The sequence below is a fragment of the Nonomuraea sp. NPDC049421 genome, from assembly GCF_040677005.1.
Lineage (GTDB): Bacteria > Actinomycetota > Actinomycetes > Streptosporangiales > Streptosporangiaceae > Nonomuraea > Nonomuraea salmonea.
Genome location: NZ_JBFAQA010000004.1, coordinates 276,133 through 329,298 on the forward strand (window position 1 = coordinate 276,133; position 53,166 = coordinate 329,298).

Genomic DNA, 53,166 nt, shown 5'->3' on the forward strand with positions numbered 1-53,166 from the left:
GGCCTGGCACGTGGTCACCGACGTCAGGCTGGCCGGCGCCGGCAGAACCGAGAAATTCGGCGTCAATTCGCAGTTGTGCCTGACGACGGCCAGCGGAAACGTCGCTTCACTCCGCGTGGACAAAGTGCACGACTCAACGGACGCGGACGACTGGTGGGTCGAACTCGACGTCATCGTGTGGCAGCTGAAATAGCCTTCCACCGGGGCCGTTATAAGACCTCGCGCAGTTCACGGGCCAAGTCATGCGCCATGCCCTTTGGTATCAGAGAAATGTGATCGATCTGAATGGGATACAAGAGACATCGGCCAAGGTGGGCAGCTGCGCCCTGACACTCCGGGTCGAATACCGCGACCCGCTTCGCCGATGTCACCGCCTGGACATCGCGACCGACCCGGACCGCACGCCGTCCCCTGCGGCGACGACGTTGTCCGGTCAGTTGCATACCGAGTCGGTTGCGGTTTCGAGGGCCCGGCGGTGGAGGGCGTCCAGGTGTTCCCTTTTCGCGCCTGATGCGGTGGCCAGCGTCAGGTGGGTCGCGCAGGCCACCGGCTTCTTCCTGATGTGTTCCGTGGTCTTCAGACTGTCCAGGAGTTCCGTGGTGAGGCGGTCGAGGCGCTGGCGGATCTCCGCCAGGTCGGGGCGCGTTGTCGGGGCCTCTTCCGGGTGGGCGGTCCAGCGGGCGAAGAGGCCCTTCTGGACGACCTTGCTGGCGGTGATCTGGTCACGGAAGAACGCCACCGTGGCGTCCCCGTCCACCCCCAAGTCCGCGGCCTGCCGGCGGACCTGGTCAAGGACCTGCTGCTCGCGGACCGGGTCCTCGATGGGCGAGTCGGTGCCGAACTTGGAGGCGGCCACGTCGTCGCTCACCAGGAGCCGTTCGATGACGAGGTCCGTCAACGGGCCGAGCTGGCCCAGCGACGACGACGGTGGTGCCGCGACCACGCCGCCCACAGCGGCCGGGGTCGCCGATGCCATCGCCTCGGGGACGGACAGGGCCGTCGTGGCTCCGAACATTCCGGCGATCACCGCGAAGCGGGTCATCCTCGTACGCAGGTTCATACGTCTACCTTTATCTCGTTGGGAAAGAGGGAGGTCAGGACGGGTCCGGCAGCGGGATCGCGCGGAAGGTCCGGTCCGGGTCGTAGCGGTGTTTCAGCTCTAGCAGCCGTTCGGCGTTCGGGCCGTAGGCGTGGGCGATCTGGGCGGATTCGTCGTCCACGAGCAGGTTGGGGTAGCCGCCCGGCAGGGCGTCGGGCTCCAGGGCGCGGGCCACGTCGGCGGCCCAGGCGCGGTGGCCGGCCGCCCGCGCGTCGCCGGGCTCCCAGAGGGCGATGATCTCGATCATCAGGTGCGGGTCGCGGTTGCCGAACGCCGTCTCCGTGAGCGGTACGCGGGCCGCGGCCCCGTGCAGGTGGTGCACCGAGACCGCCGAGCAGGGCGAGGTCAGGGTGGAGCCGGCGACGCTCAGCACCTCGCGTACGCCCGGCGAAAGGGACGGCACGGAACGCGGGCGGATCTCGACGTGCCGGCCGAAGGGGAACTGCGCGTCGATGCCCGCCAGCATCTCGGGCATGGTGGCAGGGCCGATCTGGGAGAGGAGGGGCGTGCCGAGGCCGCCGAGCCGGGCCAGCGCCCGCTCCCCCACCGCAGCGTCGTCGCCGCTCCAGGTCGGCGAGAGGAACACCACCGGCTTGCCGTCCGGGCCCGCCAGGACGCCGGACTGCACGGTCAGCTCGTCCGGGCTCTCGGTCAGGACGTCCTGCAGCCCGGCCAGTACGGCCCCGGCCTGCTCCCACGCGAACAGCACCATGCCGGACAACAAGGTCGGCACAGCGTGCAGCCGTACGCGCATCGAGGTGACGACGCCGAAGTTGCCCCCGCCGCCGCGCAGTGCCCAGAACAGGTCGGGTTCACGTTCGGCGTCGGCGGTGACGAGGGAGCCGTCGGCGAGCACGACGTCCGCGGCGAGCAGGTTGTCCAGGGCGAGCCCGAAGCGGCCGCTCAGCGGCCCGTACCCGCCCCCGAGCGTCAGGCCCGCCATGCCCACGGACCCGGCGGAGCCGGTCGCGGCGGTCAGGCCGAAGGGCTGCGCGGCGCGTACGACGTCGGCGGCCGTCGCCCCACCCGCGACCTCGGCGACCTTCGCCTCAGGGTCCACGGTCACCTGCCGCATACCGGACAGATCAATGGTGAGGCCGCCGTCGCTGAGCGATCGGCCCGCCCAGTCGTGGCCGCCGCCGCGCACCGACAGCGGCACCCCGGCCTCCCGCGCGGCCCGTACGGCGGCCTGGACCTCGGTGTGTTCGCCGCACCGGACGATGACGCCGGGCCGGGCGAGCACGGCGCCGTTCCAGATGGCGCGGCCGGCGTCGTAGTCCGGCCCTGTGGTGAGGACGCGGTCGGCGTGGATGGTCCGCCGCAGGGTGTCGGCCAGGCGGCCGATCTGGTGCTGAGTCATGGGTTGAGACCTCGATCGGGAGGAGCGTGCGGATCGGATGGTTCCCCGCCGGCCGGAGGGTCCGTACCGGCCGGCGGGGAGCATGAGGGCCGTGCTCAGCGGGCGCTGCGGGCGGCCTTCTCGATGAGGTTCGTGACCGCGTCGGGACGGCTGACCATCACGGCGTGGGAGGCGTTGACCTCCTCGGCGCGCGCACCGGCCCGCTTCGACATGAAGCGCTGCAGGTCGGGCGCGATCGCCTTGTCCTGCCGGGTGATGAGGCTCCAGGACGGGATGGTCCGGTACGCCTCCTTCTCGCCGGCGTCCGTCACCGCCTTGGTGTTGGCGGGACGCTGCACGGTCGCGAGGGTGGCGGCCGTGGTCTTGTCGACGTCGCCGGCGAACGACTCACGGAAGTGGGCCGGGTCGATGGACACCTCGGCGCCGTCCGGGACGGTGGTCGTGACCAGCGGGATGGCCGGCGAGGACTTGGCGGCCAGGTCGCCGACCGTCTCGCCCTTGGCGGGGATGAAACCGGCGATGTACACCAGGGCCTTGACGTCGGGGTCGGAGACGGCGGAGTTGGTGATCACGGCGCCGCCGTACGAGTGGCCGACCAGCACCAAAGGGCCGTCGATCGAGGCCAGGTAGCTGGAGACGTAGGCGCTGTCACTGGTCAGGCCCTGCAGCGGGTTGGCGAGGGCGCGCACCGGATAACCGTCCTTGCGCAGCCGCTCCGCCACCGACGACCAGCTCGACGACTCGGCCCACGCTCCATGCACCAGGACGATGGTCGGCTTCGCGCCGGTGGACTTCGCACTGTCCGCCATCGCCACGCCGGGCGCGGTGGCGGAGATCAAGGCGAGGGCGCCGACGGCGAGGGCGGCACGGCGGAGCATACGGGTTCCCATGATGTGGCCTTTCAGGTCAGAAGACTTACGACGCCCTCCCCATGCAAGGGAGAACGTTCGGTCTCATCATGGCATATCCGGCACACCAGTCAAGACCGAACGTTCTACCTCACGCTTGCATCAGCCGGCGGATGGCGGGGTGTCGGTCCAGCCGGAGTCCAGCACCACGGTGACGCGGTCGTCCTTCTTCGGCCCGCCGCCGGTGACCGCGTAGGTCAGCACCTTGGAGGTGCCGGGGTCGATGATCAGCCTGCCCTGAGCGGGTCCACCTCCCTGGAGCGGGAAGGTCACGGAGACGCCCGCCCGCCCCCGCACGTCGGTGGTCCGGCCTTCGACCCGCACCGCGGGCAGTGTCGCCAGCGCCTGGTACGCGGCGCCGCGCACCTGCGGGGAGGCGGGCAGCGCGTACAGGAGTGAGGCCAAGGTGGGCGGCAGGCCGTCCGCCACGGAACCGGCGAAGTCCCGGTCGCGGCGGATCGCCTCAGCGGCCCGCTTCTTCAGCGCTTCCGGGTCGGCGGGCAGCGCCTCGATCTCCTTGATGGTCATGGGCATGGCGCTCCAGTAGAGCCTGCGCTCCCCCTTGAGCCGGGTGAGCGTGCCCGCGCCGGGCGAGGTGGAGTAGAGACCGCCGTCCCTCCCGATCGTCCACTCGGTCGGTGAACCGTCGCGACGCCATGCCTCCACGTCGAGGGGGCGTGCGGCGAGCCGCCTGCCGCCGATCCACGCCCGGCCGTCCTTGGCGAACCACGTCTCCGAGAGGTACGAGGTCTCCAGACGGTAGGAGTCGCCGTCGCGGCCGTACGGTCCCGCCGAGCCCACGTACAGCTCCTTGAGATGCCAGTACGCCCCCTCTGGGGCGGCTTGGGCCTTGGCGGCGGCGGCCAGCAGGAGCGATTTGCCCGGCAGGGCAGGTGCGACCGTGGGGGTGGCCTGGACGAGGAAGACCGCCGCCGCAGCCGCGGCCCCGGCGAGCCCGATGGCGCCGGCCCGCCACGACGGACGCCGGGCGGTTCTGCGCGTGGGCGCCGGGGTCGCCATGATCGCTTCACGCAGTTCGCGCGCGGCGGGCCCCTGTTCCGGCGCGTGCGGTGCCGGGTCGATGGCCTTCATCAGGGTGTCGATGTCGCTCATGCTTCCCCCATCGCGACCGTCATGGACGTCTGCCGCTCCAGCGCCGCCGCCATCCGTTTGCGCGCCCGGTGCAGCCGGGTCCGGGCGACGATCGGCGTACATTTCAGGACTTTGGCGATCTGCTGGCCGGTCAGGCCCTCCCAGCAGGCCAGCGCCAGAACCTCGCGGTCACGTTCGGACAAGGCGTCGAAGGCCGCGCGTACATGGTCCAGATCCACCGATCCGGTCGGCTGGTCGGCGGTCAGTTCCGCGCGCAGCCGTTCGGTGAGCGCGGCTCTGCGTGATGCGCCGCGCCGCTGGTTGGCCAGCACGCGGCGGGCCACCCCGTACAGCCATAACAGCGCCTCCTCGCCCTCGGGAACGTCGCCGATGCGCCGCCAGGCGGTGAGGAACGTCTCCGAGATGACGTCGGCCGCGTCGTCGGGCGAGCCGGTACGGCGGGCGGCGTACTGATGTATCGCCGGGTAATACGCGTCGTAGACCGCTTCGAAGCGATCTCGGTAGGTCACGAAGTCTCCTTGCCGCAAGGTGCCGAACATCTGGTAAATGTCCGGCACCTTGCGGAATGTGGCGGCTCGTTAGGAGGAGCTTGAGCCGGCCAGTTTGGCGACCATGCGGACCAGGGCGTCGCGGGCGGCGCCGATGTCGTCGCCCATGATCATCTGAGCGAGCGGCGGGGTGGCGTACCACCAGCCGGCCAGGGCGATCACCGCGTACAGCAGCTCGCCCGGCGTGAACTCCGACGGCAGCGTGCCGTCTTCTTGCGCGGCGGCCAGGGCTGAGAGCTTGGCGGCGTAGTGGGCGGCGCGTTCCTCCCTGGCGGCGATGGGGTCGCCGCCGCGGTGCAGGCCCTCCCAGTAGAGCAGCCTGATGAACTGCGGGTGCTCGCGGTGGTAGTCGTAGACGCGGCCGGCGTACGCGGGCAGGTCGGCGGCGAGTGGCCCGTCCAGCGGCACGGCCTCGGCCAGGCGCTCCAGGCTCCAGCTCAGCACGGCGGCGAACAGCTGCTCCTTGTTGCCGAAGTACTGGTAGATGCGCTCCTTGTTGACGCCGGCCGTGGCGGCGACGCGGTCGAGCCTGGCCGCCTCGGGGCCGTGCTCCGCGAACTCCTCGACCGCCGCGTCCAGCAGGAGTTGCCGTGTGCGGGCCGTGTTCCATGCCATGGTCCCAGCATAGCCGCAATATCCAACTCGACAGTTGGAGATTCGTGTGCAAAACTCCAACTGATGAGTTGGATTTGTTGAGGGGGACCCGTCATGCCTGCCACACCGTCCGTGCACCGCCGCGCCCTGATCACCTGGGCGGCCGTCTACGCGACGCTCATGCTGGTGCAACTGCTGCTGGAGCCGGTCATCAGCCCGCTGCCGCAGGCGCTGCGCACGCTGGTGGTGACCGCGATCGTGGTGCCCGTGGTGGTCTACCTGCTGGTCCCGGCCCTCCTGCGCGTCAACGCCCGCCTTCATCGGCGGGACCGGTGAAATCAGGTGACCGGACGGTCGTCAAGTCCCGTATGCTCGGCCCATGAAGAGGGTGACCTCGTGGCCGTAGGGGAACGCGACGGCGTCCGCACCCGGGCGCGCATCCTGGAGGCCGCGCAGGAGCTCTTCGTGGAGCGCGGCTACGCCGGCACCTCCATCGCCGACATCGCGGGGAAGCTGGGCACCAGCAAGGCCACGCTCTACTACCACTTCAACTCCAAGGAGCTGATCCTTGGAGCGCTCATCACCGAGCCGCTGTCGCTGTTCGCGAAGCTGGCCGAGCGCTGCGCGAAAGAGCGGCTGAGCCCTCAGGAGCTGCTGCGCGCTTTGATCGATCTGACGGTGGAGACGCACGCGGTCAACGCGCTGCTGAGCAGCGACCCGTCCATCTCCCCCGTCCTGCGGAGCATGTACGACGTCGAGGGCAGCACCCGTACGTTCATCCACGCCCTGGCCGGCCCGGACCCGAGCGACGAGGCCCTGGCCCGCGCCTGGGCCGCGTTCGCGGTGGCCAAGCAGGGCGCGTTCTGGGCGGTCGAGGCCGGAAACGGCACGCTCTCGCCGGCGCAGAAGCAGGAGTTCCTGGCCGCCGCGCTGCGCTGCCTGGATCAGTGACCGCCCCCGGGGAACGGCGAGTGGCCACCGGCTCGGCTTCCTCATCTCCGCCGCGCTGCTCCTGCTGTCCGTCTTCACCGCGCTGATGCTGCCGCGCAAACCCATGTGATCAGGACTTCTCGTCGCTGGTCAGTGCGGTCGTCAGCTGGTGCCAGGCGGCGCGTTCGGACGGGCTCAGGTGCCGGTCCGGTACGTCCTGCTCCGGGCGGCCGTCCCAGAGCAGGGGCAGGGAGGGCGCGTGGACGCCGGCGCCGAGCATGACCAGACCGGTGTAAAGGTGCTTCCCGGCCTTGCGCGCCCACAGCTGGGCTGAGAGAAGGAACGACATGAGGCTCTCCAGCGCGAGGGGACCGTCACGTTATCGAGCCGCGCTCGAGGGACGCTGGTGCCGCCGCCGGAGGCTCAGCGAATCTCGATGAGGATCTCCATGACGGACAGGGCGGGGTCGAAGCCGGGGGTGAGGCGGTTCTTCGTCAGGGCGAAGGCGACGCCGCGGGCGGGGTCGGCGTAGGCGTAGCTGCCGCCTCACTCCCGGCCGGCCGAAGGAGCTCTCGTCGGTGGGTGCTCCCATCCTGCCGAGGGGGAAACCCAGCGCCATCCGTGAAGGAGTGCCGAAGACCTGGTCGGTGCCCCGCTCGGCCGGCTCTCCCATGGCCCAGGATCGACTGAGCGGCGGGGCCGCTCCTGCTGTCCCAGGCGGGCGAGCGGCTCCGCCGGAGTGGCGAAGGCGAGCCGTCCTTCGATGCCGAGCGGCACGGTGATCCACTCACGCAGCAGTTCGGACATGGAGGAGCGCCATCTGCTTCCGCCTGGACGTCAAGCCGGTTCCCGACCCGGCGGGCGACCGGGTCGTGATCACGATGGACGGCAAATACCTGCCCTATCAGTGGTGACCGGAGTCCCCGTGGTAGATCGCGAGCACGTCATCAACGTCACAGGGGCAGCGTAACGCCTGGCCTCGTGGATGCGAGGGCGAGGAAGGGTAACGTGTCGCTGATGCCGCTGTTGATGGGTGTTGGTGCTCGCAAGTGCGGGGGTAGGGTGGGGGCTTGTGACGACGTTTCGGATCAGTGAGGCCGCGGCGCTGCTCGGGGTCAGCTCCGACACCGTCCGCCGGTGGGTGGACGCGGGCCGGTTGCGGGCCGAGCGCGACGAGCACGGGCATCGGCAGGTCAACGGCGCCGACCTGGCGGCCTTCGCCCGCGCGCAGGTCGGGGAGAGCGGCGGGGGCGGGCGTTCCTCGGCGCGCAACCGGTTCAGGGGGATCGTGACGGAGGTGGTCCGCGACGCGGTGATGGCGCAGGTGGAGATCGCCGCGGGGCCGTTCCGCGTTGTGTCGCTGATGAGCCGCCAGGCCGCCGATGAGCTGGGCCTGGAGGCGGGGGTGGTGGCGGTCGCGGTGATCAAGTCCACCAACGTCGTCGTGGAGATCCCTGACCACGAGCGCGTGGCCAGTCAGGTGTGAGGAGCGGGCCCTTGGTGTTCAGGCGCATGTCCCTGTGGGCGCTCGTCCTGCCCGTCGCGCTGGTCCTTGCCGGGTGCGGGTCAGGAGGGTCCGCCTCCGGAGAGGGCAAGGAGGTGACGGTGTTCGCGGCGGCGTCGCTGACCGGGACGTTCACCGAGCTCGGGAAGGTCTTCGAGGCCGCTCATCCGGGTACGTCGGTACGGTTCAACTTCGGCTCCAGCGCCACGCTGGCCCAGCAGATCGTTCAGGGCGCCCCGGCCGACGTCTTCGCCGCGGCGAGCCCGGCCACCATGAAGACCGTCACCGACGCGTCCCTGGCGGGCTCGCCGGCCACGTTCGTCCGCAACAAGCTGCAGATCGCCGTCCCCGCCGGCAACCCGGCGCACATCGGCGAGCTGAAGGACCTCACCGACCCGAAGGTGAAGGTCGCGCTCTGCGCCGAGCAGGTGCCGTGCGGCGCGGCGGCCGCCAAGGCGCTGGACGCCGCCGGGCTGCAGATCAGGCCGGTCACCCTGGAGCAGGACGTCAAGGCCACGCTGACCAAGGTCGAGCTGGGCGAGGTGGACGCGGCGCTGGTCTACAAGACCGATGTCATCGCCTCCGCCGGCAAGGTGTCGGGCATCGCGTTCCCCGAGGCCGACCAGGCGGTCAACGACTATCCCATCGCCACCATCGCCAAGGCCCCGGCCGGTGACGCGGCCCGGCGGTTCGTCGACCTGGTGCTGTCGCAGCAGGGCAAGAACGTGCTGACCAAGGCCGGATTCGAAGCGCCTTGATGAACGCTCCCGTCCGCGACCGCACCGGCCCCACGCTCCGAGGACGCGAGGCGTCCGGCAGGCTGCCGTGGATGCTGGTGGTGCCCGCGCTGATCGGGCTGGTCTTCCTGGTGCTGCCGCTGGCTGGGCTGCTGGTCCGCGCCCCGTGGACGACGCTGCCCGGCCGGCTGGCCGAGCCGCAGGTGCTGGAGGCGCTGCGGTTGTCGCTGGTCACCGCGACCATCGCCACCGCGCTGTGCCTGCTGCTCGGCGTGCCGCTGGCCTGGCTGCTGGCCAGGGTCGAGTTCCCTGGACGGCGGGTGGTGCGGGCGCTGGTCACCGTGCCGCTGGTGCTGCCGCCGGTGGTCGGCGGTGTGGCTCTGCTGCTGGTGCTCGGCCGGCGCGGGATCGTCGGGCAGTGGCTGGAGGGGTCGTTCGGGGTCACGCTGCCGTTCACGACGGCCGGGGTGGTGATCGCCGAGGCGTTCGTGGCGATGCCGTTCCTGGTGATCAGCGTGGAGGGGGCGCTGCGCGGCGCCGACCAGCGGTTCGAGGAGGCCGCCGCGACGCTCGGCGCCTCGCGGTGGACGGTGTTCCGGCGGGTGACGCTGCCGATGGTCATGCCTGGCGTGGTGGCGGGCGCGGTGTTGTGCTGGGCGCGGGCGCTGGGCGAGTTCGGGGCGACGATCACGTTCGCCGGCAACTTCCCCGGCACCACCCGGACGATGCCGCTGGCCGTCTACCTGGCGCTGGAGACCGAGCCCGAGGCCGCCATCGTGCTCAGCCTGGTCCTGCTGGCCGTGTCGGTGGTCATCCTGGCCAGCCTGCGTGATCGGTGGGTGAGCGCGCCGTGACCCTCGACGCCCGCCTGGTGGTCACCAGGCCCACCTTCACCCTCGACGTCACGCTGCACGCCGACGCCGGTGAGGTGGTGGCGCTGCTCGGCCCGAACGGGGCGGGCAAGACGACGGCGCTGCGGGCGCTGGCCGGGCTCACCCGCCTGTCCGCCGGTCACATCTCGCTGCGGGGCCGGCCGCTGCACACCCTGCCCGCCGAGAGCCGGCCGATCGGCATGGTGTTCCAGGACTACCTGCTCTTCCCCCACCTGTCCGCGCTCGACAACGTCGCCTTCGGGCCGCGCTGCCAGGGCGTGCCCAAGGCCGAGGCCCGCCGCTCCGCCGCCGACCTGCTCGAACGCGTCGGACTGGCCGATCGGGCGGGTGCCAGGCCGCGGCAGCTGTCCGGTGGGCAGGCGCAGCGGGTGGCGCTGGCCCGTGCGCTCGCCGTACGGCCCGAGCTGCTCCTGCTGGACGAACCGCTGGCCGCGCTCGACGCCCACACCCGGCTGGAGGTCCGCTCCCGGTTGCGCCGCCACCTCGCCGACTTCGACGGCGCGACCGTGCTGGTCACCCATGACCCGCTCGACGCCATGGTGCTGGCCGACCGGCTGATCGTCATCGAGCAGGGCGCCGTCGTCCAGGAGGGGCCGCCGGCCGAGGTCGCGCGCCGGCCCCGTACGGACTATGTCGCCCGCCTCGTCGGGCTCAACCTCTACCGGGGCGGCGCCGACGCCGGCCGGGTCAAGGTCGGCGAGCTCCTGCTGCACAGCTCCGAGCAGCTGTCAGGGCCCGCGTTCGTGGCCTTCCCGCCCGCCGCCGTCGCCCTCTACCGCTCGCGTCCCGACGGCAGCCCGCGCAACTTGTGGCGGGCCCGCATCGACGGCATCGAACGGCACGGCGACAACGTCCGCGTCCACCTCGACGGCCCGATCACGGCCTTCGCCGACATCACCCCCGCCGCCGTGGCCGACCTCGACCTCAGCCCCGGCCAGGAAATCTGGGCGTCGGTCAAGGCCACCGAGACGCACGCCTACCCCGCATGAGACGTGTACGAGCACGCTCCCAGCACGAGGGCTCCCCCGAGGCCGCCGAACGCCAGACCGCCGAAGAGGATCATCCAGGTCACGTCCGCACTGGTGGTGAAGGGCTCCGGCGGCGTGAACGGCGGTATCACCCCGCCCAGGGCGAGCGGCACCATGACGAGGAGGACGAGCCCGTACCCGCCCAGACACACCCCGGCCACCCACGCGGGGATCAGCGGCAGGAGGCGCGGCACCCGTCGCCCGGCCAGGAAAAGCGTCCACCGCGGAAAGATCTTCCCCCACCTATGCACCAGCCCGAGCGCGAGGAACACCCCCAGCAGGGCCGCCAGCACCGTCAGATCGATCCCCACGGCCGCCAGCGCCTCATAGACGGCGCCCCCGTCGCTCTCGACACTCCGTAACCAGTCCCGGCCGCTCACCCCGAGCGCGTCTCCCCCAACGGTCCACACGGTCTTCACCAGGGACCACGGCAGAAGCCCGCACAGCAACAGGTACACCCACACCCGGACCCGCAACGACACAGTCACGTCACCCCTCCAGCCCTTTCGAACGCTCGTGACGTCACCAGCGTCCTGTCATGGGCCTGGAGCGCGCCTCCCCCGCGCGAGGGAATCGACGGGCTGTGAGGGTTGAGATGGTCACCGACCCGGCGTGCCGGCGGCGCGGGCACAGCCGGGCGATCATGCTCGGCTTGGTCGGCTGGTTCCGATCGCGCGACGCCGTACGGGTCGACCTCACCGTCTCCCGCGAAGCGGAGCCGCTCTACCGGGGGCTCGGCTTCACCGACCACCCCGATCCGCTGCTGTGCTGGAAGCCGTGACGGCATCGCAGCACTGCTGGTTCGTCCTGGCGACCACGCCCCGATCACCAGGACTCTGACAAGGGTGGGAACGGGTGGAGGGCACCCGTTCCCCCCTTATCTAGGCGTTCTCCTGGTCGGCGATCACGATGTCGTCGAGGTGGAGGGTCTCGCCGGCGGCGCCTTCGCCGCCCAGTTCCAGCGAGACGGCGGCGGTGCCCGACGGCGCGGTGAGCTGCTGGGTGAACTCCTTCCAGCTCGTCGTCAGGCCGCTCAGCGGGATCTCGTCGGTACGGATCAGCTCCTGCTCGGCGTTGCGCCACAGCACGCTGAGCGTCGCGTCGGCGATCCCCGGGGTGCCCTGCCGGGCCCAGAAGCTGATCTGCTTGGCGCCGGCCCTGGTCTCGAAGCCGGGCCAGTTGTCGAGGGCGACGCCCCAGCCGTTCGCCTCGGTCACCGCGACGCGCAGGCCGTAGTCGCCCTCGTGGGCGGCGTCGGCGGACCGCTCGACGGAGCTGCTGTACCAGGCGGACCACTGGCCGATCGAGCCTTCGAGGGTCGAGGTGTCGGCGTCGAGGGCGTTGGGCACCGGCGGCTCCTCGGTCGAGCCGTTGTAGGTGCTGCCGGCCTCCTGGTTGTACGGGGCCGAGCGCCAGGCGTCCCAGGAGATCGTCTCGCCCCAGCCCTTGGCGAACTTCCAGTCGCCGACGTAGGTGTTGCCGGTGAAGCTGTTGCCGGCGTTGAACATGATGTCCTGCTGGATCTCCGACACCGTGTACGGCGCCCACGGCATGTTGTCGGCGCCCTGGGCGTACAGGGCCTGGACCCCGCAGTAGGTGCCGGCGCAGGGCACGACCGAGCGGTCGAAGCGGAACTCGTTGCCCGTCACCTTCACGTTGCGCGAGTGCCAGCGGCAGTCGGTGCGCTGCGGCTCGTTCGCGATCGAGGTGTAGCAGGGGTGGGCGTCGTTGATCGGGTTCGGGTACTCGTAGTCGTACGGCTCCGGGATCACCGTCGGAGCGACGAACGGCGTGCAGTAGGTCTTGCTGGTGTTGCCGTTGGAGTTGCAGAAGCGGTTGGCGTTCTCGAAGATCGAGATGCCGGAGAAGTTGTCCTCGAAGTAGTTGTCGCTGATCCTCAGATCGGTGCTGCCGCTGGTGTCGCTCGCGAGGCGCGCGTCACCGCCCGACTCGGAGATGTAGATGGCCGGCGCCGGCGAGCCCTGGTTGTCGTTGCCGGTGACCCAGGCGTTGCGCTTGAAGACGTTGCGGGTGATCGTGGCGTTGTAGCTGATCTCGTACCAGAGACCGATGCTCTCGTTGCCCTCGATCCAGTTGCGGTCGAAGAGGAAGTCGATGTTGTTGGTGTCGGCCCACAGGCCGACGCTCAGGTTGTCGTGGACGTAGTTCTGCGTGACGGTGGCGCCTTCGACGTCCCAGAACTTGACGCCGCCGGTGCAGCCGCACCCCTCGATCTCGGTCTCCCAGTCGTCCTGGTTGTTGCCGGAGATCTCGTTGTTGTGCACGACGATGTCCTTGATCGCCGCGTCGCCCTCGACCTGCGGCCGGTACATGCTGATGCCGTACTGGCCGTTGTCCTTCAGGCAGCTGTTGCGGATCGTGTTGGTGTTGCCGAGGAACACCGCGGCGCCGTCGTTGTGGTGCGCGTAGAGGTGCTCCATCATCCAGCCGCTGCTCGCGTCGTGGTTGATGACGCCCTCGTTGTTGTTGTCCTTGCCGCGGCCGAAGTTGCGGACCTCGAGGTAGGCGATGCGCACGTTGGAGGCTTCGCCGGAGAAGGCGTACTGGTTCTTGTTCTGGCCGTCCAGGATGGCGCCGGGAGCGCCCAGGAAGACGCTGTCGTCCCCGGGTCTGATCTGGCTGTACAGCTCCTCGCCGAGGGTGTGGGTGCCCGGGGCGAACCAGTAGGTCTTGCCGCTCTGGCCGAAGTCGAAGCCGGTGTTGTCGCCCGCCGGGACCACGATGGCGCCCTGCGGCGCGCCGGCCGGTCCGTCCTGCCAGGTCGCGTTGTCGCAGACCTTCATGGTGGCCGGTAGTTCGGTGTACCAGCCACCGGCCGCGCTGTCGTCGGCCACCGCGGCGGTGGCCGGTCCGGCCAGCAGGCCGGCGCCGGTCACCAGGGCGAGTAACGCACTCACGACAACAGGGTGTCGCATGGAAGCTCCCGTTCTACGAAACGTTGTTGATCGTGAAGGGTAGCGGTCAAGATCAATAGCAGTCAGCCGAATCGCCCCCGAACGTCCGACCGATTTGTCCCGAACCTCCCCAGGACTTGACCCTGACGTCAGCGGTAGGTCTTAGCGTGCTCGCATGACCACGAAGAACCTGAACGCTTTCCCCATCGAGGGCGCGGTGGCGCTCGTGACCGGCGCCAACCGCGGGCTGGGCCGCCACTTCGCCCGGCAGCTCCTGGAACGCGGCGCGGCCCGCGTGTACGCGACCGCCAGGCGCCCGGAGACGATCGACCTGCCCGGCGTCGTGCCGTTGCGGCTTGACGTCACGGACGAGGCGCAGGTCCTGGCCGCGGCCGCCACGGCGACCGACGTGACGCTCCTGGTGAACAACGCCGGAGTCAGCCACTCCACGTACTTCCTCACGACGGACCCGGCGGCCATCCGCGTGGAGATGGAGACGAACTTCTGGGGCACGCTGACCGCCGTACGCGCGTTCGCCCCGGCGCTGGCGGCCAACGGCGGCGGGGCGATCCTGAACGTGCTGTCCGCGCAGTCCTGGCACGCCTACCCGGGCACGAACGGCTACCACGCCACCAAGGCCGCCCAGTGGGCGCTGACGAACGGCGTACGCCTGGAGCTGCCGGGCACGCTCGTGACCGCGCTGCACCTGGGGGCGGTCGACACCGACTTCAGCGCCGGTTACGACGGGCCGAAGGGCGACCCGGCCGAGACCGTGCGGGCCGGCCTGGACGGGATCGAGGCGGGAGCGGCCGAGGTGCTCGCCGACGCATGGAGCATGCACGTCAAGAAGTCGCTGGCCGAGGATCCCACCCGGCTGTACGACGAGATCCGGGCGGGCGTCGTCTGACGCCATTTTGTATGAGTTTCGTATAATATGAATCTCATATAAACAGAAGGGGGTCGTCATGATCCTTGTCACCGGCGCCACCGGCACCATCGGAAGCCGCCTCGTCGCCCTGCTCGCCGCCGAAGGCGCGAAGGTACGCGCCGTCACCCGCCGCCCGCAGGCGTCCGGCCTGCCCACGAACGTGGACGTCCTGGTGGGCGACCCGTCGCGGCCGGGCACGATGGCGGCGGCCATGGAGGGCGTCACGTCGCTGTTCCTGCACCCGCGCGCCGCCGGAGACTCGGCGGCCGAACTGTGCGCGCTCGCCAGGGAGCGCGGCGCCGGGCGGGTGGTTGCGCTCGCCGCGATCAACGTCGACGAGGACCTGGCCGCCCAGCCGTCTCGCTTCCAGGGCGACAGGAACAAGGAGGCCGAGGACGCCGCCGTCGCCAGCGGCATGCAGTGGGTGAGCCTGCGCGCCGCGTCCTTCGCCGTCAACACCCTGCACACGATGGCTCCGCAGGTCCGCGCGGGCGACGTCGTGCGGGGTCCGTACGCGGCCTTCGCCGAGCCCTTGATCCACGAGGAGGACCTGGCGGAGGTCGCCGCGCGGGCGCTGCTCGACGACGGGCCGGTGTTCCGCAAGGTGCCGCTCACCGGCCCGCAGGCGCTGTCGCACGAGGAGATGGCGGCCGTCATCGGCGAGGTGATCGGCCGGCCGCTGCGCTATCAGGAGATCCCGCCGGAGGCGTACGCGCAGGGCATGGTCCAGCGGGGCTTCCCGCCGGCGTTCGTGGCGGCCCTGCTGGCCAGGTACGCCAGAGGCGCCGGACCGGCCGAGGCCGTCACCGACGAGGTGGCGAAGATCCTCGGCCGCCCCGCGCGCACCTACGCCGACTGGGTCGACGACCACGCCACCGCCTTCCGCGGCGCGGCCTAGCCGATCGCGACGGGCCCGAGGCCGGCGGCGGTCCGTGCCAGCGCGCGGACGGCCGGCCCGTCGGTGACGGACGGCCAGACCAGGGCGAACCTGAGGATCGGGGCGTCGTGGATCGGGACGAACACGACGCCCGGCGGGTTGTTGTAGCGGGCCGCGAGCTCGCCCAGGGGGTGCACGCAGTGCCCGGCGGCGACCAGGGTGAGGATCTCGTTGAAGGTACGGGCGGCGGGCCCGCGCGGGATGCGGCGGCCCGACGGCGTACGGGCGGGGACCATGGACTCCAGCCAATACTCCGGGGCCGCCGGGCCGAGGTCGGCGACCCGCTCGCCGGCCAGGTCCTCCAGCGACACGCTGCCGCGTCCGGCGAGCCGATGCCCGGCCGCCACCGCCAGCACACGCCCGCTGGTGAGCACGGTGGGGCCGACGGTGAGGTCGGGTTCGGCGACCGGCAGCCACAGCACGTGGGCGTCGGCCTCTCCCGCGCGCAGTGCCGCGAACGGGTCGGCGCCGGTGACCTCGCTGAAGAGCACGTCGCCGCCGGGGTGGCGGGCGCGGAAGGCGTCGATGAGCGGGCGCAGCTCGTACCCGGCGTGGCCGAACACCCCTAGACGCAGTGTCCTGCCTGCCGCCTCGGCCCGGGCGAGGCCCTGCTGGAGCAGGTCGTACGCCTGCGCCAGGTCCTCGCGCAGCCGCCGCCCGACCGGGGTCAGGGCGACGCGGCGGCTGGTGCGCTCGAACAGCGTCACGCCGAGCCGCCGCTCCTGCCGGGCGATGGCCTGGCTGACGCGGGCCTGCGAGACGTGCAGGCGTTCGGCGGTGCGGCCGAAGTGCAGCTCTTCCGCGAGCGTCAGGAAGATCTCGATGTCCCTCAGCTCCACGGATAACCTCCATGTTATGGATCGCCGCTTGAAGCCTACGTTGTTCTCCATGGGTCCGGCTTCGATGCTGGAGGCATGAACGACATACGAGCGATCGCCGACCGCGTCGAGATCGAGGCCCTGCGCGGCGAGCTCACCGACGCCGTGATGATGCGCGACTACGACCGCGTCGAGTCCCTGTTCACGCCCGGGTGCGTGATGCGGTGGCCGCACATCGGCAGGGAGTTCGCCGGCCGGGAGGCGATCAGGGCCGGCGTCGAGTGGGGGCAGGGCCTGTGGGAGTTCTTCGTCCAGAACGTCCACCCGGGCGTCATCAGGATCGACGGTGACACGGCGACCGGGCGGTCGTACATCCAGGAGTTCGGCAGGATGCGCGACGGCGGCTCCCACCTGAACCACGCCGTCTACCACGACCGCTACGAGCGCACGCCTGACGGCTGGAAGTTCGCCGAACGCGTCTACGAGGTCAGGTACGCCGACTCCAGCCCTCTGCCGGGCTCGGCGCCCGCATGATGTGAGTCCCATACAATACGTGGGCCATATTTGTTCGGGAGGCCCACCACATGACGTCCTCGAAGGCAGCCGAACCGGCGCGGTCGCGGCGCCGGGTGACGAATGAGATCAAGGAGTCGCTGCGCGCCCTGAGCATCCAGCTGTCGCTGCTCAACCACCAGGTCGGCGCGCACGCGGGCCTCAAGGACGTCGATCTGTCCTGCCTCGACATCATCAACCGGCACGGCCCGCTCAGCCCGACCGCGCTGGCCCGCCGCGCCGGCCTGCACCCCGCCACCGTCACCGGCATCCTCGACCGGCTGCAGCGCGCCGGCTGGGTCACCCGCGACCGCGACCCGGAGGCGTCCGACCGGCGCGCCGTCGTCGTCCGCGCCAACCGGGAGCGCAACGCGGAGCTGTTCGAGCTCTATGGCGGGATGAGCTCGAAGATGGACGAGATCTGCGAGCAGTACGGCGACGCCGATCTCGATCTGCTCGCCGGCTTCCTGCGCCGCGCCACCGACGCCGGCCAGGACGCGACCGGTGACCTGGCCCGCCGGTCGTCATGACGCGGGCCCCCGCACGATGCGCCGCCAGGCCGGTCCGCTGAGCGCGTACGCCCGCACACTTCCGGCCGCGAACCAGCGCCACAGGCCGGGACGGGCGATCGTCGCGCCGGCGGCGAGCGCGACCAGCAGCGCGCTGCGCGGGTCGAACCCCGGCGTGAGCTCCTCTTTGCTGCCCGCGTAGCCGCCGCGGCGGGCGGCGGCGGTGACGAGCTCGCGCAGCACCGCCCCGCGCCGGCCGGTGTGCTGGGCCGCGCCGAGTACGGCCGGCAGGAGCTGGTGCGTGGCCACGCCGGGCCGCGCCGCGGGCTGGACGGCGGGGGTGCGGCCGCGGGCGAGGTCGAGCATCGGTGTGAGGAGGTCGACGCCGGACAGCAGTGCGTTCACCGGCTCGACCAGGCGCGGGTTGAGGTCGATGAAGACGGGCCCGCCGGGGCCGAGGATGACGTCCGCCGACAGCGCGCCGTGCCAGCGCAGCTCCCGGCCGAGCCTGGCGAGGTGGTCGCGGACTTCGGGCAGGGCGAGGCCGCGCTTGCGGCCGGCTCCGCCCCGCGCGCCTTCGCCCTCCCTGCGGCAGGCGTGGAAGGCGAGCAGCTCCCCCTCGGCGAACACCGTCTGGATCATCGCCAGCGGGCCAGGCACCTCATGCTGCACGAGCAGGCCGTCCTCGACGGGCCGGTCCTTGAGGTCTTCGGGGCCGGTCAGTCTCGCGACGCCGCTGGTGGCGGTGCCGATGGGCTGTTTGAGGTAGGCGGGGAAGACGTCCCACTCGGCCAGGTCGCGGGCGTCGGTGATGATCGCCTGCGGGGGCTGGGGCAGTCCGAGCTCGGTGAGCGTGGCGGCGGCCGAGAGTTTGTCCTGTACGCGGGCGAGTGCGGCGAACGGTGGCACCACGGTGGCGGCCCGACCGTCCGCCGCCCGTGACAGGACCGCCACCTGTTCCTGGGTCGGCAGGAGCACGTCGAAGCCGCCGGCCTTGTACACGGTCAGTGCCGCTTCGAGCCAGGCGAACGGGTCGTCGCCGTAGGGCGGGACGCGGTGCAGGCGGCGTACGTGCCGGGTGAAGGCGCACACGCACAGCGGGTCGGACGTCAGCGCCTCGACCACGTGCCCGGCGCGCGACAGCACGGTGGCGCATTGACGTGCGGTGAGCCCCGAGCCGTCCGTCATCAAGATCCGCATGACCACCTCTTTGTATATGACATAAGCATATGTCATATACTTACGTCATGGGGCGTCCCGCACAGATCAGCCGAACCACCGTCCTCGACGCCGCTCTCGCGCTGGCCGACGAGCAGGGGCTGGCCGCCGTCACCATGGCGGCCGTCGCCGCGCGTCTGGGCGTCACGCCGATGGCGCTCTACCGGCACGTCTCCAACAAGGACGACCTGCTCGACGGCCTGGTGGAGGCGCTGCTCACCGAGATCCCGCCGCCGCCGGACGACCTCCCCTGGCAGGACCGCCTGCGGCACCTGGCCACCGGCGTGCGGCGCTCGGCCGCCCGCCACCCCAGCGTGTTCCCGCTCCTGCTGCAGCGTCCTGCGGCCACCGAGGAGGCCCGCCAGGTGCGCGACCGGGTCTGCGCCGCCCTGCGCGAGGCGGGCCTGGACGACGAGCGGGCCGCCCGCGCGGAACGCCTCATCAGCACCGCCGTCCTGGGCTTCGCCGCCGGCGAGGCGGCCGGCCGCTTCGACCACCACGCGCAGGACGTACGGGACGCCGACTTCGCCTTCCTGCTCGACGCCCTGCACGCCTTCGTCAGGTGATCGTGCCGGTGGTGCCGTCGATGGTGATGGTGGCGCCGTCGTGAAGGGTCCTCGTGACGTCCTGGATGCCGAGGACGGCGGGGATGCCGCGCTCGCGGGCGACGATCGCGGCGTGGCAGAGCACGCCGCCGGTCTCGGTGACGACGCCGGCGGCGATGCGCAGCAGCGGCGTCCAGGCGGGGTCGGTGTAGGGGCAGATGAGGATGTCGCCGGGACGCACGCGCGCGAAGTCGTCCGGGCCGCGGACGATCCGCGCGGCGCCGGTCGCGACGCCGTGGCTGCCCGGCATTCCGTTCAGTGCGGACGTGAGCGGCGGGGGCGCGGCGGTGATCGGGCGTGCCTGGAGGATCCAGGTACGGCCGCCGGCGATCGCCCATTCGACGTCCTGCGGGCCGCCGCGTACGGCGGCGATCGTCCTGCCCAGGCCGGCGAGCGCTCGGGCGGTCGCATCGCCGATCGCCGGCCGATCGCGGGCATCGAGCGGCACGTCGGACGTGACCAGTTCGCCGCCGCGCCGGTCGAGGCGGGTGTGTTTGCGGGCGACCGTGCGCGTGACCGACTCGGCGACGAGGTAGGTGTCGGGGGTGACCGTGCCGCCGACGACGCTCGGGCCGAGCCCCCATGACGCCTCGATGCGGGTCGGGTCGTGCGGATCTACGGGGGTGAACATGACGCCCGACACCTCGGCGTCCAGGTGGCGCTGGATGAGGACGGCCATGGCGCGGTCACCCTGGTGGTCGAGGGCGCGCGGGGTGAACAGCGAGGCCCGGCAGGCGCGTACGGCCTCGATCACCGCGTCGGTCCCCCGTACGGCGAGGAAGCTCTCATATCGACCGGCCGCCGAAACGTGCGCGGTGTCCTCGTCCGAGGCGGACGACCGCACCGCGACGGGCTCGTCACCGAACTCCTCGATCGCCCGCCGCAGATCCGCACCGGCGTCGGCGAACGGCACGACGAACCCGTCCGGCACCGGCAGCCCCGCCCGCAGCAGCGCACCGAGCGCCCCCGCCTTGCCCCCACAGGTCTCGGGGATGGCCGTCCTCAGAGGTGTGATCATCAGCCCTCATCAACAAAAGATTGACAACAGTTTATTGATGGTGGACCATGACGGGCATGTCACGCAACCCACGACAGGAGGCCGACCGCGAAAGGGAGGCCCGCGAACGCCTCCTGCGCCTCGGCGCGGACGCGCTCGCCCCCCGCCCGTGGCGCCCCTCTCCGGTGCCGCCGTCGGCGACCGACCTCGTCCAGTTCGCCGTCTGGCGCCACGCCGACCTCGGCCCCGACGACGTGCTCGACGCGCTGGCCCTCCTGCCCGCCGCCCGCGCCGAGGCCGAAGGGCTGGAGTCCGCCCTGCTGTTCATCGCCCGCGGCGCCGGCCTGACCTGGGCGCAGATGGCGGACGTGATGGGGTTCAACTCGCCCCAGGCGTGCCAGCAGCACTACACCCGCCTGACCGCGCGGCAGGACACCGGCTCATGACCCGCGACTCCGTACCCGACCTGCTGGTCCTGCACGCCGTACGCGTGCTCGGCTTCGCCGGCACCCCCGAGCTCGCCCGGCGCTACGACCTCGACGCGGCAGAGACGGAAGAGCTGCTGCGCGACGCCGAGGCGCACGGCTGGGTCGGCCGCTCCGCCTTCGCCGGCACCGGAGGCTGGTCGCTGACCGAACGCGGCCGGGCCGAGAACGAACGCCGGCTCGCCGACGAGCTCGCCGACGCCGGCGGCACGGACGAGGTCCGCGACGCCTATCGGTCGTTCCTCCCCCTGAACGCCCGCCTGCAGCAGGCCTGCACCGACTGGCAGCTCCGGCCCGCCCCCGGCGACCGGCTCGCGCCCAACGACCACTCCGACCCCGCCTGGGACGCCCGCGTCCTCGGCGAACTCGCCGCCCTCTCGGACGCGCTCACACCACTGTCCGACCGGCTCGGGCGCGTCCTGTCACGTTTGCGCGGGTACGACACCCGCTTCGCCGCGGCCCTGGCCCGCGCGCGAGCCGGGGAGGCCACCTGGGTGGACGGCAGCGAGGTCGACTCCTGCCACCGCGTCTGGTTCCAGCTCCACGAGGACCTCATCGCCACGCTCGGCATCGACCGGCAGACGGAGATCTGACGTTCAGGGCGCGAGCGCGGCCAGGTGCGTGCGCAGGACGCCGAGCATGGTGTCGGCGTCCAGCCGGCCGGGGTGGAACGCGGCCTGCATGGCCAGCCCGTCGAGCAGCGCGCACAGGCGGCGCGCCTCCAGGGCGACGTCGCGGTCCTGGCGCAGCCGCCCCGACCGGCGGGCGCCCTCGAGGATGCGGGTGGTGAGCGCGAGCAGGCCGTCGTACAGCTCGTCGGCGTGCGCGCGCAGCTCGGGCCTGGTGCGCGCGGCGGCCGCGAAGGACAACCAGACGATGACCTCGGTACGCCGCTCGTCGTCCAGGGGCAGCAGCTCGGCCAGCATGCGGACGGCGATCTCGCGCTGCTCGTCTGGGGTGGGCGGCGCCGACGGGTCCATGAGGCGCTCGGCGTGGGCGTCCAGCCGGGCGATCACGCGCGCGGACATCTCCCGCATCGCGAACACCATCAGCTCGTTGTGCCCGTCGAAGTAGTGGCGCACCGACCCGATGGCCAGCCCGGCCTCGGCGGCGACGTTGCGCAGCGACGCCTGCTCCAGGCCGTCGCGGCCGACCACACGGAACACCGCCTCGGCGACCGCCCGCCGCCGCTCCCCCGCATCAACGATCTTCGGCACCCTGCCTTTATAGCACGCTCATGCTACGTTTTTATTTAGCATGCTCGTGCTACAAAGTGGAGGTGTCATGTTCGCGTTCATCGCGCTCGCCCTGGTCGTCGTCGTGGTGATCCGCCGCTTCAAAGGAGAGCCCCTGCGGGCCCGCGACCTGTTCGGTCCACCCGTCGTGCTCGTCGCCATCGGCGCGTACGGCCTGGTCAAGGACGTGCATCCGGTCGGCGCCGACCTCGCCTGGGTGCTGGGCGGCGCCATCGTGGGATTGCTGCTGGGCGCGCTGCGCGGCCTGACCCCACGCCTGTACGTCCGCGACGGCCACCTCTGGCAGCGCTACACCGTCTGGACCCTGCTCGTCTGGGCCGCCTCGGCCGCCGTCAACGTCGGCCTCGGCGCCCTGACCACGTCGGAAGAGCTGCGCCCGATGACGTTGTCCATCGGCGTCAGCCTCCTCGGCGAAGCCCTCGCCCTGGGCCTGCGCGCCCGCACCACCGGCGCCCCCTTCGCCCCCGACAAGGACGGCTCCCTGCTCGACCGGATCCGCTGAGTCACCCGCTCAGCCGCGCCGCGCCGGGCCGGCTGAGGCCGGCGGCGCGGAACAGCCGGTCGCGGGAGGCCGCCGCCTGCTCGAACACCGTCTCCCCGCCCTTGAGCACGCCGCCCTCCTTCAGGACGCGACCGGCCACGACCACGGTGTCCACGTTGCCCGCGTGAGCGTTCGCGACGATCGCGGCCGCGGGGTCGGTAGCGGGGAGCAGGTTCGCGTGGCCGAGCCTGATCATGATCAGATCCGCCTCATTCCCGGCGTCAGGCTGCCCGTACGGTCGTCGATACCGCAGGCCCGCGCGCCTTCGACGGTGGCGAAGGAGAGCAGGTCGGCCGCCAGGTTGCCGATGTGCACGTCCCGCGGCTCGAAGTACTGGCCGAGCCCGATCTGAACGCGGCTGCGGTACTCCTCGTAGATCCAGGCGGGGCCCAGGCCGCGCAGCGCGCCCTGCCAGTTGTGCCGGTGGGTGTCGATGAAGCCGGGCAGCACGACGGTGCCGGAGCCGTCGATCACGCGGGCGTGCTCGTCCTGGAGGTCGCGGCCGATGGCCTGGATCGCTCCATCGGCGATGAGGACGTCCCCGGCGAGGTCGCCGAGCCGCTCGTCCTGGGTCATCAGATACGCGCCCTTGATGAGGATGCGGTCGTGGGGCACCGTGGTTCTTCCTTTCTTTCCTGCTTGCGACGGGCGGCGATCCAGACGGCCGCGAGGGTGAGGACCGCGCCGACGACGGTGAACGCTCCCGGCCCGTGATCGCCCGAGGGCAGGACGGCGTCCAGGACGATGGAGCTCAGCAGTTGTCCCGCGACGGACGCCATACCCAGGAGCAGCACGCCGATTCTGCGGACGAGCAGGGCGGACGTCGCGATGAAGACGACGCCGCACGCGCCCCCGAGGTAGGCCCACCACTGGGTGGGCAGCGGGTGGCCGCCGAGGCCGAAGGCCAGGGTCTTCACGGTCCAGGCGAGGCCGAGGAAGACCGCGCCGACGGCGAAGTTGACCCAGGTGGAGGCGAGCGGGGAGGCCACCGCCGCCCCGGTGGCGCCGTTCATGGCCTGTTGCAGGCCCAGCAGCAGGCCGGCGGCCACGGCGAGCAGCGCGGGAAGCAGCACCGTGGCCGGGGCGCCGGAGAGCCCGGGCAGCGCGGAGACGACGGCGGCCACCAGGGTGAGCGCCGCACCCGCCAGACGATGGGCACCGGGCCGCTGCCGGAGCACGCCGCCGACGCCCCGGGCGTCGACGATCAGCCCGCCGAGGGTCTGTCCCGCGATGGCCGACACCGTGAACACCGCGATGCCCGTGACCAGCGCGGTCGTCGACTGGGCCAGCGTGAACGTCCCGCCCAGCAGCCCCGCCAGCAGGTAGCGGCGCGGCAGGCGGCTCTCCCGCGTGACGCGCGGCAGGCTCATCAGCGCCCGGCGCAGCCGCGGCAGGCAGAGCGCGAGCACGGTCATGATGATCGCGCCGCCGGTGAAACTGATGGCGGCGGCGCCGACCGCGTCGCCGAGCCGGTGGGACAGCTCGGCGTTCACCCGGGACTGCACCGGGACGACCGCTCCGGCCGCGACGGCCGCCAGCACGGGCAGGGCGGGCGAACGCATCCACGGCCGCGTCATGGCGCGATGTCCTCGAGGATCGTGGGATGTTCCGGGGCCCAGCCGAGGGTGCGCCGTGCGGCCTCCCCGGTGGCCTGCTGGTCGAGCAGCAGAGCCTCGCCGAGCAGCCCGAGCCGCTCCAGCGTCTGGACCACCGGCTCGGGGGCGACCCGGCCGGACAGGCCGATCGCCCGGCTCACCGCCTCGGTGATCTCGCGGACGGTGGGGTTCACGCCGCTCGCCCCGATGAAGTACGAGCCCGCCGGCGCCTTATCCAGTGCCCGCACGTAGAGGGCCGCGAGGTCGTCCACGTGCACGGTGCTCCAATGCTGGTCCCCGTGCCCGATCATGGTCAGGGCCCCGCCGGTCCTCGGCCCCGCGGCCACGAGGTCGAGCAACCCGCCGCCGTGACCGTGGACCACTGCGGGAGCCACCACCGCGCTCCGCACGCCCGGCGCCGACAGCACCCGCTCCGCGATCGGCACCCGCCAGGCCGTCAGGCGCGGCGGGTTCATCGGGCTCGTCTCGGTGATGGCGGCGCCGCTTCCGTGCACCCAGACGCCGGTGGTGTGGACGTACGGCCGGTCGCTGCCCTTCAGGGCGGCGATGATCTGCGTGGCCGCCGTGTCGTCGATCCGCGCGCTGCTGTCGTCACCCGGTGAGGCCAGGTGGATGACGCCGTCGGCGGCGCCGGCGAGCCGGTGCACGGTCGCGCCGTCGGCCAGGTCTCCGATGACGGGGTCCGCCCCTTGCGCCCGTACGGCCTCCGCCTTGCCCGGGTCGCGGACCAGTGCGGTGACCTGGTGGCCTTCGCTGATGAGCCGGCCGAGGACCGCCGTACCGATGTAGCCGGTGCCGCCGGTGAGAAATACACGCATAAATCGTCCTTCGTGGAAGTGCCGTCCTGGCCACTTTCACCGACGCTCACCTATCGTGTCCAACGAAGAATATCGATGCCGTCATCGTCATTCTCGATTAATGGAGGTGGGCGTGGACCAGCGCAGACTGGAGTACTTCATCGCGGTCGCGGAGGAGATGAACTTCACCCGCGCCGCCCAGCGCCTCCTCGTGACCCAGTCGACGCTGTCGGCGGGCCTGAAGTCGCTGGAGGGCGAGCTGCGGGTCGAGCTGGTGACCCGCTCGACCCGATCGGTGCAGCTCACGGAGGCGGGCGCGGCGTTCCTCCCCGAAGCCAGAGCCGCCTTGGAGGCGCTCGACCGGGCCCGCGCCGCCGTCGAGCCGGTCTCCAGCGGCCTGCGCGGCAGCCTCACCGTCGGCATGCTCACCAGCATGACCATCGTGGACGTCCCCGCCCTGGCCGGCGACTTCCACCGCAGACATCCGGGGGTGCGGCTCCGCCTCGCCATGTCACGGCGCGGCACCGCAGGGCTGGCCGAGCAGATCAAGGACAGCCGCATGGACGTGGCCTTCGTCGGCCGGCACCTCCGCGACGAGCACCTGCACGTCACCCCGATCAAGAAGTACGACCTGCGCCTGCTCGTCCCCGAGGACCACCCGCTCGCCGGGCGTTCGGCCGTGGGCCTCGCCGACGTCGCCGGGGAGCCGTTCATCGACATGCCGCTGGGCTTCGGCCAGCGGGAGGCGGTGGACGAGGCCTTCGCCCGCGCCGAGCTGAGCCGCCAGGTGACGGTCGAGGTCTCCGACGTCACCACCATCCCCGAGTACGTCGCCCACGGCCTCGGCGTCGCGCTCCTGCCCGAGGCGTTCCCCGCGGGCCCCGGCGTACGGGCGCTGCCTCTGGAGACGGAGCTGTCCTGGACCCTCAGCGTGATCCGCTCAGCCCGCCGCAAGCCGACCCGGGCCCTCTACGCCTTCATGGACCTGCTCCCCCAGCACATCCATCGCGAGCGTGCGTTCTGATCCCGTATGATGTACGGTACAGCGTACGTCTTAGAGGAGGACCCACATGTACCAGCCCACCACCGAGGAACTGAAGAGCATCGAGGAATGGTTCGCCACCTATGACGCGCTGGCCGAGCAGGGCGCGATCGAGCAGCTGGCCGACCTGGCGGTCTTCCCGATGAACGTGGTCACCGACGTGCCGGACGGCCACGCGGCGGTCCGGCAGTGGACGCGGGCCGAGTACATCGAGGCGATGCGGCAGTCCATGGGCGGCGGCACCGCCGGCCTCGACCTGCGCTCGACCCGCACCCCGCGCTTCCTCAGCCCGAACCTGGCCGTCGTGGAGACCGAGGCCACGATGACGATCGACGGCCAGGACCACCAGATGCACTACGCCGACCTGCTGGTGCGCACCGAGGACGGCTGGGCCTTCCAGACCATGGTCCAGGGCGGCTGGGGCCACGGCTGGGACCCCGCCGAGCGCGGCTGACGACCGCCTTAGCAGCTCGCGGGCCGGGCTCAAGCGTGCGGCGGCGACGGACCCGGCGCGGGTCCGCCGCCGCCGCATGACCGCTCAGGGATAGATCTTCTTGTTCTCCCGGAGCATCGTGACGAACTTCTCGATTCGGGCCGCCCGGGTCTCGGGCTTCTTGGCGTCGTTCACGCGGTAGAGGATCGAGTAGCGGTTTCTGCTGTCGAGGGTGGCGAAGAACTCCGCCGCCGCAGGGTCGGCGTCCAGGGCCGCCTGCAGGTCGTCGGGCACCGTCGCGGTCTTCTGGCCCGCATACGCCGCCTCCCATCGGCCGTCGGCCTTCGCCGCCTCGATCTGGGCCAGGCCGGCCGGGCGCATCCTCCCCGCCGCGATCAGCTCCTCCGCCCGGCCCCTGTTCACCTTCGACCACTTGCTCCTGGCCTTGCGCGGCGTGAAGCGCTGCAGCCAGTGCTCATCGTCGAACGCGGCCTTCTGTCCGTCGATCCAGCCGAAGCACAGCGCCACGTCGAGCGCCTCGGCATAGGTGACGGACGGGATGCCGGACTCCTTCTTCGCGATCTGCAGCCAGAGCCCCGGCGACTCGTGCTCGGCCTCCAGCCACTTCTCGAACGCCTCCTGGGAGGGGAAGGCGATGATGGGCAGGCCCTGCTTCTCAGCCACGGCTTGAGCGCTCCTTCTCTCGGGGACTCGCTCCAGCATTCTGTCCTAGAAAATGCCGTCTTGGCCCGTCACGTCACGTCGTTGACGGGGTGGCGGGGGCTCTGCCCGGTCAGGACCCGTACGGCCTCTTCCGCGGCGATGCGCCGCACCATCATGACGGCCTGCTCGGAGTAGTAGGCGGCGTGCGGTGTGACGATCACGTTGGGCAGCGCGAACAGCGGGTTGCTGGGGCGCCAGTCGCGCTGCTTCGCCGGTTCCTCCTCGAGGTCGTCCACGGCCGCGCCGGCGATCCAGCCCTCCGTGAGCGCCTGGTGCAGCGCCGCGTCCTCCACGATGGGGCCGCGCGCGGTGTTGACGAGCACGGCGGCCGGCTTCATCCTGCGCAGCGTCGCACGGCCGAAGAGGTGGTGGGTCTGCGGGGTGAGCGGCGCCTGCACCACGAGGTAGTCGGAGCCCTCCACGAGCTCGTCGAACGACACCGGCCGTGCCTGGCGGGAGCGGATCTCCGCCTCGTCGACGAACGGGTCGTGCGCCCACACCTCGACGCCGAAGGCTTTGGCGCGTTCGGCGATCAGCTGGGCGATGGCGCCGAAGGACAGCAGCCCGAACACCCGTCCCCGCAGCCGCCAGATCGGCTGTGCGCTGCGCCAGTGCCATTCGCCCTGCCGGGCCGCCCGGTCGTACACGCAGATCTTGCGGGCGGCGGCCAGCCACAGCGCGACGGCGTGGTCGGCGACCTCGTCGGCGCACCACTCGTTCGGCGCGTTCGTGACCTGGATGCCCCGCCGGGTCGCGGCGTCGACGTCGACGATGTCCACGCCGGTGCCGTAGCGGGCGATCACCCGGCAACGCGTGAACGCGTCGATGGCCCTGGCGCCGACCCGCGCGTACTGGGTGAGGACGCCGTCGGCGTCCCGGCCCCTTTCGATCACCTCGTCCTCGCTCTTGCACTGGGCGGCGAGCAGCTCGAACCCGGCCCCCTCGATGATCGGGCGCTCGATGTCCACGTCGCCGAAGTCGAAGTCGGCGATCATGATGGTGCCCCTGGCGTCAGTGCGAGTCACGCGGGACTCCCTTGGTGTGTACGAGGTCCTGGTAGGCGAGGGCGAGCTCCATGCAGCCGCCGCCGTCCAGCTGCCCGACCGTGGAGCGGTAGATCTCCTGCCACGGCGTCTGATGGTCGAGCGAAGGCGGCGTGTAGGCGGCCCACCGCGCGGCGATCTCCTCGCCGGGAAGGAGCAGGTCGACGCGCGCGGCGTCCAGGTCGACCCGGACGCGGTCGCCGGTGCGCAGGATGGCGAGGTTGCCGCCGGCCGCGGCCTCGGGGCAGGCGTTGAGGATGGACGGCGCGTCGGAGGTGCCGCTCTGGCGGCCGTCGCCGAGCGTCGGCAGGGTGGCGACGCCGCGCTGGATCAGCGCGGCGGGCACCTCCATGTTCACCACTTCGGCCGATCCCGGGTAGCCGATCGGCCCGGTGTAGCGGATGACGAGGATGCAGTCCTCGTCCAGGCCCAGGCCGGGGTCGTCGATGCGGGCGTGATAGTCCTCCGGCCCGTCGAAGACCACGGCACGGTAGTCGCGCACCGGGCGGGTGTCGCCGGCGAGGACGGAGGTCTTCATGACCGCGGAGTCGAACAGGTTGCCCGTCATGACGAGCAGCCCGCCGCGCGCGGCGAGAGGGTCGTCGCAGGGCCGGATGACCGTCGGGTCCGTCGGCGGCGCCTCGGCCAGGTTGCCCGCCACGGTGCGGCCGGAGACGGTCATGGCGTCGCCGTGCAGGTGCCCGGCCGTCAGCAGCGACCACATGACGGCGGGCACGCCACCGGCGCGGTAGAAGTCCTCGCCGAGGAACTCACCGGCGGGGGCGACGTTCGCCAGCACCGGGATGCCGGCTCCCACGCGCTGCCAGTCCTGGAGGGACAGCGGCACCCCGGTATGCCGCGCGATGGCGTTGATGTGGATCGGCGCGTTCGTCGAGGCGGCGATGGCCGAGGCGACCGCGATCGCGTTCTCGAAGGCCGCCAGGGTCATGACCTTGCGCGGGGTGAGATCCTCCTGGACGAGGGCCACCGCGCGGCAGCCCGTCTCGTACGCCATCTGCGCCCGGCGCCGGTAGGGGGCCGGGATCGCCGCGCAGCCGGGCAGCGACATCCCCAAGGCCTCGGCGAGGCAGTTCATCGACAGCGCGGTGCCCATGGTGTTGCAGTGCCCGATGCTGGGTGCGGAGGCGGCCACGCGCTCCATGAACTCGTCGGGGCAGATCTTCCCGGCGGCCAGCAGCCGCTTCGACTGCCAGATCACCAGCCCCGAGCCCGAGGCGCCGGTCCGCGCGCCGTGGTGGTAGCCGTTGAGCATCGGCCCGCCGGACAGCACGATGGCGGGGATGTTCACCGTGGCCGCCGCCATGAGGCAGGCGGGGGTGGTCTTGTCGCAGCCCGTCGTCAGGACGACCCCGTCGAGCGGATATCCGTACAGCACCTCGACCAGCCCGAGGTAGGCGAGGTTGCGATCCAGCGCGGCGGTCGGGCGCTTGCCGGTCTCCTGCAGCGGGTGGACGGGGAACTCCAGCGGGATGCCGCCGGCGTCGCGGACGCCGTCCCGCACCCGGTCGGCGAGGGCGAGGTGGTGGCGGTTGCAGGGAACGAGGTCACTGCCCGTCTGGGCGATGCCGATGATCGGCCGGCCGGACTGGAGCTCCTTCGCGGTCAGGCCGAAGTTGAGAAAACGTTCGAGATACAGCGCCGTCATCTCCGGATTGCCGGCGTTGTCCCACCAGAGCCGGCTGCGCAGGGACGGCTTCGTCGGCGGCATCAGCTTCCCCTCACCACGGCGGGACCGTCCGATCCGGCCGGATAGTCGACGAGCGGCACCAGGTCCCTGGACCAGGCCGACATGACCGGTTCGAGGACCCGCCAGGACTCCTCGGCCTCGTCCCCGCGGATGGACAGGGCCGCGTTGCCGTGCAGCACGTCCAGCAGCAGCCGGCCGTAGGCGGGCAGGCCGGGCGGCGCCGGCCGCGCGGTCAGGGTGACCGGGGCGAGCACGTGGCTCCCGGCGCCGATGCCGGTCAGCGCCAGCGTCATGCCCTCCGGCTCCAGCCCGAAGCGCAGCACGTTGGGCTCGGCCTCCTCCCCGAAGCCGGCGGGCAGGTGAGGGACGGGCCGGAAGCGGACCGCGACCTCCTTGCGGTCCCGGCCGAGCGCCTTGCCGGTCCGCAGCCGGAACGTCGTCCCCGACCAGCGCCAGCCGTCGAGCTCCAGCACCACCTCGGCGAACGTCTCGGTGCCGCGCCCCGGGTCCACGCCGTCCTCCTCGGCGTAGGCGGGGACGTCCCGATCCGCGATGCGGCCCGCCCCATAGCGGGCTCTGCGGGTGCGGCGCACGACGTCGTCGTCCGTCAGGGGGCGTACCGAGCGCAGCACGTCGATCTTCCGATCGCGCAGGTCGCGCTCCCCGAGGCTGAGCGGCGGCTCCATGGCCACCAGGCAGAGCACCTGGAGCAGATGGTTCTGCACCATGTCCTTGAGCGCTCCTGCGCCGTCGTAGTAGCCGGCTCTTCCCTCCAGCGCCAGGGACTCCTCCCAGACGATCTCGACCTCGGCGATGTGCGCGCTGTTCCAGAGGGGTTCCAGCACCCGGTTGGCCAGGCGGCTGCCGAGGACGTTCTGGACGGTCGTCATGGCCAGGAAATGGTCGACGCGGAACACCGCCTGCTCCGGCACGACCTGCGCCAGCAGCCGGTTCAGCGCCACGGCGCCGTCCAGGTCCTCGCCGAACGGCTTCTCCAGCACGATCCGGCTGCCCGGTGGCAGGCCCGCGTCGCGCAGGGCGGCCACCGTACCGGGGAAGATCCCCGGCGGGAGGGCGAGGTAGACGGCGGCGGGTCCGTCACCGGCGAGGAGCGCGGCGAGGGCGGCGGGGTCGGTGGCGTCCGCCTGCCGGTACTCGGCGCGCTCGGCGATCGCGTTCCCTGCCTCGTGCTGTTCCCGCGCGGCGTGCCGATCGAGCTGGTCGGAGGCCCAGCGGCGGAATGCCTCCGCGGTCCAGTCCTGCCGGTCGGCGCACCTCAGCTCGAAGTGATCGGGCAGGTGCCCGGCCGCGCGCAGGGCGGTCAGGGCCGGCAGCAGGTAGCGGGCGTTGAGGTCGCCGGTGGCGCCGAGGATGACGAGCCGGTTGATCATGTCGTGCCGCCTGCTTTCGCGCGTGCGAGGTTGACGCCGCTGGCGATGACTCCGATGTGGCTGAACGCCTGCGGGAAGTTGCCCATGAACGCGCCCGTGGCCGGGTCGATCTGCTCGGGCAGCAGCCCGACGGGGCTGGCGCGGGCGCACAGCGAGGCGTACAGGTCCTCGGCCTGTCCGAGGTGGCCCTGGAGGATCAGGTTGTCGACGAGCCAGAAGCTGCACAGCAGGAAGGCGCCCTCGTCGCCGGGCAGGCCGTCGGGCGAGTCGTCGTGCAGGTAGCGGTAGAGCAGGCCGTCGCCGGCGGACAGCCGCCGGGCGATGGCCGCGGTGGTGGCCGCCATGCGCGGGTGATCGGCGGGGATGACCTTGCGCAGCGGGAGCGCGAGCAGGCTGGCGTCCAGGGAGCCGCCGCCGTCCAGGTGCTCGCTCAGGCATCCGGCCTTCTCGTCCCAGGACTGCTCCAGGATGAGGCGGCGCAATTTCTCGGCGGTGCTCTTCCAGGAGGAGATCGGGCCCGACAGGCCGAGCCGCTCGCCGATCGCCGCGGCCCGGTCCAGTGCCACCTGGCACATGCCGGTGGAGTAGGTGAAGACGCGGCCTTCGCTGCGTACCTCCCAGATGCCTTGATCGGGCTGCCGCCACGTGTGCGCGGCGGATTCGGCCAGGTCCGCCAGGCCGGACCACAACGCCGGCTGAGGCTCGCGGCCGGAGCGCAGCCACTGGTCTGCGCAGTCGAGCACCTCGCCGTAGACGTCGTGCTGACGCTGGTCGGCGGCGCCGTTGCCCCATTGGACCGGTGCGGAGCGCCGGTAGCCCTCCAGCTCCCCGTCGACGACCTCCTCGGGTACGGGGTCGCCGCACAGGGTGTACATGATGCGTGGCCGGCCGCTCTGCTCGAAGGCGTCCAGAACCCAGCCGAGGAAGGCGTCCGCCTCCTCCCCGAATCCGACGCGGCGCAACGCGAACACGGCGTAGGCGGCGTCGCGGATCCAGGTGTAGCGGTAGTCCCAGTTGCGGACGCCGCCGATCGGCGCGGGCAGGGAGGACGTGGGCGCCGCGACCAGCGAGCCGTTGTGCCAGTCGTCGCACAGCTTCAGCGTGATCACCGAGCGCTGGACGAGCGCTTCCTGTGGGCCGTGATAGGTGCAGGCGCCTATCCAGCGCCGCCACGCCTCGGCGGTCTGCCGCAGCATCGTCTCGGGGTCGAACCGGTGATGACGGTGGATGCGGCCCCAGGACAGCACCAGGTCGAGGCGGTCGCCCTGCTGGAGGTCGTGCACGGTGCGCAGGCCGGTCAGCGCACGGTTGGACCGCAGGTGCAGCCGCAGGTCGGGCCGCCGGGTGACGCGCACCTCCAGGCCGCTGTGCAGGGCCCGCGCCTGCGCGCCACCGCGCGGTTCCAGCTCGGCCCGCAGCCGTACGGTCCCGTCCAGGACGACCGCGGACCTGACCAGCTCGCTCCGGCCGCCGCCCGCGTCGTCGCTGAGGTCGGTGCCGGCGCGTACGGCCATCGCGTCGGTGACGCGCACGAGGCCGGTGGGGCCGCGCAGCTCGGTCATCAGCACCGCGGTGTCCGGTTCGTAGAACTGCCTGGCTTCGCTCAGGTCGTCCACCGTCACGGTGAAGTGGCCGCCGCGCTCGTGATCCAGCAGGCCGCACAGCAGCGGGTCGCTGTCGAAGCGGGGCAGGCACAGCCACGGGATGGATCCGTCGAGGCCGACCAGCGCCGCGGCCGCGCCGTCGCCGATGAGGCCGAGGTCCTCCAGCGCCAGGTAGCCGTCGTGGCGGCGCACCGGGCGGAAGGGTGGATCGAGGTCGAGCATGCCTGGGCCTTGTCCTTGGGTGGCGGTGTACGTCTGCGAGGAGGCGTTGCCGAGCTTCCGTCACGAGAAGGTGATCAGCACCTTCACCACGTCGTCGAGTTTCTTGTCCGCCACCTCGAACGCCCGCTCCATCTCCTCGAAGCGGAAGGTGTGCGTGGTCATCTGGGTGGGGTCGAGCCGCTTGCCCTCCAGGATGCGCAGCAGGCGTTCCATGCGCAGCCGGCCGCCCGGGCACAGGCCGGTGGTGATCGTCTTGTCGGCCATGCCGACGCCCCACTCGAGGCGGGGGATCCGTACGAAGTCGCCTTCGCCGTAGTAGCCGGTGTTGGACACCGTCCCGCCCGGTTTGGTGATCTTGATGGCGGTCTGGAAGGTCGCGTCCGCGCCGAGTGCCTCGATGGCGGTGTCGACGCCCTGCCCCTGCGTCAGGTCGAGGATGCGTTCGACGACGTCCTCGGTGGTGAAGTCGACGATCTCGTCGGCGCCGTAGAAGCGGGCCAGCTTCTGCCGTCTGGGAACGGATTCGACGCCGATGACCAGACCGGCGCCGCGCAGCTTGGCGCCCGCGGTGGCCATGAGCCCCACCGGGCCCTGGGCGAGGACGGCGACCGTCCCTCCGATGGGGATGTCGCCGTTCTCCGCGCCCATGAACCCGGTGGAGAGCATGTCTGCGCAGTAGACCGCCATGTCGTCGGGGACGCCGTCGGGGATCTTCGCCAGGTTGGCGTCGGCCTCGTTCACGTGGAAGTACTCGGCGAAGACACCGTCCTTGGAGTTGGCGAACTTGAATCCGCCGAGCGGCCCGCCGGACTGCGACGGGTGACCGTTCTGCGCGGCGAGGTCGCCCCAGTCGGGGGTGATGGCGCCCACCAGCACCCGGTCACCGGGACGGAACGTCCGTACCTCGTCGCCCACCTCGTGCACCACGCCGACGCCTTCGTGGCCGAGCGTCAGGTTCTCCCGCGGCCCGATGCCGCCCTTGACGGTGTGGGAGTCCGACGTGCAGATCAGCGCCGTGGTCGTCTTGACGACGGCGTCCAGCGGGCCTGGCCGCGGGACGTCTTTGTCCATCAGGCCGACCTGCCCGATCTCCTTCATCACGAACGCTCGCATGGTGCCCCCGCATATCCCCGAGGTGCCTAGCTCTACCCCTGTGACCTCGGCGTTTAACGCCGGCGGTCACGGCCTGTGCACCCAGGTGGGCATGGACACGCTGGAGGGCTGGACGGCACCGCTGGCCGAGCTGCGGCGCGTGCTGGTGCCCGGCGGCCGACTGCTCGTGTCCGTCAATCACCCTTTCGCCGACTTCCTGCAAGCCGAGCCCGGCACCAGCTACTTCGCGACGCGCAGCAGCTCCGACGAATGGACCCTCGGCGGTCAAACCGCGGTGCTGACCTTCTGGAGCCGGCCGCTGCACGCCATGGCGACGATGCCGGGCAAGGTGCAGGAAGCGGCGGGCCAATGTCCCGGCGCAAGCGCTGCCGCCTCAGACGAGGGCGAGCTGCGGGTACAGCATCCGCAGCCGGACCAACACTTCCCGGGCGGCGTCACGACCGGACCACCGGACCGGCGTGACCATCACCGTCATGGCGTGGCGAAGCCAGTCAAGGCGCGATCCGTCCACCTGCCTGTGATGTCCCGCCTCATCGACCACAGGCCTCAGGAAGGAGTCACGAGAAGTTTCATCTCCGCCAGGCCCCTCTCCAGGGTCATGTCAGGTGAGTAGCCCAGCTCTCGCCGCGCGGCGGTGATGTCGTAGGAACGGTCGCGGCCGGTGAAGCTCACGAGCCAGTTCGTCAGCGGCGGCGCCGACTTGCGCCGGAGCAGGCGGGCCGTACGGTCCACCAGCGCCGCAATGGGCACCGCCATCGCCAAGGGGACGCTGCGGCTCTTGGACAGGTCCACGCCGCGGGTCGCCAGCAAGGGGGGGAGGAAGTCCCGGATGGGCATCGGCGTACCGTCCGTCACGTAATAGACCCCACCGTGGCGGCCCCGCGTGAGGGCGAGGAGCGTGGCGGCGGCCAGGTTCTCGACGTGGACGAAGTCGACGATGTGCCTGCCATGGTCGATCCAGGCGAACCGTCCGGCCTCGGCGACCTCGGCCATGTCGTTGATCGTCGCCATCCCGCGACCCCAGATGAACGGCGGGCGGAGCACCACCAGTTCGGTGTTCCCACCGGAGGCTTGCAGGAGTGCGCGCTCGGTGGCCAGCTTGACCCGGCTGTAGGCGACGTTCGGCCGGCCCTCCGGCGTCGACTCGTCGACGACGGGACGACGTTGACTCCCCGTGGAGACGGATGCGGCGCTGACGAGCACGAACCGTCGCACCCCGGCCGCGACGCTCGCGGCGTGCAGGGCGACCGTCGGCACGTGGTTGGCCTGCTCGAAGAGCGAGTCGGGCCCCCAGAACTCCATGTGCGCCGCGACGTGCACGACCGCGTCGCCCTCACGCAGCCTGGCGACCCAGTTCGGCGCCGGTGAGCCGTCCTGTCCGAGGTCGGTGAGATCGCCGGGAACGGGCTCGGCTCCGGCCGCACGTACGCGCTGAACGCTCGACTCCGATCGGGCGAGTGCCATGACCTCATGTCCTTCGGCGATGAGGCGACGGACGACAACGCCGCCGACGAAACCGCTGCCCCCAGTGACGAAGACCTTCATGCTTCCACTCCTCGTGGTTGATCGCGGTTGATCGCGCTGATACATCGGCCTCAAATAGTTTGACGTAGATGTATTGGCGTCAATGTAACCTCTCGTACGATGGGTGCGTCAAGGGGAGGTGGACGATGCCGCACGCGAAGAAGAGCGTGAGCGCCGCACAGGTCGCCGACGAGTTCAGCCGTACGGCGAAGGTTCTCGTGCGTCACTTCAACGAGCGTCTGGGCGAGCACGGGGTGTCGACGCCGAGGTCCCGCCTGGTGGTGGAGGTGGCGCGTTCGCAGCCCGTCCGTCTCACCGAACTCGCCCTCGCGGTCGGCATCGCGCAGGGCACCGCCTCCACCCTGGTAGACGCGCTCGTCCGCGACGGCCTACTCGAACGCCAGGCCAGCGCGGACGACCGCCGCTCCGTGCTCCTCCACGTGACAGCAGAAGGAGCCGCACTGGCGCAGGACTGGACGGCCGGCTATGAACGGGCGGCGGAAGAGCTCTTCAAGCCGCTCACCGAAGAGCAGCTGTCGACCCTGGTCGACATCTTGCGAACCCTCAGCGCCGAGGAGGCGCCGTCGAGCGACTGAGCGGGCGTACCAGGCGGGGGCTGGTTCGAAGGCCGGTCAGCCCATCGAGATGAGGATCGGCGCGACGTATCGCCCGCGGTCGCCCGGTGCTCGGCGGTCACCGTAGACCATCGTCGGCAGAGCCGCGGGGCCTTGGACGGGCCCGAGTTCGGTGAGCCACGGGCGCAGGCGCGGGTAGGCGTCCAGCAGGTCGATGCGCACGTCGCGGTCGGCGCCGTGCGCGGCTGCCAGGATCAGCTCGCGGGCCGCTTCTTCCGAGGGCGAGACGACGGGGCCGATGACCCGGTGAGGTCCGGCGTTCCAGGCCACGGCGAAGCCGCCGTCGGTGACGACCGTCCGCTCGGCCCTGGCCAGCAGCCCGGTCAGCGCCTTGCTCCGGTCGGCCCCGGTGACCTCCGCATCCAGCTTCAGCAGCGCGGCGTGGTCCTCCGGTGTCGCCACGCGAACACGCGGCGAGCACGCCGTCCCCCGCATCGGACCCATGGTGATCGTGAGGCTGCCAACAGGGCGGAAGCCCAGCCGCTCGTAAACGGGACGCCCGAAACGGGTCGCGGTCAACTCCACGACACGATCCCCGGACACCTGCAGGGCGTGCTCCATCAGCCGCGTACCCAGCCCCTGCCTGCCGTACCTGCCGGCGACGAGCATCATGCCGACACCGGCCAGCGAGTCGCCGTAGCAGGTCACCACGACGCACCCCGCCAGACCGTCACCGTCGGCCGCATCGACGGCGTACACCTCGCCCACCTCGAACATCAGCCGCCACTTCGCCTCGTCGGTGGACCACCCGCGATCGCTTTCGAGCCGCTGGCACAGAGGCAAGTCCTCCAGGCTGAGAAGCCGAATATCACTCACAGACGAGAACCTACTCCGTCGCCCCTCCACACCGGCAGCGGATGATCTCAGTGACACCTCCCCCTCGGTGCCCGTCCCTCGCAGGCCGGGCACCGGTCGCGCACGTGGCTGATGGAGCCATGGCGGCTCGCTGAAAAGGGCAAGAACCTGGACGGCAACCGGCGATCAGAACGTGAAGAGGTGCAAGGACCCTGGAACAGCCGGTTCATTATTGAGCCGGAATCAGGTGAACCCGCGGCGGCTCAGAGCGTTTGATATCCGACCGAGATCGGCCACGAGGTGCTGCTGCATTTCGCATTTGATTTGACGGAATTGGCAACCCATGGGCCGAACAGCGTGGTGTAGCCACCACTGCTGTTCTGGCAGAAGAGCACGACCCGCGTCTGAGTTACTCCGGTGCCGCTGCACAGCGCCCAGCCGGTGCCGCCGGGAGTGCCGATCTGCGCGTCAGTGCTGCAGGTCGCCGCCTGAGCAGGGGAAGCCGGTGACACGAGAGCCGTCACGGCGGCGATCCCGGCCACCGCTGCCGCCGAAACGGCTAACTCCTTGATGTGGCCCATCAGCTACCTCCTTCGGTGTCGATCATCACCGCTTGATGGTAGCCACAGCTTTGGTGGATATCCATAGAAAGTGGGATGCATTTTTCGGCGGGTGATCTTACGGACCGACCGCAAGGTATTGTTTTATAGTCCGGAACGAAAATGGTCTGTCAGCGAGCTGTTTTTGTGCCGTCGATCGCGGCGACCGAATCGCCCCGTGAAACCGATCGTCGCAGTGGTCACAGGAATTCGCTGCGGCAGGCCGGGGCCAGTTCCGCCGCGCGGCGGCGGCGTTCGGCGAGGTCGTCCGGTGACAGCTGAGGCGGGGCGCGTCCTTGCCCGCCACCACGTCGCCGATGCGCATGAAGTACTCGTCCTGCCCGGCCGGTGTGCACATGCAGAGCATCCGGGCCGGCGCGCCCGAGACGTTGCGGAAATGGTGCGGCGGCGGGCCGCCGCCGTCGGGGATCATCGTGATCTTCTCCTGGGGTGGTCGGCTCGGTCGGTCCTGGTGACGACCGGTTCTACAGGGACCTGAGGACGCGGACGCGGTCGGCGACGGCGCGCCGCGCGACGCCGGCCTTGAAGGCGATCGAGTCGAACTCGTGCGGCGCTCCGGGATGCAGGTGAAACTCGACCGGGACGCCCGCGCGGCTGAGTTTGGCCGCGTACGCGAGGTCCTCGTCGCGGAAGACGTCGAGCTGGCCCACCTCGATGTAGGCGGGCGGCAGCCGCCCCGCTCGCGGGCCAGGATCGCCAGCGCAGCGCGGCATAGGCGTCCTCGAGCGGCGTCGGGAACGGAAACTCGGGCGCGCGGCGACATCAAGACACGGGTAATGAGAAACCACTCAGCACGACCGTGGACGGTTCCTTGCCCAAATCTGATCCTCGCAGGGGTGTGGCGGCCAGGGCCAAAGGTGCATGTAGAGGAACGTGGGTGCTCACAGCCGGTTCGACGCGTTCCGCGCCCTGGCGGACCGTCGCGGCCGTCCCGGGGTCCGACTGCTCGACGCCCTCACCGAGGAAGCCGCGGCCGGGCACGCACCCGTCGAGACGTGGGCTCCCGAAACGGCATCGCGGTTCGGGCTGCCCGCGGCCTCGGTGCTCGGGCCGGCCACCTTCTACGCCGACCTGGCCGCCCCGCATGGCCGGCGGCACGTACGGGTCTGCACCGCGGCGGCCTGCTTCGCCGCTCGGGCGGGTGAGCACGTCAGCGAGGTCGAACACGCGCTGGACGTCGCCATCGATCACGTCACCACGGACGGGGAGGTCTCCCTGCAGGGCGTCCGGTGCCTCGGCTACTGCTACGCCGGCCCCGCCTGCCTCAACGGTGACACGCCGTGCACGGGGCCGACGCTCGCCGACCAGCTCACCGGCCAGGCGCTCCCCTGCGATCCGCCGATCCCCGCCGCCGACGCCACCGGCGCTCCCGTCGTACTGGCGGGCGTCGTCGAGGGCCGGGACGCCTGGCGGACGTGGCTCGCCGTTCTGCGCGCCGGGGCTCCTGAGCGGGTTCTCGGCGAGGTGGCGGCCTCCGGGCTGCGCGGGCGCGGCGGGGCCGGATTCCCCGTCGCCGCCAAATGGGCCGCCGCCGGACGCTCGCCCGGCACGGTGGTGGTCGCCAACGGCGACGAGGGTGATCCGGGCTCCTATGCCGACCGGCTGCTGATGGAGGCGGATCCGGGGCGGGTGCTGGAGGGGCTGGCGCTGGCCTGCTTCGCTTGCGGAGGCAGCCGCGGCGTGGTGCTGGTCCGGTCGGAGTATCCGCGCGCGCTGGCCACCATGCGGATGGCGGTCGAGCGGGCCCGTGCCGACGGCCATCTCGGACGGCGCGTCCACGGCACAGACGTCGATCTCGACATCGAGGTGGTCGAGGGTTCCGGCTCCTACGTGGCCGGTGAGGAGACCGCCCTCATATCAGGGCTCGAAGGCGAGCGCGGCTGCGCCCGGCCACGCCCGCCGTACCCGACACAGCACGGCCTGTGGGACGCCCCCACCGTCGTGAACAACGTCGAGACGCTGGCGGCGATCCCCTGGATCGTCGAGCACGGCGGGAACGCCTACGCCGCACGCGGCACGCCGTCGGAGACCGGCACCAAGCTCGTCTGCCTGTCCGAGCGCTTCGCCCGGCCCGGCTGCTACGAGGTCGAGCTCGGTACGCCCGTGCTCAGGATCGTCGAGGAGCTCGGCGGCGGCCTGCGCGAGGGCTCGGACCTGACCGTCGTCCAGGTCGGCGGTCCTCTCGGCGGCTTCCTCGCCGCCGATCAGCTGGACGTGCCGCTGTCGGAGACGGATCTGGCCGCTCGCGGAGCAGCGCTCGGACATGCCGGGCTCGTCGCCTTCGACCAGCGGATCGACCCCGCGGACGTGCTGCGCCACGTGTGGGAGTTCGCCGCCGCCGAAAGCTGCGGGGCCTGCTCGCCCTGCCGGGTCGGGTCGCGGCGCGGCCTGGAGATCGTCCAGGCCGGGCAGCCCGGCGAGGAATACGAGCGGCTGCTCCGCGTCATGGGTGAGGCCAGTCTGTGCGCCTTCGGGCGGCGCGTCCCGGCGGCCGTGCACAGCCTCGTCCGCGCCTTCGGCGACCGGCTCGCGGGGTGGGACGGATGAGAGTACGAGTCGGCGCAACGACCGCGCACGTGGCCGAGGACGCCTCGGTCCTCGATGCCGTGCGCGCGGCCGGGATCGGCTTGCCCACCCTGTGCCACGACGACCGCCTGACTCCGGCCGGCTCCTGCCGCGCCTGTCTGGTGAGGGCCGGCGGCAAGGTGGTCGCCGCGTGCGTGACTCCGGCAGCCGAGGACGCCCCGATCGAAGTCGACGCCGACGATCTGCGCGCCCTGCGCCGCGAGGCCGTGGAAGTCATCGTCTCGGTCCTGCCGCCGCGCGCCCTGGACGACGAGCACGGCCGCAGCGAGCTGGCCAGGGTCTGCCGCGACCTCGGCATCGCGCCGGACACGGCCCGGGGGGCCGGCGGCCGGGGCCGTGACGACAGCCACCCGTACGTCCGCCTCGACCGGGACCTGTGCATCGCCTGCGGCCGGTGCGTGCGAATGTGCGCCGAGGTCCAGGGCACCTTCGCCCTCACCCTGGTCGGACGTGGCTCCGACACGGTGGTCGCGCCCGGCACGGGAGGGCCGTGGGTGGAGTCCGACTGCGTCGCCTGCGGCGGCTGCGTCGACACCTGCCCCACAGGCGCGCTCACCGAACCCGGCCTGTCCGGCGGCGACCGGGCACCGGAGCTGCCGGGTACCCGCACCACCTGCGGCTACTGCGGGGTCGGCTGCTCCCTGGACGTGCTCACCAGCGGCGATTCGGTGACCGCCGTGCTGCCCGCCCGCGACGGTCCCGTCAACCGCGGCCACGCCTGCGTCAAAGGCCGCTTCGCCCACGGCTTCCTCCGCTCGCCCGACCGGCTCACCCGGCCGCTGCTGCGCCGCGACGGCCGCCTGGAACCGGTGACCTGGGAGGAAGCCCTCGAATACGTGGCCCGGGGGCTGCGCGCGGCGGTCGCGGCGGGCGGCCCCGGCGCGGTGGCGGCGATCTCCTCGGCCAGGGCCACCAACGAGGAGAACTATCTGCTGCAGAAGTTCATGCGCACGGTGATCGGCACCAACAGCGTCGACAACTGCTCACGGCTGTGCCACGCCCCGTCGGCGGCCGGCCTGACCGCGGCGTTCGGCCTGCCGGGTGGGACCGACCCCTTCGAGGACGTGGAGAGCGCCGACTGCTTCCTGTTGGTGGGCGCCAATCCGGTCGAGGCACATCCCGTGGTCGGCGCGCGGCTGCTCCAGCGCGTGCTGCGGGGGACGCGGCTCGTCGTCGCCGACCCGCGCGCTGTGGGCCTGGCCCGCCATGCCGACGTCCACCTGCGTCCCCGCCCCGGCACCAACGTAGCCCTCTTCCACGCGATGGCCCACGTGATGCTGGCCGAGGGCCTGATCGACGAGGAGTTCCTGCGCGAGCGGTCGGCCGGTCTGCCCGAGCTCACCGCGCTGCTGGTCGACTACTCCCCCGAGCGTACGGCCGCCGTCACCGGCGTGCCCGCCGCCGATGTCGTCGCCGCCGCGCGCCTGTTTGGCCTGGCGGAGAGACCGGCGATCCTCTACGGGCTGGGCGTCACCGAGCACCTGCACGGCACGGACGGCGTACGCGCCCTGTCCAACCTGGCGATCCTTCGCGGAGCAGTCGGAACCGGGCGGGGTTTCGGCGTGAACCCGCTGCGCGGCCAGAACAATGTGCAGGGCGCGTCCGACATGGGGGCGCTGCCGGACTTCCTGCCCGGGTACGGCAAGGTGACCGACGCCGACGCCCGCCTCCGCGCGGAGCGCGTCTGGGGCGTGCCCGTCCCGCCCCGGCCCGGTCTGCGGATCCCGGAGATGTTCGCCGCCGCCCGCTCCGGAGAGCTGCGCGCCCTGTGGATCCTCGGAGAGGACGTGTGCGCCACCGATCCTGACAGCAACCAGGTCGTCCAGGCCCTGGAGAGCTGCCCGCTGGTGATCTGCGACGAGCTGTTCCTGTCGGAAACCGCGCGCAGGGCCGACGTCGTGTTCCCCGCCGCGTCCTGGCTGGAGAAGGACGGCACGTTCGTCAACTTCGACCGCCGCTTCCAGCGGGTACGGGCCGCGCTCGCACCGCCGGGGGCAGCGCGGCCCGACTTCGAGATCATCCACGCGGTCGCCGCGGCGCTCGGCGCCGACCTCGCATGTGCCACGCCCGCCGAGGCCCTGGCCGAGTGCGGCCGGCTGGCCCCCGTCTTCGCGGGTCTCTCGCACGAACGGCTCGACCGGGAAGGGGCCGTCCCCTGGCCGTGCCGCCGTCCGGACCGGGCCGGCGAGTCCTCGCTCTACCGGGAACGGTTCGCCACCCCGGACGGGCTGGCGCACCTCGGCGCGGTGCCGTACCTGCCGCCCGGCGAGGAACCCGACGACCGCTACCCACTGGTCCTGGTCACGGGGCGGCGCTGGGCGCACTACAACTCCGGCGGCATGACCCGGCGTACGGACAACCTCCTGCTCGACTCCACCGACCGGCTCGACGTCCATCCCGTCGACGCGGCCCGCCACCGCCTGGGCGACGGAGATCGCGTCACTGTGCGCAGCCGCCACGGCGTGGCGCACCTGACCGTCCAGGTCAGCGACGACATGACCCCGGGCCAGGTGTTCTGCGCCTTCCACTTCCCCACCAGCGGGGTCAACGCCCTCACCTCCGGCCAAGGCGACGACGCGACGTCATGCCCGGAGTACAAGGTCACGGCGGTGCGGCTGGAGCCCGTCGGCGGAAAAGCCAGGGCAAGCGAGACAGACCAAGAGTTTCCCGGTCGGTGAGGCTCATCCCAGGAGGGACGGGAAGGCTCAACCGGCAGGATGATTCCTCGTCCAGGAGGCTGCGGTGCGCGATGACCAGGCCGACCGGCCCATCCTGGTCGGTTACGACGACTCGCCCGAGAGCCGTGACGCGCTGCGCTGGGCGGTCGAGGAGGCGCGGTTGCGGAGGCTGCCCGTGCTGGTCTGCCACGCCCTGCACTGGCCCTACGCTCCGAGGCCGGTCGCCGAGGAGGTCCTCACCCAGATCGAGCAGGTCGCCCTCAGTGTCGTCGACGAGGGTGTGCGCCGCGCCAAGGAGCTGGCTCCGGAGGTGGACGTCCAGCCGGTCCTGGGCAGAGGCACGCCCGCGGCGGTGCTGCTGGAGGTGGGGCGCGGGGCGGAGCTGACGGTGCTCGGATCCCGTGGGCAGGGCGGGTTCGACGGGCTTCAGGTGGGATCGGCCGCCGTGCAGGTGCCCGCGCACAGCGCCAGGCCCGTCGTCGTTGTACGTCCGTCCCTCCGGCCATCCGTCAGTCAGGATGTCCGCGTCGTCGTCGGCCTCGACGGCTCGCCGCCCAGCCTGGCGGCCCTGGACTTCGCGCTGGACGAGGCGGCGTTGCGCGGCGGCACCGTGACGGCCCTGTGCTGCTGGTCCGACTGCGGGTCGGCGTCCTGGCCGGATCCGCTCCCCTTCGTCGACTCCAACGCTCTGCGCAGGGGCGCGGAGGCCCGGTTCAGGGAGGTCGTCTCCCACCTGGCCGCCAGACGCCCCGAGGTGACGGTATTCACCGAGTTCGTGACCGAACGCCCCCAGCGGGTCCTGGTCGACTCGTCGAAGGACGCCAGGCTCCTCGTCGTCGGCAATCGGGGGAACGGAGCTCCCGCCTGCCTGCTGCTCGGCCCGGTCGCCCAGACCGCGCTGCTCCAAGCCTGGTGCCCGGTCGCGATGACCCCCGCCGAGGTGCTGAACCCACGACTGCCGCCCGGATGAGCGGCAAGCCGGGCGGCGGTAGGTGAAGGGCTGAGGGGAGACGAAAGAGATGACTGGACGGATCGTGGCGGGCGTGGACGGCTCCCCGCCCTCGATGGCGGCGGTCGAGTGGGCCGCGGCTGACGCCCGCAGACGCTCGCTGGCGCTGCGCCTGGTGCACGTGTGTGAGCAATGGGCCCGCGACGCGGGGACGGCCGAGTACTGTGCCGGGATGCTGGAATCGGCGGCGGACCGGGCCCGCGGCCTGGCTCCGGGCGTGGAGGTCGGCACGGAGATCCTCGCGGGCCCGGTGATGGAGGACCTGGTGACGGAGTCGGCGGGAGCCGACAGCTTGGTGCTGGGCAGCAGAGGGCTGGGCGGCTTCGCCGGAATGGTGCTCGGCTCCACCAGCCTCGCGCTGGCCGGGCACGCCGCGAGCCCGGTCGTCGTCGTCCGCGAGGCCGCCACGGTGCGGCACGGCAGAATCGTGGTCGGCTACGACGGAGGGCAGTCCCAGGCTGCCATGGAGTACGCCCTGGCGCAGGCACGCGCCCAGGAAGCGGAGCTCCTCGTGCTCTACGCCTGGCGGCCGCCGATCCTGTCCTCGTACGCCACCGCCTACAGGGTGCTCAGCGAGGGCTTCGAGCAGAACGCGCGCGCGGCCGCCGAGCAGGTCGTGCCGTGGCGGGAAGGAAACCCTGACGTGCGGATCCTCGACGATCAGGTCTGCGACCATCCCGTGGCCGTCCTGCGGAACGCCTCCTCCACGGCCGACCTCGTCGTGGTGGGCTCGCGCGGGCTGGGCGGGTTCACCACCGCGATGCTGGGCTCGGTCAGTCATGGCGTGCTCCACCATGCGGTGTGCCCGGTGGCCGTGGTACCTCCTCCTGGGGGCGCCCACGAAGCTCGCTGAAAAGCGACGAGCGGGGCACTGAGCCGTACGGCCTGCTCAGAAGTTCACGGCACGACCGCGACGGGACACGGCGCATGCTGCGGGAGGGAGCTCGCCGCCCCGAACGGCACCCCTCGCGGCCGGCCGACGACGACGAGGGTGGCCGGCTCGTTGTCGGCCAGGACGTTCGGGCCTGGTCGCGTGGCCTTCGGCAGCGGGCCGGGGCCGCGTACGACGGTCAGGGGGCACGCGGCGTGGGCGGCGAGTTACCCCGCCACCGAGCCGACCACCGCCCGCGGCAGCGCGCTCAGCCCTCGGGAGCCGAGCACGATGCGATCCATGTCGCTGGTCCCTCCAGGTGTCTTCACGTTCAGCCTCGGCTGCCGGAAGCCGATCTCCCAGGGCAGAGCCTTCGCCATCCACTGCCGCTTCTTGGCGCGACGAAGGTCTTCGCCCTCTTACCTGCGGGCACTCATCCCTGTGAGGTGTCACCCGACGATCAGCCGACCTCGCCCGGCCCGTCATCGGGAGAACGCCAGGGCACCGGCCGCGCGACACTGGGGCGACGGATGAGCCAGGCAGAGGAGCCGCCTTCGGCACAACAGGTCGATCCGACCGAACGGTTGGATCTACTGCTGCGTGACCTGCGCAGCAGCCGTTCAGGGCTGTCCTCACGCGAGGCGGCCCGGCGCCTGATCCACTACGGCCCGAACGAGCTGCGCCGCCGTGGCGGCCGGCGCTGGCCGCGTGAGCTGGCCCGGCAGTTCACGCACCCGCTGGCGCTGCTGCTGTGGGTGGCCGCTGCGCTGGCCGGGACGGCGGGGATCACGACGGTGGCCGTGGCGATCGTGATCGTGATCCTGATCAACGCCGCCTTCGCCTTCGCACAGGAGATCCAGGCCGAACGTGCGGTCGAGGCACTGGCCGCGTACCTTCCGGTCCAGGCCAGAGTCCTGCGGGACGGGCGACCGCAGACGATACCGGCCTCCGGACTGGTTCCTGGGGACGTGCTCCTGCTGGAGGAGGGCGACCGCATCTCCGCCGACGCCCGGCTCATCGACGGCGGCATCGAGGTGGATCTGTCGATGCTCACCGGCGAGGCCGTGCCGGTGTTCCGCTCCGCGGAGTCGGTGGACACGCAGGTGCCCCTGCTGCAGGCTCGTGACCTGGTGTTCTCGGGCACGATGTGCACCGAGGGCCAGGCATGTGGGGTGATCTTCGCCAGCGGGATGCGTACCGAGCTCGGGCGGATCGCGGCGTTGTCGGAACGTGTGGAGCGCGAGGAGAGCCCGCTCGAGCGTCAGGTCCGCAAAGTGGCGTGGCTCATCGCGGTGATCGCGGTGGCCACAGGAGCGGCGTTCATCCCGCTGGCGACCTTCGGCGCCCACCTGCCGCTGCCGGACGCGGTGGTGTTCGCGGTGGGTCTGCTCGTGGGGAACGTGCCCGAGGGACTGTTGCCGGTCATCACGCTGGCGCTGGCCCTCGGTGTACGGGGCCTCGTACGGCGGGGGGCGGTGGTGAAGCGGCTGAGCGCGGTGGAGACGCTGGGTTCGACGAGCGTGATCTGCACCGACAAGACGGGAACGCTCACGGAGAACCGCATGCGGGTCACGACGGTCTGGACCACGGCCGGGACCTACGACCCCGAGAACGCCGGGGACGCGCGGACCGGCGACAGAGCCCTCGGCGACCTGACCGCCGTCATCTCGGCCTGCAACAACGTCCAGCGTGACGATCGCGGCACCCTGCACGGGGACCCGACCGAGGTCGCGATGCTCGGGGCGGCGGAACTGCTGACCCCCGCCGGGTACACCCGCCGGAAGGGCACGCGGTTGCGCCAGTTCCATTTCGACCCCGTGCTGAAGCGGATGTCGACCGTCGATGACCGCGACGGCGGGGTGTGGGTGGACACCAAGGGAGCCCCCGAGGCGGTCCTGCCGCTGTGCGAGGCCGTCATGGAAGGCGGCCGGACACTGCCTCTCTCCTCTGAGCGGCGGCGCGACGTCGAGCGGGTCGTCGATCAGCAAGCCCGGCAGGGCCTGCGGGTGCTCGCCGTCGCCACCCGCCCTCTCGGCGCTCACGAACCCGCGCCTCGACGCCGTGAGGACGTCGAACGCGACCTGACGCTGCTCGGCCTGGTGGCGATGCACGATCCGCCGCGCCCGGAGGTCGCCGAGGCGGTGGCGCACTGCCACGCGGCCGGGATACGCGTCATCGTGGTCACCGGTGACCATGCCCTGACCGCGGCGGCGATCGCCCGGCAGGTGGGGATCGTCGGCGACGATCCCGTCGTCGTCTCCGGTGAGCGGCTCGACCGCATGAGCGAGGACGAGCTGGACGCGTTGCTGCGGGAGCACCGCCAGGTCGTCTTCGCGCGCAGCTCACCCGAGGCCAAACTACGCATCACCGACGCCTTGCGCGCCGAGGGACACGTGGTGGCGATGACCGGCGACGGGGTCAACGACGCTCCGGCGCTCCGCCGGGCGGACATCGGCGTGGCGATGGGCCGCACGGGCACCGACGTGGCGAGGGAGGCCGCCACAATGGTGCTGACCGACGACAATTTCGCCACCATCGTCGCCGCGGTCCGGTCGGGCCGCCAGGCCTACGACAACATCCGCAAATTCATCTGCTACATCTTCGCCCACACCACGCCCGAGATCGTCCCGCTCCTGGTGTTCGCTCTCGCCGGAGGCGCCGTGCCCTTGCCGCTCACAGTGCTACAGCTCCTGGCCTTCGACGTGGGCACGGAAACGCTGCCCGCGTTGGCGCTCGGCCGCGAGCCGGCCGAGCCCGGACTCATGCGGCGCCCGCCGCGCAGACGCTCAGAAAACGTCATCCGTGCGTCGATGCTGCTGCGAGCGTGGCTGTTCCTCGGCGTGATCTGCGCTGTCCTGTCCATGAGCGGGTTCTTCTTCGTGCTGTTGCAGGCCGGGTGGCGTCCAGGTGCGCCCACCGGTCCTGGCAGCCCTCTCCACCACGCCTACCTCCAGGCCACCACGATGACCTTCTTCGGCATGCTCACCGGCCAGATCGGCACGGCCTTCGCGGCCCGGACCGACCGAGCCTCCCTTCGCTCGGTCGGCGTCCTCTCCAACCCCCTGCTGCTGTGGGGCATCGCCTTCGAGCTGCTGCTGGCCGCCGTGCTGATCTACACCCCGCCGTTCCAGGCGCTGCTGGGCACCGCCGCTCTGACGCCCGGCATGCTGGCCTTCGCCGCGCCCTTCCCGCTGATCGTCTGGGGGGCGGACGAGGCGCGTCGCTGGTTGCTGCGCCGGCACGAGCGCTGACCGCCGTCAACCGCGCAGGGCTTTCCGTCCGAACACTCCCTCCGCACGGCCGACAACTGGCGCAGACGGTTCCGCAGCGCCCTGATGCCGACCAACCCGTCCGCGAAGAACCTTCTCGTGCGCGACGCCTGAGCACCCTGCTCGGCAACCTCACATTTGTCCGGCCTGCGTCGTCATGTTGGTGAGGGCAGCGACCAGTGCCCCGGAACGGAGTGCGGAAATGAAGGTTTTCATCGCTGGTGGGCGCGGCCGTGTAGGGTCCCGCCTCGCCGACGACCTGGAGGCCAAGGGCATCGAGGTGGTCCCAGGAGGGCTTGAGGACGGAATCGATGTGATCTCTGGCAAGGGGCTCGCCGAGGCTCTGGTCGGAGTCGACACCATCGTGAACGTCCTCAACACCCCCCGCTTCGATGCGGAGGGGGCGATCTCGTTCTTCGAGGGAACGATCGACAACCTGACCGCGGAGGGCAAACGGGCGGGTGTGCGTCATCACATCGTGCTCTCCATCGTCGGCGTCGGAGAAGGGGACGCATCTGAGGTCGGCTACTACCTCGGCAAAGTGGCGCAGGAGAAGGCCGTACGATCCGCTTCGATCCCCGCCACCATCATTCGGGCCACTCAGTTCCACAGCTACATTCCCGTCCTCATCGACCAGCACACCGCGGACGGAAAGGTGCTCGCTCCGAGGACATTCATCCAGCCCGTCGATCTGGACGAAGTCGTCGATCTGCTCGCCGAGGCTGTCACGACGCTGGAGCCGGGAAGTGCGGTCGAGATCGCTGGACCCGACCGCTTCTACCACGACGACCTCTTCCGTGCCACTCTGGCCCATCGCGGAGACCATCGTGAGGTGGTGACCGTGGACGGACAGGAGCCCCTCGATGCGATGGTTCCGCGCGGCGCGTACCGGACGGGCAGCGTGCGGTACCCGATCGCAGGGATCCCCACCGCCTGAATGCGATGATGAAGAAAGCGGGAACGTCTGACCGCCGGCACGTAGGTCAGGCGTGCTGCGCTCCAATGGGAAAGGTTGCCTCATGCCGGAGGACACTCCTGCCGAACCAGCGGAGTTCGGAGGAGCCGACCGTGATGAATCACGGGCTCTCGGCTCGGTCATGGCGGAGCGACATCGTCTGCTGTCGCTGGCGTTTCGCATGATGGGCACTTTGGCCGACGCCGAGGACGTCGTGCAGGAGACATATGCGAGGTGGTACCGCCTCGAACCCGAGGAGCGCGACGAGATCGCCGCACCTGCGGCATGGCTGATGCGAGTTGCGAGCCGCATCTCACTCGATCTGCTGGGTTCCGCGCGCGCACGGCGGGAGACGTACGTCGGGCAATGGCTGCCGGAGCCGGTTCCAGCTGACCTTTTCGCAGGCACCGCGAAGGCGCCACCGGATTCCAGTCAGTTCGCCGCTGATCCGCTCGAACGGGTCACCCTCGATGATGCCGTCAGCATGGCTTTGCTGACGGTCCTCGAGGCCATGACCCCGGCAGAGCGAGTGACGTTCGTGCTGCATGATGTGTTCGGGGTCCCGTACGACGAGATCGCTGGTGTCGTAGGTCGTTCAGCCGCAGCAACAAGGCAATTGGCGACGTCCGCACGCCGCCACGTTCGACGAGGAAGACGCGCACAGGTCTCTCCACGCCAGCATGATGACGTCGTTCGGGCATTCCGGGATGCGACTGTCGGCGGGGACATCAAGGATCTGCTCCACTTGCTGGCTCCAGACGTCGAACTACGAATAGACGGCGGCGGCTTCGTCAATGCCGCACCTCAGGTCATCCGTGGGTCGGATCACGTAGCCCGGTGGTTCATGGGAGTGCTGCGCAAGCAGCCCGCCCTCCGTCTTGAGCGACGCGATACAGCTGACGGTCTCGGTTACCTCATTCGAAACGAAGGACATCGAAACGGCCTCATCACCTTCGACGTCGGTGATGAGTGCGTCACGAACGTGTGGTTGATGCTCAACCCAATGAAGCTGACGTATTGGCCACTCGACTGACAGGTCATCTCTTCTGGTAAGCCGGCGGTGTGATGCGCCGGTCGCGCAGCCATCGCCACAGGTGGTGGTATTGGCGGCGCCAACTCGGGGCGGTTCAGATCGGGCTGCTGCCACAGGTTTGTCTGCACCTTGGCCGAGGTCACCTCTTTCTTGGGCGGCACCGCGATGCGCGGGCCATTCCAGGCAGGTGTCTCAGGCATCGGCCCCGCGTACCCGGAATCGGCCCCAGCGTGCATCGAGGCCCTGCCCACGGAGCGAACGGCTGCGACCGTCCCGGATCGGCAGCTGCGTCCAGATCCCGATCGCGACGGCCATGCGCTCGGGGATGGCGGCGCCGTAGATCTTGTACACCTGGTGACCATCCACCCGCCAGACCACGGTCGAGCCGGCCCGATCGAATGTGATCTCGCACTCCCGCAGCCGGGTGAAGTCTTCGTCGAAGTCCTCATACGGCGACTCGACCACGTGCACGAACGGATCGTCCGTTCCCATGAGGTGCTCGTGCATCGCGAACACGCGGGTAGCGGTCCCCGCGATGCTGAACACGGACCTGAGGTCGGTGACCTGGAAGTCGGCCATGCCCAGCCGATAGTCGCCAGGGTCCCCGCCGATGTTCTTGACCGCCATGTCGGTAGCGAACGTGACCGGGCGATCCGGCGGCAGCTCGAACTGCCGCGTCGTGAGCTTGAAGTACTTGGCACTGTCGGCGGGCTGGAACGTTTCGCTCGACACCGAGAAGCGGGGGATCCTCACCCGTACCACACCACCGCCGACGGCCACCTCTGTGTTCGGATCCTGCGCGGTATGCTCGCCGCCCGTTGGGATCGGCAGGCTGACCGTCCTCCACAGAGCGGGGTCCAGGTCCGGCCCTTTGAACTCGTCATAGGTCACGAAATCATCGCGATCCGCCTGTGTCACTGCTTCCACCTCCGAGCGGATCGGGCAGGGCGCCTCGCCATGATCAGCCTCCTCTTCGTCGCCAGGATCAGCATTGCTTTGTTCGATGGACGCCATGGTCCTTCGGGTCAATCCGGCATCTGCCGCGTGACCGGGTGGCTTTCGGAAAGGCAGCAACACCCTGCGGCAGCGGAAAATGGCGAGGGCGTCGCCGGAGAGTCGCCGGTCACCAGGTCACCGGCAGGCGGTGGATGCCGTAGACGAGCGCGTCGGTCTTGAACGGCAGGCGCTCCACGGGCTCCGCCAGTGCGAGGGTCGGTACGCGGGCGAACAGCGTGTTCAGCACGATCTCCAGCTCCAGCCGGGCCAGGTTCTGACCGAGGCACTGGTGGATGCCGAAGCCGAAGGCCAGATGGTGGCGGGCGCCGCGGTCGACGTCGATCCGGTCCGGCCGCGCGAACACGTCCGGGTCGTGGCCGGCGGCCGCGGCCGCCACGATGACGCCGTCGCCGGCGCGGAAGGCGATGCCGTCCAGTTCGAAGTCCTCGACGACTACCCGGGAGGTGGCGTTGTCGACGATGGAGTGGAAGCGCAGCAGCTCTTCCACCAGTTGCGGGGTCTGCTCGGGCCGCTCCCGCAACCCGGCCAGGAGGCGGGGATCGTCCAGCAGCGAGGCCACGCTCAGCGAGATCATGTTGGCGGTGGTCTCGTGGCCTCCGACCAGCAGCAGGAGACCGAGCCCTGTCAGGGTTTCGCGGTCATAGGCGTCGATGTCGCGATATTTCGCGATCAGCCGGCTCAGCAGGTCGTCGCCGGGGCTGGCCTCCTTCCCCGCGACCAGGTCGCTGATGTACCCGCGCAACCACAAGGCGGTGTCGCGTCGCTGCTCGCTCGTCGAGTTGCGGCTGAGGATGATCGTGGTCCTGCTCTGGAACCGGCCGCGGTCGGCGTACGGCACTCCCAGCAGTTCGCAGATCACCAGCGAGGGCACCGGGAGCGACACGAACTCCACCAGATCGGCCGGCCGCGGTCCCGCCAGCATCTCGTCGATGGCCCGGTCGGTGATGCGCTGGATCTCGGGCCGCATCTGCTTGACCCGCCTGACCGTGAACTCGTTGGTGACCATGCGCCGGTGCCGTGAGTGCTCCGGCGGGTCCATGGCCACGATCGTCCCCTTCAGCGGCACCGAGGCCACCCCGGGCACCAGCTGCGGGAAACCGGGGTTCGCGCGGTTGGAGCTGATCTTGTCGCTGGCCAGGAACGCCCGCGCGAGTGCGTGCCCGGTGATCAGCCACGCCTGCGTGCCGTCCTGCAGGGTCACCCGCGAGATCGGCGCCTCCCGCCTGAGGTGTTCGTACTGCGGCGGCGGGCCGAACGGGCACGAGCGGGGCATCGGGTATGCGGGGGCGGTCTGAGCGGTGGAGCTCGTCATGATGTCACCTCTCGAAATAAGAAACCCTTGGTTTCTTGTCCAGACGATAAGCTCGGCGATCAAGAAACGCAAGGTTTCTTGGGGAGCCGTGATGCCGAACACACCGAGGACGGACCCGTCCACCGCCGAGACCATGTCGCGCCGCCGGGGCGCCGCGCTCGAAGACGCCATCATGGACGCGGTCCGCGACGAGCTGGCCGAACGGGGGTACGCGAAGTCCACGATGAGCGGCATCGCGAGCCGGGCCGGCACCAGCAAACCCGTCCTGTACCGCCGCTGGAGCAGCCTGGCCGAGCTGGTGCTCGACACGCTGGGGAGGCGGTTCGCGAACGTGCCGGTCTCCGACACCGGCGATCTGCGCGACGACGTCCTGGCCCTGTTGCGCCAGGCGCGGGCCACCCTCGCCGGCACCAGCCGCGACACGGTCACCGGACTGATCGCGGACACGGTGCACGATCCGCGGCTGGAACAGCGGCTGCGTGACCTCATCGCCGGTTCGGCCCTGTCGGACGCCGTGTCCACCGTTCTGGAGCGCGCGGCCGAGCGCGGCCAGATCCCGCCAGGACCCTGGCCGCGACGTGTGATCACGCTGCCGATGAGCCTGCTGCGGGACGACTTCGTGGTCTTCGGGGTCCGGCCGTCCGACGCCGACCTGGTCGCCGTCACCGACCAGGTGTTCCTTCCGCTCCTGGCCG

Annotated in this window: 60 protein-coding genes (2 of these 60 cut by a window edge); 29 read left to right on the forward strand and 31 right to left on the reverse strand. The window is 71.0% G+C overall.

The genetic code is table 11. The features are described from left to right. On the forward strand, positions 1-193 hold the 3' end of the coding sequence (locus AB0K18_RS09530) for a hypothetical protein (RefSeq protein WP_364912288.1). The gene continues 440 nt to the left of window position 1, outside the view; only the last 193 of its 633 coding nucleotides appear in the window; the start codon falls outside the window, past its left edge; its stop codon occupies positions 191-193. Positions 194-433: 240 nt separating this feature from the next. Here the strand turns inward: AB0K18_RS09530 and AB0K18_RS09535 are convergent, their stop codons facing one another. The 6 genes from AB0K18_RS09535 to AB0K18_RS09560 form a co-directional block, all read right to left on the reverse strand. Beyond that, a complete protein-coding gene (locus AB0K18_RS09535) occupies positions 434-1,060 on the reverse strand; it encodes a chorismate mutase (RefSeq protein WP_364912291.1) in 627 nt (208 codons plus the stop codon). 34 nt (positions 1,061-1,094) lie between these two features. Beyond that, a complete protein-coding gene (locus tag AB0K18_RS09540) occupies positions 1,095-2,459 on the reverse strand; it encodes an FAD-binding oxidoreductase (protein ID WP_364912294.1) in 1,365 nt (454 codons plus the stop codon). A 95-nt stretch (positions 2,460-2,554) separates the two neighbouring features. Then, positions 2,555-3,337 carry an alpha/beta hydrolase gene (locus tag AB0K18_RS09545; RefSeq protein WP_364912296.1) on the reverse strand — a complete coding sequence of 261 codons (783 nt, stop codon included), beginning with the start codon at positions 3,335-3,337 and terminating at the stop codon, positions 2,555-2,557. Positions 3,338-3,469: 132 nt separating this feature from the next. Then, positions 3,470-4,480 (reverse strand): CU044_5270 family protein, encoded by a 1,011-nt coding sequence (locus AB0K18_RS09550; protein WP_364912300.1) that lies wholly within the window; start codon positions 4,478-4,480, stop codon positions 3,470-3,472. Beyond that, entirely contained in the window at positions 4,477-5,037 is a 561-nt protein-coding gene (locus AB0K18_RS09555) for an RNA polymerase sigma factor (protein ID WP_364912303.1), read from the reverse strand. The genes AB0K18_RS09550 and AB0K18_RS09555 overlap by 4 nt, the downstream gene beginning before the upstream one ends. A gap of 21 nt (positions 5,038-5,058) precedes the next feature. Continuing rightward, positions 5,059-5,643 (reverse strand): TetR family transcriptional regulator, encoded by a 585-nt coding sequence (locus tag AB0K18_RS09560; RefSeq protein WP_364912306.1) that lies wholly within the window; start codon positions 5,641-5,643, stop codon positions 5,059-5,061. 93 nt (positions 5,644-5,736) lie between these two features. On the opposite strand from AB0K18_RS09560, the gene AB0K18_RS09565 reads away from it, so the two are divergent. Both AB0K18_RS09565 and AB0K18_RS09570 read left to right on the forward strand, forming a co-directional pair. Further along, positions 5,737-5,958, forward strand: coding sequence for a hypothetical protein (locus tag AB0K18_RS09565; RefSeq protein WP_364912309.1), 222 nt, complete (start codon positions 5,737-5,739; stop codon positions 5,956-5,958). 60 nt (positions 5,959-6,018) lie between these two features. Continuing rightward, positions 6,019-6,573: a helix-turn-helix domain-containing protein gene (locus AB0K18_RS09570; protein WP_364912311.1), complete on the forward strand. Its 555-nt coding sequence runs from the start codon at positions 6,019-6,021 to the stop codon at positions 6,571-6,573. Positions 6,574-6,682: 109 nt separating this feature from the next. Here the strand turns inward: AB0K18_RS09570 and AB0K18_RS09575 are convergent, their stop codons facing one another. Further along, on the reverse strand, positions 6,683-6,901 hold the full coding sequence (locus AB0K18_RS09575) for a hypothetical protein (protein WP_364912314.1): 219 nt from the start codon (positions 6,899-6,901) through the stop codon (positions 6,683-6,685). Between the two features lie 481 nt (positions 6,902-7,382). On the opposite strand from AB0K18_RS09575, the gene AB0K18_RS09580 reads away from it, so the two are divergent. The 5 genes from AB0K18_RS09580 to AB0K18_RS09600 all read left to right on the forward strand — a co-directional run bounded on the left by AB0K18_RS09580 (position 7,383) and on the right by AB0K18_RS09600 (position 10,675). Further along, positions 7,383-7,466 (forward strand): hypothetical protein, encoded by an 84-nt coding sequence (locus AB0K18_RS09580; protein ID WP_364912744.1) that lies wholly within the window; start codon positions 7,383-7,385, stop codon positions 7,464-7,466. Positions 7,467-7,624: 158 nt separating this feature from the next. After that, positions 7,625-8,038 carry a TOBE domain-containing protein gene (locus AB0K18_RS09585; protein WP_364912317.1) on the forward strand — a complete coding sequence of 138 codons (414 nt, stop codon included), beginning with the start codon at positions 7,625-7,627 and terminating at the stop codon, positions 8,036-8,038. A gap of 11 nt (positions 8,039-8,049) precedes the next feature. Next, positions 8,050-8,814 carry a molybdate ABC transporter substrate-binding protein gene (gene modA / locus AB0K18_RS09590; protein WP_364912320.1) on the forward strand — a complete coding sequence of 255 codons (765 nt, stop codon included), beginning with the start codon at positions 8,050-8,052 and terminating at the stop codon, positions 8,812-8,814. Then, positions 8,814-9,647 (forward strand): ABC transporter permease, encoded by an 834-nt coding sequence (locus AB0K18_RS09595; RefSeq protein WP_364912323.1) that lies wholly within the window; start codon positions 8,814-8,816, stop codon positions 9,645-9,647. Before modA ends, AB0K18_RS09595 begins: the two co-directional genes overlap by 1 nt. Beyond that, complete coding sequence (locus tag AB0K18_RS09600) at positions 9,629-10,675, forward strand: ABC transporter ATP-binding protein (protein ID WP_364912325.1); 1,047 nt, start codon at positions 9,629-9,631, stop codon at positions 10,673-10,675. Before AB0K18_RS09595 ends, AB0K18_RS09600 begins: the two co-directional genes overlap by 19 nt. Here the strand turns inward: AB0K18_RS09600 and AB0K18_RS09605 are convergent. Beyond that, a complete protein-coding gene (locus AB0K18_RS09605) occupies positions 10,663-11,202 on the reverse strand; it encodes a hypothetical protein (RefSeq protein ID WP_364912328.1) in 540 nt (179 codons plus the stop codon). The two genes, AB0K18_RS09600 and AB0K18_RS09605, sit on opposite strands and share 13 nt — an antisense overlap. Positions 11,203-11,297: 95 nt before the next feature. Between AB0K18_RS09605 and AB0K18_RS09610 the strand changes: the two genes are divergently transcribed. Further along, positions 11,298-11,495, forward strand: a complete 198-nt coding sequence (locus tag AB0K18_RS09610) for a GNAT family N-acetyltransferase (RefSeq protein WP_364912330.1) — start codon at positions 11,298-11,300, stop codon at positions 11,493-11,495. 100 nt (positions 11,496-11,595) lie between these two features. Here AB0K18_RS09610 and AB0K18_RS09615 read toward each other — a convergent pair whose 3' ends face one another. After that, complete coding sequence (locus AB0K18_RS09615; protein WP_364912333.1) at positions 11,596-13,632, reverse strand: right-handed parallel beta-helix repeat-containing protein; 2,037 nt, start codon at positions 13,630-13,632, stop codon at positions 11,596-11,598. A 172-nt stretch (positions 13,633-13,804) separates the two neighbouring features. Between AB0K18_RS09615 and AB0K18_RS09620 the strand changes: the two genes are divergently transcribed. After that, a complete protein-coding gene (locus tag AB0K18_RS09620; RefSeq protein ID WP_364912336.1) occupies positions 13,805-14,536 on the forward strand; it encodes an SDR family oxidoreductase in 732 nt (243 codons plus the stop codon). A 58-nt stretch (positions 14,537-14,594) separates the two neighbouring features. Next, complete coding sequence (locus AB0K18_RS09625) at positions 14,595-15,455, forward strand: NAD(P)H-binding protein (protein WP_364912339.1); 861 nt, start codon at positions 14,595-14,597, stop codon at positions 15,453-15,455. On the opposite strand, the gene AB0K18_RS09630 is transcribed toward AB0K18_RS09625, so the two are convergent. Continuing rightward, positions 15,452-16,333 carry a LysR substrate-binding domain-containing protein gene (locus tag AB0K18_RS09630; RefSeq protein WP_364912342.1) on the reverse strand — a complete coding sequence of 294 codons (882 nt, stop codon included), beginning with the start codon at positions 16,331-16,333 and terminating at the stop codon, positions 15,452-15,454. The genes AB0K18_RS09625 and AB0K18_RS09630 overlap by 4 nt on opposite strands. 75 nt (positions 16,334-16,408) lie before the next feature. On the opposite strand from AB0K18_RS09630, the gene AB0K18_RS09635 reads away from it, so the two are divergent. Then, positions 16,409-16,846, forward strand: a complete 438-nt coding sequence (locus AB0K18_RS09635; RefSeq protein ID WP_364912345.1) for a nuclear transport factor 2 family protein — start codon at positions 16,409-16,411, stop codon at positions 16,844-16,846. Between the two features lie 50 nt (positions 16,847-16,896). Further along, positions 16,897-17,394: a MarR family transcriptional regulator gene (locus AB0K18_RS09640; protein ID WP_364912347.1), complete on the forward strand. Its 498-nt coding sequence runs from the start codon at positions 16,897-16,899 to the stop codon at positions 17,392-17,394. On the opposite strand, the gene AB0K18_RS09645 is transcribed toward AB0K18_RS09640, so the two are convergent. Beyond that, a complete protein-coding gene (locus AB0K18_RS09645; RefSeq protein ID WP_364912350.1) occupies positions 17,389-18,573 on the reverse strand; it encodes a hypothetical protein in 1,185 nt (394 codons plus the stop codon). The two genes, AB0K18_RS09640 and AB0K18_RS09645, sit on opposite strands and share 6 nt — an antisense overlap. 47 nt (positions 18,574-18,620) lie before the next feature. Between AB0K18_RS09645 and AB0K18_RS09650 the strand changes: the two genes are divergently transcribed. Beyond that, the gene (locus AB0K18_RS09650) at positions 18,621-19,157 is read left to right on the forward strand and encodes a TetR family transcriptional regulator (RefSeq protein WP_364912353.1); all 537 of its coding nucleotides are present in this window, start codon (positions 18,621-18,623) and stop codon (positions 19,155-19,157) included. Here AB0K18_RS09650 and AB0K18_RS09655 read toward each other — a convergent pair. Continuing rightward, the gene (locus AB0K18_RS09655; RefSeq protein ID WP_364912355.1) at positions 19,150-20,214 is read right to left on the reverse strand and encodes a PEP/pyruvate-binding domain-containing protein; all 1,065 of its coding nucleotides are present in this window, start codon (positions 20,212-20,214) and stop codon (positions 19,150-19,152) included. The two genes, AB0K18_RS09650 and AB0K18_RS09655, sit on opposite strands and share 8 nt — an antisense overlap. Positions 20,215-20,270: 56 nt before the next feature. Between AB0K18_RS09655 and AB0K18_RS09660 the strand changes: the two genes are divergently transcribed. After that, entirely contained in the window at positions 20,271-20,639 is a 369-nt protein-coding gene (locus tag AB0K18_RS09660; protein ID WP_364912358.1) for a DNA-binding protein, read from the forward strand. Next, entirely contained in the window at positions 20,636-21,271 is a 636-nt protein-coding gene (locus AB0K18_RS09665; RefSeq protein ID WP_364912361.1) for a transcriptional regulator, read from the forward strand. Before AB0K18_RS09660 ends, AB0K18_RS09665 begins: the two co-directional genes overlap by 4 nt. A 3-nt stretch (positions 21,272-21,274) precedes the next feature. Here the strand turns inward: AB0K18_RS09665 and AB0K18_RS09670 are convergent, their stop codons facing one another. Next, positions 21,275-21,895, reverse strand: coding sequence for a TetR family transcriptional regulator C-terminal domain-containing protein (locus tag AB0K18_RS09670; RefSeq protein WP_364912364.1), 621 nt, complete (start codon positions 21,893-21,895; stop codon positions 21,275-21,277). A gap of 67 nt (positions 21,896-21,962) precedes the next feature. Here AB0K18_RS09670 and AB0K18_RS09675 point away from each other — a divergent pair, with 67 nt between their 5' ends. After that, positions 21,963-22,436 (forward strand): hypothetical protein, encoded by a 474-nt coding sequence (locus tag AB0K18_RS09675; protein WP_364912367.1) that lies wholly within the window; start codon positions 21,963-21,965, stop codon positions 22,434-22,436. 1 nt (position 22,437) lies between these two features. Here AB0K18_RS09675 and AB0K18_RS09680 read toward each other — a convergent pair whose 3' ends face one another. From AB0K18_RS09680 to AB0K18_RS09695, 4 genes are read right to left on the reverse strand one after another with little or no spacing between them, the layout of a single operon-like run. Further along, a complete protein-coding gene (locus tag AB0K18_RS09680) occupies positions 22,438-22,671 on the reverse strand; it encodes a hypothetical protein (RefSeq protein WP_364912370.1) in 234 nt (77 codons plus the stop codon). A 2-nt stretch (positions 22,672-22,673) separates the two neighbouring features. Further along, a complete protein-coding gene (locus tag AB0K18_RS09685; protein ID WP_364912373.1) occupies positions 22,674-23,090 on the reverse strand; it encodes a hypothetical protein in 417 nt (138 codons plus the stop codon). After that, on the reverse strand, positions 23,051-24,052 hold the full coding sequence (locus AB0K18_RS09690) for a DMT family transporter (protein WP_364912375.1): 1,002 nt from the start codon (positions 24,050-24,052) through the stop codon (positions 23,051-23,053). The genes AB0K18_RS09685 and AB0K18_RS09690 overlap by 40 nt, the downstream gene beginning before the upstream one ends. Beyond that, positions 24,049-24,909, reverse strand: coding sequence for an NAD-dependent epimerase/dehydratase family protein (locus tag AB0K18_RS09695; protein ID WP_364912378.1), 861 nt, complete (start codon positions 24,907-24,909; stop codon positions 24,049-24,051). Before AB0K18_RS09695 ends, AB0K18_RS09690 begins: the two co-directional genes overlap by 4 nt. 112 nt (positions 24,910-25,021) lie before the next feature. On the opposite strand from AB0K18_RS09695, the gene AB0K18_RS09700 reads away from it, so the two are divergent. Continuing rightward, entirely contained in the window at positions 25,022-25,912 is an 891-nt protein-coding gene (locus tag AB0K18_RS09700; RefSeq protein ID WP_364912381.1) for a LysR substrate-binding domain-containing protein, read from the forward strand. Positions 25,913-25,958: 46 nt separating this feature from the next. Continuing rightward, positions 25,959-26,384 (forward strand): nuclear transport factor 2 family protein, encoded by a 426-nt coding sequence (locus tag AB0K18_RS09705; protein ID WP_364912384.1) that lies wholly within the window; start codon positions 25,959-25,961, stop codon positions 26,382-26,384. An 84-nt stretch (positions 26,385-26,468) separates the two neighbouring features. Here the strand turns inward: AB0K18_RS09705 and AB0K18_RS09710 are convergent, their stop codons facing one another. From AB0K18_RS09710 to AB0K18_RS09735, 6 genes are all read right to left on the reverse strand, one after another. Then, on the reverse strand, positions 26,469-27,047 hold the full coding sequence (locus AB0K18_RS09710; RefSeq protein ID WP_364912387.1) for a YdeI/OmpD-associated family protein: 579 nt from the start codon (positions 27,045-27,047) through the stop codon (positions 26,469-26,471). A 68-nt stretch (positions 27,048-27,115) separates the two neighbouring features. Then, entirely contained in the window at positions 27,116-28,111 is a 996-nt protein-coding gene (locus AB0K18_RS09715) for a C-terminal binding protein (protein ID WP_364912390.1), read from the reverse strand. Beyond that, on the reverse strand, positions 28,098-29,858 hold the full coding sequence (locus AB0K18_RS09720; RefSeq protein ID WP_364912393.1) for an IlvD/Edd family dehydratase: 1,761 nt from the start codon (positions 29,856-29,858) through the stop codon (positions 28,098-28,100). The genes AB0K18_RS09715 and AB0K18_RS09720 overlap by 14 nt, the downstream gene beginning before the upstream one ends. Further along, positions 29,858-31,228, reverse strand: a complete 1,371-nt coding sequence (locus tag AB0K18_RS09725) for a glucose-6-phosphate dehydrogenase (protein WP_364912396.1) — start codon at positions 31,226-31,228, stop codon at positions 29,858-29,860. The genes AB0K18_RS09720 and AB0K18_RS09725 overlap by 1 nt, the downstream gene beginning before the upstream one ends. Continuing rightward, positions 31,225-33,054, reverse strand: a complete 1,830-nt coding sequence (locus AB0K18_RS09730; RefSeq protein WP_364912399.1) for a glycoside hydrolase family 15 protein — start codon at positions 33,052-33,054, stop codon at positions 31,225-31,227. Before AB0K18_RS09730 ends, AB0K18_RS09725 begins: the two co-directional genes overlap by 4 nt. A 60-nt stretch (positions 33,055-33,114) precedes the next feature. Next, positions 33,115-34,167 carry an NAD(P)-dependent alcohol dehydrogenase gene (locus AB0K18_RS09735; protein ID WP_364912402.1) on the reverse strand — a complete coding sequence of 351 codons (1,053 nt, stop codon included), beginning with the start codon at positions 34,165-34,167 and terminating at the stop codon, positions 33,115-33,117. A 91-nt stretch (positions 34,168-34,258) separates the two neighbouring features. On the opposite strand from AB0K18_RS09735, the gene AB0K18_RS09740 reads away from it, so the two are divergent. Further along, positions 34,259-34,780, forward strand: coding sequence for a hypothetical protein (locus AB0K18_RS09740; RefSeq protein ID WP_364912405.1), 522 nt, complete (start codon positions 34,259-34,261; stop codon positions 34,778-34,780). On the opposite strand, the gene AB0K18_RS09745 is transcribed toward AB0K18_RS09740, so the two are convergent. Continuing rightward, a complete protein-coding gene (locus AB0K18_RS09745; protein WP_364912408.1) occupies positions 34,714-35,712 on the reverse strand; it encodes an NAD-dependent epimerase/dehydratase family protein in 999 nt (332 codons plus the stop codon). The genes AB0K18_RS09740 and AB0K18_RS09745 overlap by 67 nt on opposite strands. Before the next feature lie 125 nt (positions 35,713-35,837). On the opposite strand from AB0K18_RS09745, the gene AB0K18_RS09750 reads away from it, so the two are divergent. After that, positions 35,838-36,287, forward strand: a complete 450-nt coding sequence (locus tag AB0K18_RS09750) for a MarR family transcriptional regulator (RefSeq protein ID WP_364912412.1) — start codon at positions 35,838-35,840, stop codon at positions 36,285-36,287. A 36-nt stretch (positions 36,288-36,323) separates the two neighbouring features. Here the strand turns inward: AB0K18_RS09750 and AB0K18_RS09755 are convergent, their stop codons facing one another. The 4 genes from AB0K18_RS09755 to AB0K18_RS09770 all read right to left on the reverse strand — a co-directional run bounded on the left by AB0K18_RS09755 (position 36,324) and on the right by AB0K18_RS09770 (position 38,454). Further along, entirely contained in the window at positions 36,324-37,109 is a 786-nt protein-coding gene (locus AB0K18_RS09755) for a GNAT family N-acetyltransferase (RefSeq protein ID WP_364912415.1), read from the reverse strand. Between the two features lie 275 nt (positions 37,110-37,384). Beyond that, complete coding sequence (locus tag AB0K18_RS09760; protein WP_364912418.1) at positions 37,385-37,702, reverse strand: hypothetical protein; 318 nt, start codon at positions 37,700-37,702, stop codon at positions 37,385-37,387. A gap of 97 nt (positions 37,703-37,799) precedes the next feature. Then, entirely contained in the window at positions 37,800-38,153 is a 354-nt protein-coding gene (locus AB0K18_RS09765; RefSeq protein WP_364912420.1) for a hypothetical protein, read from the reverse strand. Positions 38,154-38,205: 52 nt separating this feature from the next. Further along, on the reverse strand, positions 38,206-38,454 hold the full coding sequence (locus AB0K18_RS09770; RefSeq protein ID WP_364912423.1) for an alpha/beta hydrolase fold domain-containing protein: 249 nt from the start codon (positions 38,452-38,454) through the stop codon (positions 38,206-38,208). Between the two features lie 160 nt (positions 38,455-38,614). On the opposite strand from AB0K18_RS09770, the gene AB0K18_RS09775 reads away from it, so the two are divergent. From AB0K18_RS09775 to AB0K18_RS09790, 4 genes are all read left to right on the forward strand, one after another. Beyond that, entirely contained in the window at positions 38,615-40,288 is a 1,674-nt protein-coding gene (locus AB0K18_RS09775) for an NAD(P)H-dependent oxidoreductase subunit E (protein WP_364912425.1), read from the forward strand. Next, on the forward strand, positions 40,285-43,005 hold the full coding sequence (fdhF, locus tag AB0K18_RS09780; protein WP_364912428.1) for a formate dehydrogenase subunit alpha: 2,721 nt from the start codon (positions 40,285-40,287) through the stop codon (positions 43,003-43,005). The genes AB0K18_RS09775 and fdhF overlap by 4 nt, the downstream gene beginning before the upstream one ends. A 64-nt stretch (positions 43,006-43,069) precedes the next feature. Continuing rightward, positions 43,070-43,975, forward strand: a complete 906-nt coding sequence (locus AB0K18_RS09785) for a universal stress protein (RefSeq protein WP_364912431.1) — start codon at positions 43,070-43,072, stop codon at positions 43,973-43,975. A gap of 49 nt (positions 43,976-44,024) precedes the next feature. Further along, complete coding sequence (locus AB0K18_RS09790) at positions 44,025-44,867, forward strand: universal stress protein (protein ID WP_364912434.1); 843 nt, start codon at positions 44,025-44,027, stop codon at positions 44,865-44,867. Positions 44,868-45,112: 245 nt separating this feature from the next. Here AB0K18_RS09790 and AB0K18_RS09795 read toward each other — a convergent pair whose 3' ends face one another. Further along, positions 45,113-45,265: a hypothetical protein gene (locus tag AB0K18_RS09795; protein WP_364912437.1), complete on the reverse strand. Its 153-nt coding sequence runs from the start codon at positions 45,263-45,265 to the stop codon at positions 45,113-45,115. A 150-nt stretch (positions 45,266-45,415) separates the two neighbouring features. Here AB0K18_RS09795 and AB0K18_RS09800 point away from each other — a divergent pair, with 150 nt between their 5' ends. The 3 genes from AB0K18_RS09800 (at position 45,416) to sigJ (ending at position 50,142) form a co-directional block, all read left to right on the forward strand. Continuing rightward, positions 45,416-48,136 (forward strand): cation-transporting P-type ATPase, encoded by a 2,721-nt coding sequence (locus tag AB0K18_RS09800; protein ID WP_364912439.1) that lies wholly within the window; start codon positions 45,416-45,418, stop codon positions 48,134-48,136. Positions 48,137-48,356: 220 nt separating this feature from the next. Further along, on the forward strand, positions 48,357-49,091 hold the full coding sequence (locus AB0K18_RS09805) for an NAD(P)H-binding protein (RefSeq protein ID WP_364912442.1): 735 nt from the start codon (positions 48,357-48,359) through the stop codon (positions 49,089-49,091). A gap of 82 nt (positions 49,092-49,173) precedes the next feature. Further along, complete coding sequence (gene sigJ / locus AB0K18_RS09810; protein ID WP_364912445.1) at positions 49,174-50,142, forward strand: RNA polymerase sigma factor SigJ; 969 nt, start codon at positions 49,174-49,176, stop codon at positions 50,140-50,142. A gap of 192 nt (positions 50,143-50,334) precedes the next feature. Here sigJ and AB0K18_RS09815 read toward each other — a convergent pair whose 3' ends face one another. Continuing rightward, the gene (locus tag AB0K18_RS09815) at positions 50,335-51,156 is read right to left on the reverse strand and encodes a DUF6081 family protein (RefSeq protein ID WP_364912447.1); all 822 of its coding nucleotides are present in this window, start codon (positions 51,154-51,156) and stop codon (positions 50,335-50,337) included. A 109-nt stretch (positions 51,157-51,265) separates the two neighbouring features. Beyond that, a complete protein-coding gene (locus tag AB0K18_RS09820; protein WP_364912449.1) occupies positions 51,266-52,471 on the reverse strand; it encodes a cytochrome P450 in 1,206 nt (401 codons plus the stop codon). Positions 52,472-52,562: 91 nt separating this feature from the next. Here AB0K18_RS09820 and AB0K18_RS09825 point away from each other — a divergent pair, with 91 nt between their 5' ends. Continuing rightward, positions 52,563-53,166, forward strand: partial view of a TetR/AcrR family transcriptional regulator gene (locus AB0K18_RS09825; RefSeq protein WP_364912451.1) — the 5' portion only. The gene runs 23 nt beyond the window's last position; 604 of the gene's 627 nt are visible here — the first part of the coding sequence; it begins with the start codon at positions 52,563-52,565; its stop codon lies beyond the right edge, outside the window.

What these genes read in the sequence shown, in the direction of transcription:
- AB0K18_RS09535 (WP_364912291.1), bottom strand. Translation starts at nt 1,060, where the DNA reads ATGAACCTGCGTACGAGGATGACCCGCTTCGCGGTGATCGCCGGAATG.
- AB0K18_RS09540 (WP_364912294.1), bottom strand. Translation starts at nt 2,459, where the DNA reads ATGACTCAGCACCAGATCGGCCGCCTGGCCGACACCCTGCGGCGGACC.
- AB0K18_RS09545 (WP_364912296.1), bottom strand. Translation starts at nt 3,337, where the DNA reads ATGCTCCGCCGTGCCGCCCTCGCCGTCGGCGCCCTCGCCTTGATCTCC.
- AB0K18_RS09550 (WP_364912300.1), bottom strand. Translation starts at nt 4,480, where the DNA reads ATGAGCGACATCGACACCCTGATGAAGGCCATCGACCCGGCACCGCAC.
- AB0K18_RS09560 (WP_364912306.1), bottom strand. Translation starts at nt 5,643, where the DNA reads ATGGCATGGAACACGGCCCGCACACGGCAACTCCTGCTGGACGCGGCG.
- AB0K18_RS09565 (WP_364912309.1), top strand. Translation starts at nt 5,737, where the DNA reads ATGCCTGCCACACCGTCCGTGCACCGCCGCGCCCTGATCACCTGGGCG.
- AB0K18_RS09575 (WP_364912314.1), bottom strand. Translation starts at nt 6,901, where the DNA reads ATGTCGTTCCTTCTCTCAGCCCAGCTGTGGGCGCGCAAGGCCGGGAAG.
- AB0K18_RS09595 (WP_364912323.1), top strand. Translation starts at nt 8,814, where the DNA reads ATGAACGCTCCCGTCCGCGACCGCACCGGCCCCACGCTCCGAGGACGC.
- AB0K18_RS09620 (WP_364912336.1), top strand. Translation starts at nt 13,805, where the DNA reads ATGACCACGAAGAACCTGAACGCTTTCCCCATCGAGGGCGCGGTGGCG.
- AB0K18_RS09625 (WP_364912339.1), top strand. Translation starts at nt 14,595, where the DNA reads ATGATCCTTGTCACCGGCGCCACCGGCACCATCGGAAGCCGCCTCGTC.
- AB0K18_RS09635 (WP_364912345.1), top strand. Translation starts at nt 16,409, where the DNA reads ATGAACGACATACGAGCGATCGCCGACCGCGTCGAGATCGAGGCCCTG.
- AB0K18_RS09640 (WP_364912347.1), top strand. Translation starts at nt 16,897, where the DNA reads ATGACGTCCTCGAAGGCAGCCGAACCGGCGCGGTCGCGGCGCCGGGTG.
- AB0K18_RS09645 (WP_364912350.1), bottom strand. Translation starts at nt 18,573, where the DNA reads ATGCGGATCTTGATGACGGACGGCTCGGGGCTCACCGCACGTCAATGC.
- AB0K18_RS09650 (WP_364912353.1), top strand. Translation starts at nt 18,621, where the DNA reads ATGGGGCGTCCCGCACAGATCAGCCGAACCACCGTCCTCGACGCCGCT.
- AB0K18_RS09655 (WP_364912355.1), bottom strand. Translation starts at nt 20,214, where the DNA reads ATGATCACACCTCTGAGGACGGCCATCCCCGAGACCTGTGGGGGCAAG.
- AB0K18_RS09660 (WP_364912358.1), top strand. Translation starts at nt 20,271, where the DNA reads ATGTCACGCAACCCACGACAGGAGGCCGACCGCGAAAGGGAGGCCCGC.
- AB0K18_RS09665 (WP_364912361.1), top strand. Translation starts at nt 20,636, where the DNA reads ATGACCCGCGACTCCGTACCCGACCTGCTGGTCCTGCACGCCGTACGC.
- AB0K18_RS09675 (WP_364912367.1), top strand. Translation starts at nt 21,963, where the DNA reads ATGTTCGCGTTCATCGCGCTCGCCCTGGTCGTCGTCGTGGTGATCCGC.
- AB0K18_RS09680 (WP_364912370.1), bottom strand. Translation starts at nt 22,671, where the DNA reads ATGATCAGGCTCGGCCACGCGAACCTGCTCCCCGCTACCGACCCCGCG.
- AB0K18_RS09690 (WP_364912375.1), bottom strand. Translation starts at nt 24,052, where the DNA reads ATGACGCGGCCGTGGATGCGTTCGCCCGCCCTGCCCGTGCTGGCGGCC.
- AB0K18_RS09695 (WP_364912378.1), bottom strand. Translation starts at nt 24,909, where the DNA reads ATGCGTGTATTTCTCACCGGCGGCACCGGCTACATCGGTACGGCGGTC.
- AB0K18_RS09705 (WP_364912384.1), top strand. Translation starts at nt 25,959, where the DNA reads ATGTACCAGCCCACCACCGAGGAACTGAAGAGCATCGAGGAATGGTTC.
- AB0K18_RS09720 (WP_364912393.1), bottom strand. Translation starts at nt 29,858, where the DNA reads ATGCCGCCGACGAAGCCGTCCCTGCGCAGCCGGCTCTGGTGGGACAAC.
- AB0K18_RS09725 (WP_364912396.1), bottom strand. Translation starts at nt 31,228, where the DNA reads ATGATCAACCGGCTCGTCATCCTCGGCGCCACCGGCGACCTCAACGCC.
- AB0K18_RS09730 (WP_364912399.1), bottom strand. Translation starts at nt 33,054, where the DNA reads ATGCTCGACCTCGATCCACCCTTCCGCCCGGTGCGCCGCCACGACGGC.
- AB0K18_RS09735 (WP_364912402.1), bottom strand. Translation starts at nt 34,167, where the DNA reads ATGCGAGCGTTCGTGATGAAGGAGATCGGGCAGGTCGGCCTGATGGAC.
- AB0K18_RS09740 (WP_364912405.1), top strand. Translation starts at nt 34,259, where the DNA reads ATGGACACGCTGGAGGGCTGGACGGCACCGCTGGCCGAGCTGCGGCGC.
- AB0K18_RS09745 (WP_364912408.1), bottom strand. Translation starts at nt 35,712, where the DNA reads ATGAAGGTCTTCGTCACTGGGGGCAGCGGTTTCGTCGGCGGCGTTGTC.
- AB0K18_RS09750 (WP_364912412.1), top strand. Translation starts at nt 35,838, where the DNA reads ATGCCGCACGCGAAGAAGAGCGTGAGCGCCGCACAGGTCGCCGACGAG.
- AB0K18_RS09760 (WP_364912418.1), bottom strand. Translation starts at nt 37,702, where the DNA reads ATGGGCCACATCAAGGAGTTAGCCGTTTCGGCGGCAGCGGTGGCCGGG.
- AB0K18_RS09765 (WP_364912420.1), bottom strand. Translation starts at nt 38,153, where the DNA reads ATGATCCCCGACGGCGGCGGCCCGCCGCCGCACCATTTCCGCAACGTC.
- AB0K18_RS09770 (WP_364912423.1), bottom strand. Translation starts at nt 38,454, where the DNA reads ATGCCGCGCTGCGCTGGCGATCCTGGCCCGCGAGCGGGGCGGCTGCCG.
- fdhF (WP_364912428.1), top strand. Translation starts at nt 40,285, where the DNA reads ATGAGAGTACGAGTCGGCGCAACGACCGCGCACGTGGCCGAGGACGCC.
- AB0K18_RS09790 (WP_364912434.1), top strand. Translation starts at nt 44,025, where the DNA reads ATGACTGGACGGATCGTGGCGGGCGTGGACGGCTCCCCGCCCTCGATG.
- AB0K18_RS09795 (WP_364912437.1), bottom strand. Translation starts at nt 45,265, where the DNA reads ATGGCGAAGGCTCTGCCCTGGGAGATCGGCTTCCGGCAGCCGAGGCTG.
- AB0K18_RS09800 (WP_364912439.1), top strand. Translation starts at nt 45,416, where the DNA reads ATGAGCCAGGCAGAGGAGCCGCCTTCGGCACAACAGGTCGATCCGACC.
- AB0K18_RS09805 (WP_364912442.1), top strand. Translation starts at nt 48,357, where the DNA reads ATGAAGGTTTTCATCGCTGGTGGGCGCGGCCGTGTAGGGTCCCGCCTC.
- sigJ (WP_364912445.1), top strand. Translation starts at nt 49,174, where the DNA reads ATGCCGGAGGACACTCCTGCCGAACCAGCGGAGTTCGGAGGAGCCGAC.
- AB0K18_RS09815 (WP_364912447.1), bottom strand. Translation starts at nt 51,156, where the DNA reads ATGGCGTCCATCGAACAAAGCAATGCTGATCCTGGCGACGAAGAGGAG.
- AB0K18_RS09820 (WP_364912449.1), bottom strand. Translation starts at nt 52,471, where the DNA reads ATGACGAGCTCCACCGCTCAGACCGCCCCCGCATACCCGATGCCCCGC.